Origin of the sequence: Taibaiella helva, from assembly GCF_003545695.1 — a bacterium.
Classification (GTDB): Bacteria; Bacteroidota; Bacteroidia; order Chitinophagales; family Chitinophagaceae; genus Taibaiella; species Taibaiella helva.
In genome coordinates this window covers 341942-399612 of record NZ_QUZZ01000004.1, presented here as the reverse complement: position 1 = coordinate 399612, position 57671 = coordinate 341942, and the positions used below count along the sequence as shown (strand labels likewise).

The window sequence follows — 57671 nt, the reverse complement described above, 5'->3', positions numbered from 1 at the left end:
ATCAAGGACCGTATCCTGGAGTACCTCGCCGTGCTGAAGCTGAAGGGCGACATGAAATCGCCGATCCTCTGCTTTGTAGGGCCTCCGGGTATCGGTAAAACCTCGCTTGGTCAAAGCATTGCCAATGCCGTGAACCGGAAATATGTACGGTTGAGCCTTGGCGGCCTGCACGATGAAAGCGAGCTGCGCGGTCACCGTAAAACTTATATCGGCGCGATGCCGGGCCGTATTATCCAGTCGCTGCGCAAAGCGAAGACCTCCAACCCCGTCTTTATTCTCGATGAGATCGACAAGATCGGAAAGGACTTCAGAGGCGATCCCAGTTCTGCGCTGCTGGAGATCCTGGACCCGGAGCAGAATCACACTTTTTACGACAACTACCTCGAAATGGAGTACGATCTGTCCAAGATCCTCTTCATCGCTACAGCCAATAGCCTGAACGATATTCAGCCTGCCCTGCGCGACCGCCTGGAAATCATCCAGCTCTCGGGTTACAGCGTGGAGGAGAAAATGGAGATCGCCAAACGCCACCTGCTGCCCAAACAGAAGAAAGCGCATGGCCTGGACCAGATCAATGTTAAGTATACACCCAAGATCATCCAGCAGGTAATCAGGGATTATACCCGCGAGTCGGGTGTGCGTGAGCTGGACCGCCAGCTGGCCGCCATTATGCGTTCGATTGCCCGACAGGTGGCTATGGAAGATACGAAAACCGCCAGCATCGATACCGGGCTGATTGAAAAAGCGCTGGGTAAGCCCAAATACTCCAATGAGCTGTACCAGAAAGCCAATCCTCCCGGTGTGGCCGTAGGCCTGGCGTGGACTTATGTGGGCGGAGAGATCCTCTTTATCGAGACCAGCCTCAGCAAAGGCAAAGGTGGCCTTACCCTTACCGGTAACCTGGGTAACGTGATGAAAGAATCGGCCTCTACGGCGCTTTCTTACCTTAAAGCACATGCTGAATCGCTGAGGATCGATATTGCCCGTTTCGATGAAACGAATATCCATATTCACGTACCGGAGGGCGCCGTGCCTAAAGACGGTCCCAGCGCAGGCGTGACCATGCTGAGCGCCCTGGCATCGGCTTTTACCGGCCGTAAAGTGAAGCCTTTCCTGGCCATGACCGGTGAGATCACCCTCCGGGGGCAGGTATTGCCCGTTGGCGGTATTAAAGAAAAAGTACTGGCCGCCAAGCGCGCCGGTCTTAAGGAAATCCTGATGTGCGAGCAAAACCGTAAAGATGTGGAAGAGATCTCCCCTGAATTTATCAAGGGTATGAAATTTATCTATGTCAGTGAAATGGGAGAGGTGCTGGAAAAAGCATTGCTGAAACGCTAACGAAATTTGTTTGTAGAAAAGAACGGCCCGTCTTTGACGGCCGTTCTTTTTTGTTTCTCTGTGTAGTAGAGACGTTGCATGCAACGTCTCTACCGTGGTAGGGTAAAATGTACAAGACGTGTTTTTATGTATATAAGAACACGAGATCAGTCTAAGCCGTATTTTTGCGGCCGAAATGAACCGGTCCCTTAGTTTGCCCACCCAGCGGTATTACCGCATCGCCGTCAGCGTTTTCTATTTTATCCAGGGCATCGTTTTCGCGTCCTGGGCCAGCCGCATTCCCGATATACAGGCCCGTTTGCAGCTGAATGATGCGGCATTGGGCGGTGTGCTGTTTGCGATGCCCACCGGGCAATTAATGGCTATGATGCTGTCGGGATACCTGGTCAGCCGCTATGGCAGCAAGCCTATGCTTACGGCTGGCGCACTGCTGTATCCAGCGACTCTGGTGCTGCTGGGCTTAGCCGGGACAGTTGTTCAACTGTCGGGTGCTTTATTTCTTTTCGGCATTACCGGCAACCTTAGTAATATCTCCGTCAATACACAGGGTGTGCAGGTCGAAAGATTGTACCGGCGCAGCATTATGGCCTCTTTCCATGGTCTGTGGAGCCTGGCAGGTTTTGCCGGCGGGTTAACGGCCACAGCCATGGTGGCCGCTGAAGTGAAACCCTGGCGGCATTTCGTGGTGATCTGCCTTTTGAGCTGGTTGCTGGTCGTCGCATTCCGGCCCTGCCTGGTACCCAGGGATGCGCGGCCCGAAGGCGAGCTGAAGGCAAAAAGACGATGGGTGCGCCCCGACGCCTTCATCTTTACCCTGGGGCTTATCGCCTTCGCCTGTATGATCTGCGAAGGCACCATGTTTGACTGGACCGGCATTTATTTCGAAAAAATAGTACAAACGCCCAAAGCACTCAGCAGGGTAGGGTATATTGCCTTTACCTTCACCATGGCCGGCGGGCGTTTTGTATCCGATACCTTCGTGGCGCGCTACGGTGTAAAGCGGATTCTCCAGTTCAGCGGTATTACTATTGTTGGCGGTATGCTGCTGGCCGTGCTGTGGCCGTCGCTGGTACCTGCCACGATCGGGTTTCTGCTCGTCGGCATCGGCACCTCGTCTGTAGTACCCCTGGTTTATAGCCTGGCAGGACGGTCGAAGAAAATACCCGCGGGTCTGGCGCTGGCCCTGGTTTCCTCTATTGGCTTCCTGGGTTTCCTGCTGGGGCCTCCCCTGATCGGTTTCCTGTCGCAGGCGACGAATCTTCGTGTGGCTTTCGCCTTTATTGCCTTGCTGGGACTGGGCACTACGTTGCTTGCCCGCCGGCTGAATCGCCTGAGCCGCTAGGCTTTCGGGGAGAGCATTGTTTCTGCTGATGGCATCATAGTATTTTATTTCCGGTAGAAATTTGCAGATGTGATCCGGATGATCTTACCTTTGTACTGTAATAATAAAGATTACAGAATTATGATCAACGGACGCTTTGCCATTGCGATTCACATACTGACACTCCTGAGCATGGAGGATGGTTTGTCGTCGGAATACATCGCCTCCAGCATCAACATTAACCCTGTACTGGTGCGTAAGGAACTGAGCCGCTTGCGCAAAGCCAACCTTATTGAGACCAGGGAAGGTAAGAACGGCGGCAGCTCGCTGGCTTGCTCGCCTCGTAAGATCACCCTGGCTGATGTCTATAAAGCAACTTATGAGCAACCCCTGTTCAATCATTCCAGGAGTAAGCCTAACCCCAGCTGTCCCGTGGGTATCCGCATCGGTAAGATGATGGACGAGGTGAACGACGAGGCGGAAGCCGCATTGCTGAAAAAGCTAAAAAGCATTTCCATTGAAAAATTGGTGAAACAGGCCGGCTGAATTTTTTTCAGAAAACGGTAATAAAGGAAATTACAATTAATCCCTGAAACGGCAGCAATATTATAATTACGTTTATAAAGCTGTAATAATAATTATTACAATAAAAACAAAATAGAACAAACATGAACATTGCAATCATCGGAGCCTCTGGATTTGTAGGCTCGGCCCTGGTAAAAGAAGCCCTGCAAAGAGGGCATACCGTAACTGCTATTGCACGCGATATCTCCAAAATCAAAGAAGAGAACAGCAACCTGCATAAGAAAGCTGTGGATGTGGCTGACAACGCGGCTTTGCTGCAAGCACTTAAAGGCAGCGATCTCGTCATCAGTGCTTACAACGCAGGTTGGACCAATCCCAACCTTTACCACGATTTCCTGGAAGGTTCAAAGGCTATACAAACAGCAGTGAAGGCCTCAGCTGTCAAACGATTCATTGCGATCGGAGGGGCCGGCAGCCTTTACATTGCACCCGGCACACAGCTTGTCGATTCCCCCGATTTTCCCGAGGCCTTTAAAGCCGGCGCTACGGCCGCCCGGGATTACCTCAACTATCTTAAAGAAGAGCAGGATATAGACTGGACTTTCTTCAGCCCGGCCATCGAAATGCACCATGGTATCAATACCGGCCGTACCGGCCAATACCGCACCGGTCTGGAGCACCCTGTCTTCGATAGCAATAACCGGAGCGTGCTTTCTGTAGAAGACCTTGCCGTAGCCGTTTTGGATGAAGCGGAGCAGGGCAGGCATATCCGCCAGCGTTTTACAGCGGCTTACTAGTGTGAAGTATCAGGTACAAAGTATCAGAAATCAGGAGCCAGGGAATCAGAGCCAGGAATCAAGAGTCAGGTCTCGGGAATCGGGAGTCAGGTACCAAGTGTCTTTTACCTGATACATAAGCTTTGCCCTGCAAAAGCGGGTGGTAAGCTGATCCTGGTGTACAATCATCCAAGCGGCGAGCTGAGGCCCTCTCCCGGCGATATCGACATAACCGAACGGATGCCTGCCATAGGCAAGTTTATCCAGGTGCCGGTGATCGACCACCTGATCACTTCCGAAAAAGGCTTCTTCAGCTTCAAAGACGAAGAGCAGATAGACAAAATCGAAACCGAAAAGCGCTACGACCTCACCTTCTCCGGATGACAAAGTGAATGCAGCCAGCTAAAGAAGATGGAGAAAGAAAAAGCAGCAGCCGAAAAGAAAGTGGTTACTGCTGAGAAAAAGAGGTCCGTAGATCAAGGCATTTCCGTTGATGTTATTATAAAGGCATCGGGCTTGACGAAACGGGAAGTGGAGAAGCAGCAGGGATGAACCCCACGCTGGCACGCGCCTCGCGTGTGCCAGCTTACGACTTGTGGGCAATGACACTTCATGGATGATTCTTTTTCTATAAATCCTTGCCCCTACGGTATTTTCAAACATTTTTACAAAACCTTCGCCATCCAAACCGCTATCGCGTTCCGGCCGCCGGCCTGTATCTTTTTTAGGACCTTTAAAGATTTCAAATTAGATTTACCCTTTAATGGCAGTCGCGGGGCAATGCTGCTGTATCTTTAATGTTCAGATGCCCTGCTGCAGATACTTACAAAAAAGAAGCCAGTACAGAAATGAATCCTTTAAGTCCTCTTTTTGCCCTCGGGATATTGCTTATCGCGCTGGCAACAGCCTACCTGATCAACTTAAAGTATACCATTACGAATGCTTACCCGGCAAGGAACGAAAACATTGATGGCTTAAGAGGATTCCTGGCTATTGGTGTCTTTATGCACCATTCGGCCATCTGGTACCAGTATGTGCACCTCAAAAGCTGGGAATCTGTTCCGTCCAATTTTTATACGCACCTTGGCGAGACAAGCGTAGCCTTCTTTTTCATGATCACCGCTTTTTTATTTGTCACCAAACTATTAAATGCGGAACAGAAAAGGATCAGCTGGAACCTGCTGTATCTCTCGAGGATATTCAGGCTGGTGCCCATGTACCTGATATCGGTATTGATCCTGGTGCTCATTGTGATGCAGCTGAGCAACTGGCAGCTCAAAGAGACGGCGACCCGTTTCCTTTCGGAGCTATTCTGCTGGGCCACATTTACGCTTGCCGGTGGACCTCTGATCAACCAATCCTCCTATACCAACATTATCAATGCGGGCGTTGTGTGGTCGCTCCCCTACGAATGGCTGTTCTATTTCAGCTTGCCGGTCCTGGCCCTTTTCCTTTCCAGGAAAAGCATATCGCTGTTCTACGTGGTGATTGGTATTCTTTTTCTTACCGCCTTCTTTACTTTCAAACATTTCTTCTGGCATCACCTGGCCTCATTTGCCGGAGGCGCCATGGCGCCATTCCTTATTAAATACAATCCCTGGAAAGTAAACTATAAATCGCCGCTCTTCAGCATTATCATCATCGCCTGCCTGCTGGCCATACCGTTTTTTGAAACTTCAGCCGATCCGGCCTGTAAACTTTTAATCATTGTGATATTCAATTTAATCGCATTGGGGAATAACGTCTTCGGTATTCTGAAGAGTGCTGCACTGCGGTTTTTAGGCGACATCAGCTATAGCACCTATCTCATTCACGGGATCGTCCTTTTCGTCTTCATGTACTTTATTTATGGTTTAGATCGGGCAGCAAGCCTGTCTCCTGCGCAATTCTGCTTTATAATATTTGGTATAACGCCAGTGCTGGTGCTGATATGCTTCCTGTTTTATACCGGTGTAGAGAAACCTTGTATGGATTATGCAAAAAAGATAAGGATAGGCAAGATCGGCTCAGGCCCGCAAAAGCATTAATCCTTTTGTCGCTCATACGCTTCGCGTTTCGCCCGGCAGGGTACAACGCCGCGGAAAAGATAAACAGCATACGGCTCCCTGTTTTTGCCCCCGCTCCATCATAGCAATGTGAATCCGCTCGCAACGTCTGCCGGCCGCGGACAATAACCGGCTGAAATTGTATATTTGTCCTTGTATCCTAAATAACGACATGACCACTTTACAGACCATCCTGGAAATACTGAAGTACACCATTCCTGCTATTGTAGTGCTGATCACCGCTTCCCTTATCGTAAAAAAATTCCTGGTCAGCGAGACGGAACGCAAGCGGATGTCTATCTTTCGCGAAGGCATGGACACTACCCTGCGCCTGCGTCTGCAAGCCTACGAGCGCCTGGCCCTGTATATGGAGCGCATTCATCCCAGGGTATTGATCCCACGCGTATACCAGACAGGCATGACGACGCGCGACCTGCAAACGGAGTTGCTGCAGGCCATCCGTATGGAATACGAGCACAACCTGAGCCAGCAGATTTATGTATCGGCCCAGGTATGGAAAACGGTGCAGAGTGTAAAAGAACAGGAAATGGCGATGATCAACCAGGTTGCAGGCCTGCTGCCGCCTGAAAGCTCAGCAAAAGAGCTGCATCAGAAAATGATCGACTTTATTGTATCCAACGAGAATGACCTGCCTGTAGAAGTAGCGCTTGAGGTGATCAACAACGAGGCCAAGATCGTGCTGTCGCATCAGAGCTAAGCAAAGTTCCGACTATTTTTAAAAAATGGCTGTTCACTCCGGGGCAGCCATTTTGCTGTGAACGAAAGGCCGGGTTTCTTTTTACAAGTTAGGGAAAGACGAACTGTAAACCCAGATGACACAATTATCGGGAAATATGGCCCGGTTATGAATTAGCCCTTGCCCGGCAATGGAACAACAGGCATCTTTGTTCCAGATAATAGTGGAAAGAAGACCATAAAGGTCCGGATCATATCCATCGTTTCACCATGAGAAAACGAAAGCTGCCGGTAGGGCAGCTTTTCTGTATTAAAGCACATGCTAGAAAGGATAGCCGATAGCAATATTGAGGTTCACATTCTTCTGCCGCCAATCGGGATCGCCCAGGTCGATATCTTTCAGCACCCAGCCGGAATTACTGTTGATATAGGGCTTTTTAAGCGGTATGGCCCAGTCGAAGCGGACGACCAGGAAGCCGCCCAGATCGAGGCGGACGCCGGCGCCGGAGCTGACGGCAATGTCCTGGTAAAGGTTTTTAAACTCAAAGTTGGCGCCGGGCAGCTTGTCATCTTTACGGGCCAGCCAGATATTGCCCATATCGGTAAACACCGCGCCATTGAGGCTTATAGCGCCGGAAAAAAGCTTGATCATGGCAAAGCGGTACTCGGCATTGAACTCCAGCTTGATATCGCCGGCCTGATCGATAAACAGGTTATCGGAAGAGTTCTGGCGGAGGGAATCGTAATAGCTGCCGGGACCCAGCACTCTTGGACGCCAGCCCCTGATACTGTAGGCGCCCCCCACGAAGTATTGCTTGATATAGGGCAGGATGGTAGACCCGCCATAGGGAATACCCACCCCGCCATAAAACCGCATGGCGAGGGAAGAATTGCGCCGCAGCAGGTATTGCCTGGCGTCGAAGTCGAGTCGGAAATAACGGGCATGGGAAAAGCTGAAAGGACTGTTTAAGGCTTCGGCAATACCTTTGACACCGCTCAGCAAGGCTCCGGCCTCTTCTCCTCCCAGCTTGACATAGGCATAACGCCAGCGGTGCTGCCCTTCGGTATTAATCATGAATTCCACGCTTTCCCCTTCCACAAAGGTTTCCTGGTAACTGTTGCGGATGGCGGGTATATTGTCGATGCGTGACTGGAAGGTATCGGAAATATTACGCAGGTGCAGGGTATTGACAAAGATCGGCTTCACCGACCAGGTCTTGATGGCGCTTTCTTTCCAGATATAGCCGTAGCTCGCATTTACACTCACCAGGTTGAAATACTGGTAACGGTCCAGCGAGTTGATACCCGCCGCCAGCACGGTACGCGGCACCGAACTCTGGCTGAATTTGTTCTGGTTGACCGGCAGGATGAACTTGGGAAAGGTAAGCCGGAAATTGATCCCGATATTCTGGGAGAACAGGTAGAATTGCTTGGGATAAGGCACATCGGCGTTTTTATTTTGCCCCAGCTCAATACCGTAAGATACCGTAGTGGTCAGCTCGTTGGCGCCCTTGAGAAAATTTTTGTCCGTAACCGAAACATTGGCTGCGGTGCCGATGGCGTAGAGATCGCCGCCCGACACCTCCACATTGGTACCAAAATCGTACTTCTTGTTTTTGTTCATCAGGATATAGCAGTTCAACGTGCGGTTAAGGCTGTCCTGCCGGTTGGCGAAGATGAACATGCGGACATATTGAAAAATGCCGAGATCGTTGAGCTGGCGAAGGGTCTGGTTGTAGTCGGCCTGTGAATACAGGTTGCCCGGCCGTATAAAGATCTTTTTATCCAGGATGCCGGTACGGACATACTGCTCACGATAGCGGAAGGTAAGCCCGTTCACCTCTTTTTCCGTAAGCGTGGTGCTGCGCAGGTCATTTGTATCAACATAGTCGGGAATCACGATCACATTTTTGAATGTAAACGGCTTGAACTCGAGGCTATCGTCGGTGGGATGGATAATGACCTTTACGTTGAGGGTAGGCTTTTTCTTTTTCTTTTTCAGCGTGATAAAGTTGATCGCGCTTTCAAAGGGATTTTCCAGGTTGCGGAAATACGATTTATCCAGCGTATCCAGCTCGAAGTCTATGTTGTCGGCGCTGAAACGGTAATAGCCATAGTTCCTGATCACATTGGTGAGCCGGTTCCGTTCAGCCCCGGCCAAGGTATTGGAATAGGCCTTGTTCTTGATCAGCAGGCTTCCTTCATTCAGCTTGTTCGTCAGCCTGGCGATGCCCTCATCTGCAATATCATAGCTCACTTCGTCGATCAGGTACTCGCTGCCGGTAGCTACTTTATAGGTAACATAAGCCTTTTTCCCTTTAATCTTTATGGTATCGCTTACACTGGCATAGAAGTAGCCGGAGTTGCGCAGGAAATCCTTCATGTTGCGGCGGGCCCTCATGATCATCGACGTATCCAGCAATGACGGCTTTTCCACTACTTTCGACGTCAATTGAAAGTTGGCCGTATCCTGCTGGTATTTTTTATAGCGGAAGTTGTACAGCCACAGCTTTACCGGGAACATACCGAAAAGATAGGAATTGGGCCGTTGGGGCATAAGGCTGTACAGCTGGTCGTTCAGCGCTCCTTTTTCGGACAGCGTGCGATCTGTGCTCAGTTTAATATTCACCTTCCTCAGAAGATACTGATCCTCTTTCAGGTATTTGGTGCTGGAACAAGCCGACAGTAGCGCTATAGCCGCAAGAAGAAAAAAAGCATAGAGTAATTTCATGAGCAGCTGCTTATGTGCGGTACCGGTACGGCAATTTATAAAAATGAGGCCAGGATTGGTTAGTTTTGCGTGTTTAAATTTTGCAAATGACCAAAGCCCAGATCAAATTCCTTCAATCTTTAGGCCGGCAAAAATACAGAAAAGAGCACAATGCCTACCTGGTAGAAGGTGATAAAAATGCCAGGGAATGGCTGCTATCGGGAGCGGAGATCCTGTACATTGCAGCAACGGAGGCCTGGCTAGGCATGCACGTTTCGCTTGCAGAAAGGCACCCTGAAGCCGAACGGATAACGGCTGCAGGCTTCGAGCTGGAAAAGGTGACCAGCATGCAGCATGCACAGGAGGTAGTGCTGGCGGTAAAGCAACCTGCACCCGCACTGTACACTATGCAAAAGGACCGCTGGTACTTGTACCTGGACAAAATTCAGGATCCGGGCAATATGGGAACCATCATCCGCGTCGCCGACTGGTTTGGCCTGGCACAGCTCATTTGCTCTCCCGACTGCGTGGAATGGTACAATCCCAAGGTAGTGCAGGCTTCGATGGGCAGCCTGCTTCGTGTAGGCCTGGCAGAAATGACGCCTGAGGCTTTCCTATCGGCCAATACGCTGCCTCTTTACGCTACCTCTCTGGAAGGCAGAGATATGCGACAGCTCAAAGCCGCGCCGGGCGGCGTGATCGCAATGGGCAACGAATCAAAAGGGCTGTCCCCGCTGCTACAGGAAGCCGCCGATCATCGCCTGCTGATCCCGGGCAAAGGCGGCGCCGAATCACTGAACGTCGCGGTAGCGACCGGTATCGTTTGCGCGGCGCTTACCCTCTCCTGATTATAGAAAGGCATCCGTCCTGTCCCCTTACGCCAATCATTCGTTCTCCATACTGCAAAGCAGCGCAGAAACATGTTCCCTATCGCGATTGAGCGATCATGTCCGGTGCCGGTATCAATGCTTTAAATTACCCGTTTCCGGGGATTGGCCGGCGTCCGGGACGCACCTACCTTTGCTTTAACCTTATTAAATGATACGCATATGAAAAAGAAATCGCTTCGGCTCGAAAAGCTTTCTTTGCAGAAGTCCACTATCGTCCACCTGGGCAATAAGGCGGCTGCCATAGTAAAGGGAGGTCAATCGGGCCTGCTGGACCCACGCTGTAACCAACTCAGCTATACAGATGGGCCTTTAAGCTGTATTGGTCACAGCTGCGAATCCTGGATAACGGAAGACCCTACTTGTCGCGGCTGCGCCGAGATGTAACCTTAAGATTGGTTCTGTTTTTTTAAAAGTAGAATGGCAACCCAAAAGGTTGCCATTTTCATTATTTATTGTTTGTCCCTGTACTAGAATACGGTCAGCTTTTGCACATAGCCCTTAGCATTGTTGTTGTACCGGATCATATACACGCCTTTGGCCAACTTTGAAATATCAACGGGGTTCAGGCCCTTGGTTACCGTAAGGTTCATCACAGGTACGCCCACTACATTCATCACCTGCGCTTCCAGCGGCTCTTTCAGCGAAGAGGCGATGGTTATCCTGTTGCTGGCAGGATTGGGATAAAGCACCAGGTCGTTCGCGCCTATCGCAATTTCACCAATACCGGTAGTAGAGTCTTTTGTTCCTATACCGACGGCATACCAGGCATCTTTCACCGCTTTATATTCCGCACCCGTGGTATCATAAAGATCACCCGCAGCTTTCAGCGAATAGCGGTAAGCATCCATATAAACAGAGCTGGGCTGTATGTAAGTGGTCAGGCTGCGATAAGCGATCTTCTCCGCTTTCTCCCTGCCGATACCGTTCACAGTATAGCTATTCCCCTTATCATTGGTTCCGCTGCCTCCTTCTACCAAGAGATAATACCATTTATTTTGTACACCGCTATTGGTATGCACGCCGCCGTTATCTTCGGGGTCGGTAGGATCGACCCAGAAGGTGCCTTCATAGGTATCGGGGTTCTGCTTAAGCTTGGGGTTAGCCATAGAGCGGAAAAACGAAGCGCCGCTACCCAGCAGAATACCTTCCCCTATGGTCCAGTTCGCATCCGCGCCTTTCGCATAAAATTCGATATTAGCGCCGAAGATATCAGAGAAGGATTCATTCAATGCGCCGGATTCCCCTTCGTAATCAAGGCCGCCGTTACCATTGTGCTCGGTAACCATGTGCGTAAATTCGTGTCCCATCACATCGAGGCCTACCACCGGATCCATGATCTCGCCATCTCCCAGGCCATAGAACATGACATTGTAAGGTTCGGGTGCAGCCGAAGCATTGTACGGATCGCCTGAATTGACATAATTCTTCACCACGCTGCCATTATTATCATAGCTGTTCCTGCTGAAAACGGATGAATAGTAGTCGTGTGTCTTTTCCATGCCCCAATGCGCGTCCAGGCCCGGATTTTTCTTCCTGGCAATGGTATAGGTACCGCTATTGCCGTTGCCATCGTTCCAGTTGTAGGTACCGGGTGTAATATTGGTCACGGGGTAAACAGCTGTATCTTCAAGGGTACCGTTGAAGAAATCCAGCTTCAGGTAAGCACCCTTATAATCGTGACCGGGAGACAGGATAGAATAAAATCCGCCATTGGCGGCAGGCAGGCTGGAAGCGCCGCTTACGTTGACAAAGCGGGGCGATTCGATCAGGGTATCGCTGCCCATACCCAGGGTAAACAGCAGGATATTGCCATTACCGGGGCCCAGGTTGGAAAGCATCGAGCTTGACGCAGCCTGCAGCTCAGTAGCGCTGAAGGCATCAAAGAGATCCCAGTTGGTGCTGGTGTTCCAGTAGTCGCGTTCGCCGATAAAATTACCGCTCATATCCTGGTCCAGCGAACCCGCATCGTAAGTCTCGATCTTCCTGCCGGCATCGCGCAGGCGATAGCTGCCCACAGCCACACTGTCGGCGATAATGGGACGGCTGCCGCTATAGTAGGTATTGGCTGTTGCGTTAACGTCGGTATGCGCAATAAGGTTGACCTTTTTCAGTATCTTACCGCTCTGCGCATCTATGAAATAATTTTTCATCAGCAGGCTCCTGTCCTTCATTTTACCATCGACGCGCAGCTTGTATGCGAGCACATACTCTTTCATTTTGCCGGTATTCAATCCTACGATAACCAGCTGCGGCGCATACTCCTTAATTGTCCGGGCCACATCAGCGTCCTGCTTTACCAGGCGTGCGGCTTCAGCTGCGCTCAGAGAAGGGGTAACGGAAAGGTTACCCAACGGAGCTACTTTACCGTTGATATAGTCGGGCTCGTCTTTCTTAAAATGCACCATTACAATAGCATTATCGATAAGCACACCCTGGTAGTATTGCTGAAAAGAAAGGTGAGCATAGCCGAGCTTATCTGTGGTCTCGCGTACCTGGCTGAAGGTGTGCTGCGCCGACAACCCGAGTAATGCAGGAAGCTGTGCTGTAATACCGGCTCTCTGCAGCGGCTTTCCCTTCAGGCTCATTGCAATATCACCATTGCTCACCGGGATCACAAAAGCCGGAGCCGCTGCGGGCTTGCCTTGCTGCGCCCCGGCTTCGGTAGCCAGGGTCATAAGGCCGGCTGCAACAAACACGGCATGAATAATTCTTCTGTTCATATATGGTTCTTTTGTTTTTAACTGAGGACAAATATAAGCTATTGTGCTGCCGTTTGGCAAGATCATCGTCAAAACGAGGTCAAAACGGGAAAAAAGCCGGTCAAAACCGGCATTTCCCTATTTTGAGTCTTCCGGAGCGCTTTGTATTATCCGTTCATTGCTGTTCTCAGGTAAAAAAGATCCGGCTGATGCAGCCGGATCGCAGATCAGAAAATGATCCCGGTTTATTTTTTAGGAATGCTTTTTCGTTCATAAGCATCGGGAATGGAAAACTTGGTCTCAACAGGGACATCAAGCTCGGCTTTGCTGAATTCCATGTCCAGCCTGACCTGCTGCCCTTTGTTGTTGATGGTGATGTAACGGTTAAAGGCAAAAGGCTGCTGGCCGGTGATCGGGCCATATTTCTCATAACGTATGGTACAGGTAAAGTCCCGCTGTGTCGAATTCAGCTGCAGCTCCTGCAGGGTACCTGTGCGTTTATTGTACTGCAGCAGCTCGGTAAAGTCGTCTTTCTCCAATGTGATCAGCATCAGGCTGTCTTTTGTTTCTGATTTTTTTACGGCCACATCACTGATCAGCGGATTACCGATAAAGAGGTTTTGCAGCACCGGGAATTCTACCTGCGCCTGTATCAGCTCCAGGCCTTCCTTATACGACAGCGCATACGCCTTTTTGCCGATCTTGATAATGGCCCTTAAGCTGTCGGGCGTAATGGAAGCCCGTGCCACTTCAGCAATGCCCAGCGCAATAATGGAAGCCCAGATATCTTTTCCTTTGTTCATACGCAGGTTGCCGGTAAAATCCTGGCTCTGGTCCCTATTCTCAAAATGCATATCGGCCTTACCGCTGAAAGTATTCCAGCTAATGGTCTGCGCCAGGTATTCTTCGGGCTTACGTTCCTGGCTCACCGGCTTTACCGGCGCTACAGTCGTTGTTTTCTTGGCCGTATTACAGGCTTGCGTACCCAGCAGCAGCAAAGCAAAGGCGGCCAGGGCCATCGTATACAGCGCCCTGCGTCCTGGTTGGTGATAACGGTTTCTCTGTAGCTTAATCATGTAGTTTCTTTTCATTTATTTTTTTCTGAAGACTTTCCGAGCGCTCTCCTTTAGACAAAGCGGTATTCCAGTATTCCAACGCGCTATCGATATTGCCCAGCTTATATTCTATATCGCCCAGGTGTTCCCAAAGCGTGGGATCGGCATTGTCTTTGTTGAGCTCTATCGCCCGCTGAATATATGTTTTGGCTTCTGTGTACTTCCCCTTCCGGTACAGTATCCAACCATAAGTATCCAGGAAAGTAGATTCATCGGGACGCAATTTCAATGATTTTGCCGACATTTTCTCCGCCTCATCCAGATTTTCGCCTCTTACAGATAAGTAATAGCTGAAATTATTCAGCGCCATGGCATTGTTAGGCTGCAGCTTCAATGCAGACCGGTAACAACTGTCGGAAGCGCTGAAACGCCCTTCTGTATTGTAAACATCACCCAGGGAGATCAGCACGTCGGATAGCAGATCATCATTATTTTTTGTTTGCGCGATCGCTTTCCGGAAAGAAAGGATCGCCCTGTCATTTTTCTTTTCCTGCATATACCCGATACCACCCAGGTAAAAGACCATAGGTTCTTTGGGAAAAATTTGCGCCGCCCGTTCGCTGAGCGCGATCAGGGAATCATTCTCCTGCCGCATGGAATAAAGATACATGACCTGCTGCCAGGAGGTGTAGTTGAGCGAATCGTGCGCAATCACTCTTTTATATTGCTTCAGCGCCTCTTCAAACTGTCCGTCGGTCACCAGCAGATCGCCGTAAAGGGCCACTGCCTGTGGCTGCACGGGTTCCTGCTCTGCCAGCTTACGGGTAAGGTCGAACACGATTTTACGCGAGGCGGAATCGGCGCCCCGGTACTGGATAAAGGGTACCAGCAGACCGATACGGTCTTCTGTGCTTACATTGTTGTTCATTACCGCCTTTTCCAGGTAGGTTTCCATGCGGGAGAGGTCTTTCTTTTTGAGGTAGTACCGTACCAGGGCCAGCTGCACATAGGCATCTGCAGGAAATTTCCCTTCGGCATCCAGGTAAGCTGCTTCTGCCTTTTCAGGCATATTGTTGTTGTCGTAGAGCTCTGCCAGCAACAAGCGGTAACGCGATTCATTGGGGTAATAGGCGATCAGCTTCCGGCCTTCGGCAGCGGCGCCTTCCACATTGTTCATGGTGAGGTAGATCTGCTGGCGCTGCAGCAAAAGGGTCTCATCGTCTTCCCCCACATATTGCGCCAGCTTATCCAGGGTGCCCAGCGCAGCTTCGTAGTGCCTGGCTTTCTGGTACAGCATCGACTGGTGGATCAGGTATTCTTCCGGCGCACGGTCGCGGGCGGCAATCTTGCCGTAAACATCGGCAGCGGCGACATATTGCTCATCAAAAGCCAGCAGATCGGCGTATTGCTTCAGTATCCATTTATTGGTCGAGTCGCCCTGCAAGGCGATACGGACTTCCGTCAGGGCACGGGTAATATTGTTCCGTTCCAGCCACAGACGCGACAGCTCATAGTGAGCTGTCGCATTGGCCGGCTGCGCTGCCGCAAACAGCGAGTATTTCCGGAAGGCTTCTTCCTTATTGTCCAGCATTTTGGCTTTTACCGCATCCATGAAGATCTGGTCTGCCGAATCCTTTGATACTTTTATAGCCAAAGGTATAGCCAACGCCCTGGTATTGGCTTTAGGCAGAGATCCTGTCACTTTGCTTGAAGAGCTGCAGGACACAGCCAGTACAGACAGGCAGCACAGGGCCAAAATAAAAAACCTGGCGGATTGCAAGAATCTGCCAGGCTTGGAAATTATAATAGGATTCAACATCAGATCGTTCATAAAACCACAGAAAAATCGCCCAGGCTGAGCTCATCAGCTTTGCTGCTGTAAGTTACATTTTTTCCCAGCATAGAGTTGGCGATACAAGCATTTTTAACAGTTGCTTGCTCCTGAATAATACTATTGTTAATCAAAGCGTTCTCGATAGTTACACCGGCTTCCAGCGATACATGCGGTCCCACTACGGCATTCCTGATAACGACACCTTCCCCGATAAAGCAGGGGGCAATCACAGTTGCATTTTCCAGCACGGCAGAAGGGGATACCAATTGTTCTTTATCCTTTTTGATCTCCAGGATACGCTGGTTGGTATACACTGTTGCATCCTTATTGCCACAGTCCAGCCACTCTTCTACCTGGTCGCTGTAAAATGCCAGTCCCTTGTTCTTCATATTCTCCATAGCGGTCGTGAGCTGGTACTCTCCTTTCTCAGTAACGCTATTATCGATAAGGTATTGCATTTCCCGGCGCAGATTTTCCCCGTCTTTGAAGTAATAAACGCCTATAATGGCCAGATCGGAGACGAACTGAACCGGCTTTTCCACAAATTCCATGATCCTTCCGTCGGCTGCCAGCTTTACTACACCAAAGGCGGAAGGGTCGGCTACCTTCTGTGTCCAGATAATGGCGTCTTTGCTGGTATCGATTTTAAAATCGGCTTTGAATAAGGTATCTGCAAAGGCAATGAATACATTTCCCTTAAGGCTGTCGGCTGCGCAAAGAATAGCATGGGCTGTACCCAGCGCCTGCTCCTGGTAACATATCTTTCCTTTGGCGCCCAGGCTTTCAGCTACTTTCACCAACATATCTTCTACTGCTTTTCCAAAGTGCGGCGCGATGATAAAGGCAATCTCCTCCACTTTTTCGTTGGCAGTAGCCATGATATCTTCTACCAGGCGCTGCACTACAGGCTTTCCTGCAATAGGGATAAGGGGTTTGGCAGTAGTCAGGGTGTGCGGGCGCATGCGTTTGCCCATTCCGGCCATAGGGATAATGATGTTCATATCTGGACTTAGAATATTGTTTTATTAGCAATAATAACCGGCCTCCGGTCAGAAACGGCGCGAAGGTATTCCATTTTCCCCTTATAAATATCAGGATTAATTAATCTATAACAAAAGCCTACGGGAAAGGAATAATCGCTTATACTTGCACCGGCATTGCTGTAATTAATAAATTGATCTGTTATGAATATTGAGATTATTGCGGGCAGTCCGCGCCATCCCAGCCTTAACGCAAGGGTAGCCCGTTATGTTCACCATTACCTGCAATCGATCTGCAACCACCAGGTGGGCCTTATCGAGATGAACCAGCAAACGCTGCCTTTTATTGAAAAGGTGTGGTCATCGGCAGACAAGGCGCCCGAGGAATACCGTGGGCTTGCCGAAAGGATGTTTGCCGCCGATGCTTTCATTATTTCTTCCCCCGAGTACAACGGTGGCTACTCGCCGGCAATGAAAAATCTTTTTGACCATTTTCCCAAGCAGACCCGCAAGCCTTTCGGGATCATCACTTCTTCGGATGGGGCCATGGGTGGCATGCGTGCGGCACAGCAATTGCTGCAGCTGGTTCCGGCGCTCTTCGGCATCGCTTCTCCCTTTATGCTGATCGTGCCGCAGGCCGATAAAAAATTCGATGAGCATGCGCAGCTGCTGGCGCCCGAATTCCATAAAAACATCGAGGATTTCTGCAGGGAATTCCTCTGGCTGGCAGAGAAGATCAGGGGCCAGGTTCAGGCATGACGATCATTTCCGGTTCGTTTTGTAATTTGCGATTCAGATCAAAGCTTTTCGGCTACATGGATAAACGTTTACTCAGTCTTGGATTATCGTTGTGTATCTGGACGACGGCAAGGGCGCAGGAAACCTTTCTGCAGCAGGGAAGCGATGAATATCATTTGCTTGAAAGACTGGAGACACGCTCGGGAGCGTTATCCGACGAACTTTTCCTGAGCACGCAACCCGTGTCCAGGAGAGATGCCGTACACTTTTTGCAGGAAGAGAAATCGGCCAGCTACGATGGTGCAGCCAGCGCGATTGATGTGTACAATATGAATCGTGCCCTGTCCATCAGCGGCGAATGGGTAGCGCCCAACGGCGACGGCGCCGCCGATTCCCGCTATAGCCTGTGGCATACCATCTACAGGAAGCAACCCGACTTTATCCATGTCAACCGCGAGGGCTTCTTCCTGGTCGCCAACCCAGTGCTCAGTTTCCAGGCCGGCTTCGACCGCGACAAGCCACGGCAGTTTGTATACAACAGCACCCAGGGTGTCGAACTGCGCGGCCACATCAAAGACTGGGCAGGCTTTTACTTCTATATTGCGAACAACTACGATGAGCCGCCGACCTATGTCGCCGACTGGATTGAAAAATGGGGCGCTATTCCCGGGGTCGGCCATTTCAACCGTTCGGGTAACGGATACCAATACCTGCAGATCAGGGGTTATGTCAATGTACCGCTCATCAGGGACCATGTGAGCCTTAGCCTGGGTTATGACCGGCATTTCATCGGAGACGGCATCCGTTCGCTGTTCCTCTCCGATTTTTCGGAAGGCGCGGCTTTTGCCCGGATCAATACCCGTATCTGGAAGCTGAATTACCAGAACCTGTACCTCATGCTGAAGCCGCAATCGCGTGCCGGAGAGCCGGCCACGACCGGTCACAAATATGCCACGGCGCATTACCTGAGTCTGAATGTTACCCGATGGCTCAATATCGGCTTGTTCGAGACCGTTACTTTTTCCCGGGGCGACCACTTCGAGTTCGGCTATCTTAATCCCATCATCTTTTACCGGGCCGTGGAGCGAGGCATGGGCAGCCCTGACAAGGTGGCCCTGGGCTTTAATACCAAAGCCATTGTGCTGAAGCACCTGAGCCTTTACGGTCAGCTGCTGATCAATGAATTCACCACCGGTGAACTCTTTTCAGGCAAAGGTTACTGGGCCAACAAATGGGGCATACAGGCCGGCGCTAAATATTTCGATGCGTTCACCATCAGCAACCTCGATCTGCAGGGCGAAGTAAATGTTGTAAGACCCTATACTTACCAGCACTATTCCAGCATCGAGGGCAACAGCATTGCCAATGCCACCCACTACAACCAGCCGCTGGCGCACCCGCTGGGCGCCGGTTTTGCCGAGGTGATCGGCAATGTATATTACCAGCCTATGCCCCGGCTATCGATCAATGCCCGCGCTATGTATTACCAGCAGGGCGTCGATATGAATGGCAGCAACAATGGCAGCAATATTTTCCTGGATTATAATACCCGGCCGGCCGATTATGGTGTAAAGCTGATCAACGGCCCCAAAGCCGATTGTATGCTCTTTTCCCTTAATGCTTCCTATGAGTTCAGGCCGCGCCTGTATATCGACATCGGCGGCACTTATCGCAAATACAAAGTGGAAAACAATATACTTCCCGGGCAAAGCAGCCTGTTCCTTACCGCCGGCGTACGGCTTAACCTCGCCAGGAAGGATTACACACAATTCTGATTGTCCTGCATAATAACAACAAAGCGGGCGAAGCTATATTGCTTCACCCGCTTTGTTGTTATTCCAGGTACATTCGTGCCATTAATCCCGGCCGATGCGGAACGAGGTCATCGTCAATGAACCCATCACGGCTTTATCGTTGAAAAACTGCAGTTCGTCTTTGTCTTCCTGCAAGGCCAGGGCATACAACATGGGGAAGTAGTGATCGGGAGTCGGTATGGCCAGGTCGAAAGCCTTACCCTGCCTGGTAAAATCGATCAGCGGGCGATGATCCCTGGAAGTGATCCAGCGCTTCATCTGCTCATTGGCTTCTGTTGCCCAGTCGAAGGCAAAGCCAGGTTGATCCATTTTGTCCCAGGCGACCATGCGCAGGTTGTGCACCATGTTCCCGCTGCCGATGATCAGTATGCCTTTGCGCCGCAGCACGGCCAGCCTTCGGGCCAGATCGTAATGATACTGCCCCGGCTGATGATAGTCGATGCTCATTTGTATTACGGGAACATCCGCGTCGGGATATAGGTGTTTGACTACACTCCAGCAACCATGATCCAGCCCCCACGCTTCGTCCAGGCCGGCGCCGGGCAGCAGTGCCGCAGCGTCTTTCGCCAGCTGAGGGCTGCCGGGCGCCGGATATTGCACAGCAAACAACTCATCGGGAAAACCGCCGAAATCGTGGATGGTAGGCGGCTTTTCCATTGCCGTTACCAAGGTACCGCGTGTAAGCCAATGTGCCGAAATGCAAAGAATAGCATTGGGCCTGGGCAGTGTCTGTCCTATCCGCTCCCATTCCTTTGAGAATTCATTCAGCTCAATGGCATTCATCGGGCTGCCATGCCCGAAAAAGAATACAGGCATCGGATCAGTACCCAACAGGGGATCGGCATACTGCTCCAGGGCGCGAAGCCCGGCAGCGCTTCCGGCTAAAGGCATAAGCGAAATCGTTTTTAAAAAATCAAACCTGTTCATGCATTGATGGATTGTACAAATTTCGGCATTTATTATGGGGAAAGCACATGCTCGCCGGAGGGCAACGCACATAGCCATATTGACAAATACAATCAGGAGCAGGTTTATTACTTTTGCAAAGCCTGAGCCGGTGCATGCTACCGACGCAGGCAGACAAATACGATACATGGCACACTTACATTTTGCCGGCCGCTGGGTAATGGTCACCGGGGCCTCATCGGGGCTGGGCTATGAAATGGCCTTACAGCTGGCTACCCTGCACAAAGCACACCTGATACTGGTCGCCCGCCGCGCCGATAAGCTGGAAGCATTGAAGCAAACCATTGCCCAGGCAGCTCCTGACAGCCAAGTAAAAACGGTTACGGCCGACCTTTCCCGGCTTGAAGATATAGACCGTTGTGTCGCTGTAGCCCTGGAGGAGGATAATCTTTATGGCGCTATACTGAATGCAGGGATCACTTACTTCGGCGAGCACCTTGAGCTGGACTGGCTGCAGTTTGAACAAATGCTGCAGACCAATGTGAGCGGTATGGTGCGCATGACCCAGCAACTGGCGACCTATTTTGAACGGAATAAAAAAGAAGGCGGGCTGATGATCGTGTCCAGCATGGCCGCAGTGCTGCCTACGCCCTACCAGGCAGCCTATTCAGGCACCAAAGGTTTTATGCTCAATTTTATTACGGCCTTATCCCACGAGCTGCAGAACAAGCGGTTTTCGATGACGGTGTACCTGCCAGGAGGCATGGTCACCGAAATGACGGATAACGATAAATTCTCCCCGCTGAAACGCTGGCTGATGCCGGTGGCCGAGGCCGCACGGCAAGGCCTCAGCGCCTTTCGCAGAAGGAAAAGGACCCATGTGCCCGGCGCCACCAACCGGCTGGGGGCCTACCTCTCCGGTATCATTCCCAAACGGATCATCATCGGAGGCATGGCCCGTACCTATGGCAAGGCACTGAAAGGATGATGACTGGCCTGTAGAGACGTTGCATGCAACGTCTCTACAGCTATAGGGTATCCAAACACAATGCAACCTTTCCACAGGTATAGGCGACAAAAGCATTCCAATCCCGCAAATCAGCGCCAGGCGCTGGCTTCATTCAGGAGCGTGATAGCGTCTGCATCCAGTTTCAGGTTCGCTGCGGCAACCAGATCTTGCAATTGCGCGGTGGAGGTTGCGCTGGCGATGGGCGCCGTTACCGATGGACGGGCAATCAGCCACGCAATGGCGACGCTTGCCGGTTGGGTGTGGTAGCGGGCAGCGATCTCATCCAGTGCAGCCAGTATCTTAAAGCCTCTTTCATCAAGGTAATTGGCTACACCACCACCTCTTGCGCTTTTCGAAAGATCTTCTTTACTCCTGTACTTGCCCGTTAAGAAACCGCTGGCCAGGGAATAGTAGTTGATCACACCCAGGTGCTGGTCGATGCAGATCTGTTCCAGCTCCCGTTCAAACTGGTCGCGCACGTACAGGTTATAATGCGGCTGAAAGGTTTGGTAGCGGGGCAAACCCTGCTGTTCGCTGGCTTCAAGGGAAGCGGTTAGGCGGGCAGGGCTAAGGTTGGAAGCGCCGATCCAGCGCACCTTACCTTCCTTGATCAGCTGCTGGTAGGCATCGAGCGTTTCTTCAACAGGTGTCGTGTCATCGTCCCAATGCGTCTGGTACAGATCGATATGATCTGTTTGCAGGCGACGCAGGGAATCTTCAGCCGCTTTTAGAATGTAGCTGCGGGAAAGATCTTTTTTGCCCTGTCCCATATCCCCACCAACTTTAGTCGCAATGATCACCTTCTCTCGGTTGCCTCTTGCTTTCATCCAGTTGCCGATGATGGTTTCCGACTCACCGCCGGTATTGCCGGGCGCCCAGCGGCTGTAGACATCAGCCGTATCGATGAGGTTAAAACCTGCGGCCACAAAGCCGTCCAGCACTTCGAAGGAACGCGCTTCGTCAATAGTCCAGCCGAAAACATTGCCACCGAGCGTCAGCGGCGCAACTTTAAGATCAGATTGTCCTAATTGTCTTTTTTCCATAATTATAACAGGTATTGCGGTTATTCATTCAGGATTCCAGGAAAGAAAACAAGGCCTTTCTGAACTGCCGGTAGTCGGACAGATGCGGCGCATGACCGGCGTCATCAATTTCCTTCAGCCGGCAATGTTTGATCTTCTTTGCTGTTTCACGGCCCAGCCGGGGATAGTTGCCCAGGGATTCCCCGACCGACCGTGGCGCTTTATTCTTACCTATGGCGGTCCTGTCTTTTTGCCCGATGATGAGCAAGGTAGGAGCCTGTATCTCTTCCCATTCATAGCATACCGGCTGGGTAAAGATCATATCGTACAGCAAAGCTGAGTTCCAGGCAATACGCGGGTAATCGGGATTGCGCGTCCAGCCGGCAGGTATGTCGATCCACCGGTCGTATTCCGACTTCCATTCATTATTGTAGTAAAAGGTCATCTGGTATTGCTTCAGGCTTTCATAAGTCTGCTTCAGCTCTGTGGCATACCAGTCCTCAACAGTCTGATAAGGCACTACCCGCTTCCAGTCTTCGAGGCCGATAGGGTTTTCCAGCACCAGCTGCGTCACAAGCTCCGGGAACATGAGCGCAAAGCGGGCTGCCAGCATGCCGCCCATCGAATGGCCTACAACGATCACTTTCCCGATATGTAAGCGATCCAGGATCGCTTTGGTATTGAGCGCCAGCAGCTGGAAGCTGTATTGTATGCGGGAAGGTTTGGATGATTTGCCAAACCCGATCTGGTCGGGGACCACGACACGATAGCCTTCTTTCAGCAGGTCTTTCGCCGTCTGCTCCCAATAAGCGCCGCAAAAATTCTTGCCATGCAGCAGCAGCACCGTCTTTCCATTGGGCTTGCGGGGCTGCACATCCATAAAAGCCATTTGCAGCTGTTCTCCCTGTATGTCCAGATGAATACGGTCTACAGGGAAAGGATAGTCAATATTCTCCAGGTTGGTACCGGTTACCGCGCCACATCCCTCCTGGGCGCGGGTCGACAGGAAAGAAAACAGTACAACAAAGAGCAGCAGTCCTTTTTTCATAAGTATTGTGTTTTCCAAGAAAGACAACTCTGCTTTACTTTCCCCTTCCCGGCTTCGCTCTTTCGTATTGCGGCAGATATGCCGGCTCATCTTCCAGCTGCACAGCAGCATGCAAGGGGAAATAAGGATTGCGCAGCAGCTCCCGGGCCATCAGGATCAGATCGGCCTGCTCCTCTTCCAAAATCTGCTCGGCTTGCTGCGCGCTGCTGATCAGGCCTACGGCGCCGGTCAGTATTCCCGTTTCTTTTCTTATTCTTTCTGCAAACGGCACCTGGTAGCCAGGCTCCAGCGGAATGCGCACACCGGTAACCAGTCCCCCGGTAGAAACATCAACGAGGTCCACGCCTTTGTCCGCCAGCAATGCCACCAGCTGCACCGATTGATCGATGTCCCATCCGCCATCTACCCAATCTGTAGCAGAAATGCGTACGAACAAAGGCATATGCGCCGCCATTTCTGATTGTACTGCTGCTACCACTTCAAGCAATAGCCTTATTCTGTTCTCAAAGCTGCCGCCATATTCGTCCGTCCGTTGATTGCTCAGGGGAGACAGGAACTGGTGCAGCAGGTAGCCATGTGCGGCATGCAGCTCGATCACATCGTAGCCTGCGCTTACAGCCCGGCCTGCTGCCGCTGCAAAATCGGCAACTACTTTCCGGATCCCTGCTTTATCCAGCATCTCCGGCGCCTCATCGGCCTCACGGAAGGGAACCGGCGAAGGCGCTACGGTTTGCCAGCCACCTTCTGCCCTGCGGATCCGCGCATTGCCTTTCCAGGGCGACAGCGTGCTCGCTTTGCGGCCGGCATGCGCCAATTGAATACCGGCATAGGCATGCTGCCGGTGAATAAAATCCGTGATCCGCTTCAGCATGGAGATATGCTCGTCCTTCCATATCCCCTGATCATCGGGCGATATCCGACCTTCAGGCGATACCGCCGTCGCTTCCGCGATGATAAGCGCGGCGCCGCCCACAGCGCGGCTTCCCAGGTGTACCAAGTGCCAGTCGTTGGCAAAACCATCTTCGGCCGAATACTGACACATCGGGGAGACGACAATACGGTTTTTCAGCACCAGCCCTTTAACGGGCAACGGAGAAAATAATAGTGACATGTTTAACGCTTTTCGTTTTATCCGGCTTCTCCTGGGGTGATCGCCTCCCGGTCCGGGAACAACAATCTTCCGCTGTGAAAGTTGCCTTAGTTGATTTTTACTCTGGGCGCTGCGCTGCTGTCGCGCAATTCCTCGCTGGCTTGTTTAACCAGCACATCATTGATCGCGATATTACCAAATATTTCGGTACGGTTGTCGGCAGTACGGCCAGCAGTTACCGGCACCCAAAAGGCCTTACCATTCACAACCCTGATCACATATACACCTTTGGTGGAATTCAGGACTGCAGAAGAGGGCACGACAAAAGTGCTGGCAGTGCTGTTCATAGGGATTTCCACTTCAGCTACCATACCCGGCAGCAGCAGCTTGCTTTCATTGATCACGTCCATCTCCGTACGTTGCGACCGCAAACGATTGTCCAGAGCGCCGGCCAGCCTTGAGACCGAAGCCTTGAACTTTTGGTTGGCGACAGAACGCACGGTAAAGCTTACTTCGCTTTTGTCTTTCAGGTAGCTGGTATAGGCTTCCGGTACGCTGACGACCAGCCTCAGCTTCTTTTGTTCCTGCAAGGTAAAGATCGGCATGTCAGAACCCTTCCCTGCCGGTCCTACATAAGCGCCGGTGCTTACATTACGTGCGCTGATCACCCCACTGAATGGTGCTCGTATCTCCAGATAACCCCGGTTATCGGTAACTTCCTTTTGCGCCGCACGGGCGGCGTCCAGCTGGGCCATATCCGATTTCTGTTTGGCATAGGCCAGGTCCAGGTCATTCTGGGAAACCGTACCGGGTGTCTTGCTGGTTTCCAGCAAACGGTCGTAGGTTGCTTTGCTGGCGAGGAAGATAGCCTCCTGTGACTTCAGCCGGGACTGCGCGCCCGACAGCTGCGCATTCAGCTCGGGGGCTTCCATAACCGCCAGCAGCTGGCCGGCCTGCACTTCGGAGCCCACGTCTACATACAGCTTCCGTACAAAGCTGCTGACCTTGGCATACAGGTCTACCTGCTGAAAGGCTACCAGCTCGCCGGGTATTCTCATCGATGTGCTCAGCTGTCCTTCCTGCAGGCGGAAAGCTTCCAGCTCCGGCTCTGTGGCCAGCGTACCATGTTTGCTTTCATCGGCGGATGAGGTGCTGCATCCGGAGAATATCCAGATGGCCAGGAACGGGATCATCAGGCCCAGCGACAGTTTTAGTATTTGTTTCATTGTCTGTTGTTTTTATTAGTAGCTAGTATTTATTTCAGAGGAACATAGAATTTACTTTCTTCATCTTCGGGATCGAGCGATACGCTCTGCGTGGTGGCTTTGCCTTGCCCCCAGGCGAAGGTGAGCGGCAGGATAAACAAAGCGGCAAAGGTTGAGGCGACCAGGCCGCCGATCACGGCTCTTCCCAGCGGGGACGACTGATCGCCGGCCTCACCCAGGCCGCTGGCCATCGGGATCATGCCCACAACCATCGCCAGGGCAGTCATCAGGATGGGACGCAAACGCAGGGCTGCGGCCTCTTTTGCCGACAGCAGTGCGTCGCCATTGTGCTTACGCAGTTGTTCCGCATTGGTGATGAGCAGCACGGCATTCGAGATCGACACCCCAACCGACATGATCATCCCCATATAAGATTGCAGGTTAAGCGTAGAGCCGCAGAGCATCAGCAAGGCCAGCGAACCGAACAAAACTGCAGGCACAGTGGCCAGCACCACTGCCGATACTTTAAACGACTGGAAGTTGGCTGCCAGCATCAGGAAGATCACGACGATAGCCACCAGCAGGCCACTTTGCAGGCTGTCCAATGTTTCCTTCAAGGTACTGCTCAAACCAATCAGCTCTACGTTCAATCCGCGGGGCAGCTCACCCAGGGAACCGATCGCTTTCTGTACGGCAGCAGAAGCCTTGCCCAGATCGACATTATTGAGGTTGGCCGTTACCGTCAGGATCGGCATAGCCCCCAGGTTATCGTTTTCCCCATAGGTAGTCGAAGGGGTGATTGTGGCCACATCGCTCAATACCGGTCGTGCCGCATTCTTCTGCAAGGGTATCTCACCAATATCATTGACTGTAGTCATTTTATTTTCGGGAACCTGCACCTGTACGCTGTAGCTTAGCCCTGCTTTCTGATCTACCCATATGTTCTTCTCTGTAAGGCGGGAGGAGGAGGTCGATGCGATCAGCGAACGAGTCACATCGCTGATGTCCACTCCCAGCTGGGCGGCGCGCAGACGGTCGATGTTGACATTCAGCGCCGGGTATTTGGTCGACTGTCCCAACTGCACATCCCGCAGGTAGGGTATCTGCTGCAGCTTTTCAATCATTATCCGCGCATATTTTTCATTCAGCTTCTTATCCCTGCCGGCAAAGCGCACTTCAATAGGTGTAGGCGAGCCCTGGCTCAGAATCTTATCGGTAAGCTCTATCGGTTCGAAAGAAAGCTGCAGACGGCTATCCAGCTGTTTGGCCCTTGCCCTGATCTTGTCCTTCAGCGCATCCAGGTTGATCTTATAATCTTCCTTCAGCGCCACCTGCAATACAGCTTCATGCGGGCCGGCCATCCACAGGAAGATGGGCGCGGTAGAGAACAGCTGCGGGTGCATGCCCACAAAAGCGGATGTGATCGACACATGTTCCTTGCCCACGATATCGTTGATCGCATTGGTCAGCTTCACGGTCTGTAGCTCAGTCTCTTCGATACGGGTACCTTCGGGTGCACGTAACCGCACCTGGAACTGGCCACCGTTAACTTTAGGCAATACATCGCGGCCGATGCTGTTGATCATTAGCACGACCAGACCACATACCACCAGCAGGTAAGTGCCGACAACGATTTTTCGATAAGGCATCATGCGATCGATGAACCGCAGGTAGCGATTCCGCAAACGTTCAAAACGGCTGATCTTGCCATCGCGATTGCTATCCGTACGTTCAACTAAGGCTGCCTTCTGTTCCCAGGTATCCTTTTCACCAGAAGCGGAAAGCCCTGCGGCGGCAAACGCTTCCGCATCGCTCATCTCCGTACCATCTGCCTTTTTATGATGCTTGATCTTCATGATCCAGTTAGCCATCACCGGCACGAAGGTCTGTGCAAGGAAATAAGATACGATCATACTGAAACCGATCGCCAGCGCCAGCGGCAGGAACAAAGAGCCGGGAATGCCGCCCATGGTAAAGGCCGGTGCAAACACCGCCAGGATACAGAACAGGATCAGCAGCTTGGGAAAGGCGATTTCCTTACAGGCGTCCCATATCGCCAGGGCTTTAGGTTTGCCCATATCCAGGTGCTGGTGTATGTTCTCAATCGTGACCGTACTTTCGTCGACCAGGATGCCGATCGCCAGGGCCAGGCCGCTAAGCGTCATGATGTTGATGGTCTGGCCAAAAAGGTTCAGGAACAATACCGCCGATATGATTGAGGTGGGAATGGTCAGGATCACGATCAAAGCCCCGCGCAGGTCGCCTAGGAACAGCAGCACCATCAGTCCTGTCAATACGGCGCCGATAGCGCCTTCGCTCAGCAGGCTTTTCACCGAGTTGATCACATAAGTGGACTGATCAAACTCGTAGCTCAGCTTCACATCGTCGGGTAGCTGGGCCTGCATTTTAGGCATCGCTTTCTTCAGGTTCTGAACCACTTCCCAGGTGGAGGCATCGGCGCTCTTGGCGATGCTGATGTACACCGAACGTTTACCGTTGATGAGCGCGTAGCTGGTGGTCACGTCAGCGCCATCTTCTACTGTGGCCACATCGCGGAGGTAAAGGTTTTGCACACCATTCTTGAACAGGGGAATATTTTCAAAGTCTTTGATCTTATCGATGGTCGTATTCGTGGGCGTAATGTAATTCTTATCTCCTATCCTCACGTTACCCGAAGGCGCTACCTGGTTATTGAGCCGCATGGCCTCTACCAGCTGATCGGGTGTCATATTGTGTGCACGCAGCAGCTCCGGATCAGCTTTGATCACTACGGTACGGATATTGCCGCCGAAGGGCGTAGAGCCCACCAGGCCGGGCACAGAGGTAAAGGCGGAGCGCACATATACGTTGGCCATATCCAGCAGCTCATTGTTGCTGCGCGTCTTACTGCTCAATACCAGCTGGCCCACGGGAAGCGTCGAAGCATCGAAGCGGATAATAAAAGGCGGGTTGGACCCTGGCGGGAAAATGGCCTGGGCCCTGTTGGAAAAGGCGCTCACCTCGGCCGCTGCCTGTGCCATATTGGTACCGGGATAGAAATTGATCTTGATGAGGGTAAGGCCCGAAATATTTTTGGTCTCGATGCTCTTCACCCCATTCACGAAGAGCAGGATATTGATATATTGCTTGCCGAAGAAGGCTTCCATCTGCGAGGAGGTATAGCCGCCGAAAGGATGCGACAGGTAGATCACCGGCATATCCAGCTTGGGAAAAATGTCGATCTTGATACTGGTAACAGCCTTAACGCCGAAGAAAAACAGGCCGGCGACGAGTACCAGTATCGTAATAGGCTTACGTAAGGCGAAGCGGATTAAGTTCATAAAGATTGGCTTAAAGTATTTTGCTTAAGGGTTTTGGAATGATTATGGTCAGAGCTGACTCTCGAAAAGGCTGAAATCGCCTGCTGCGGCGGCTTTCAGCAGCAGGGCCTGCCATACGTTATTATTAGCAATATCCCTGTCCGTCTCGGCCCTGATGAGCACATAGAGCGCCTGTGTCACATCGATAAGATTGGTGAGGCCGTTCTTATACAATACCGATTTCTGCAGGTAAGCATTGGACGCAGCCCTCACCTGCACCGGCACCTCCCTGTAGCTGGCCAGTGCATTCTGTATCTTGGTGTCCGAAAGCTGCAGCTGCGCATTGACCTGCTGTTCGGCCAGCGTATATTCATCTTCCAGTCCTTTGCTGATAAAGCGTTGCGCCTTTACCTGCCTGGCGATGCGCAGCGGTTGTGTAATGTTCCAGGTCACACCAAGGCCAAACAGGTAATTGGTCCGGGTAGGATGAGTGCCATCCCAATAACCCTGGCTGTAGTCGTTCTGATTAGTGGTATATCCTGAGTTGAAGCCGGAACCGCGGGTCTGCAGTACACCCACCAGGCTGAATGCCGGATAATAGAGCGTTTTATAATACCGGGTCTGCTCATCGCTGAGGGCAATGCGGCTCTTATACCATTGCAGCACCGGATGGTTGCTTGTCTCCTGGCTGTCTGCGGGCAGGGCAGGGACACGGGAAACGAAAAAGGTATCCAGGATAAATTCGCGGGGAGCAATACCGATCAGCTGAGCCAATTGGTTGCTTTGCTCCTGTTCAACATCCCGTGCTTTGATCAGCGCGATACGGGCATTGGACAGTTCGGCATTGGCCTGCGCCGAATCGACGCCTGCGATAAGTCCGTTGAGCGCGCGCACGGTAACGACACGTTTAAAAGTATCGGCACGCTCCAGGTTCTTTTGGTAAGAACGTCTCAGCTGTTGCGCGGCCAGCAGGTTCAGGTAAGCGCCGGCCACCCGTACTTCGTGCCTGAACACTTCCTGCTGCCAGTCTTTGGTATCTCTCGCTGCTGTAGCTTCCGCCGTACGGATCTTCTCTTTTGCCCTGCCGAAGGCAAAGAAGTCCCAGTTGATATTGGTCAGGTATAAAGCGCCGAAGGCTGCAGTCCAGCTCTGATGATCCAGCGGGATGCCCGACGAAGAAGCGCTCAGTCCGCCAAAGCCATACAGCGGGCCGTTCTGGCCGTTGATGGTACCGTAGTCCTGCTGGGCGGATAAATTTAGGTTGGGTAGGTATTCGCGTTTGGCCTGGCTTACCTGCTCAAGGGAAGCGGCAGCATAATTGCTTTTGGCCTTCACCGTGCCATAATTTTCAATAGCCATGGCCACGGCTTTTTTTAACGATAAAGTATCCTGGGCAGAGGCGATCTTCGCTGAAAAAAGAAGCAGTGCAATACAATAATTTCTGATCTGCATGGCGTGTGTCTTGTTTTACATAGAAACCGGGAGCGTGGTTTCAGATGCAAAGAGACTGCAGCATTTTGAAGCAATTTTGAAGATGGATGCCGGGAACGCAAAGCAATTGTTAAGCCGGCATAGAAATCTGCTGTAAACGGGCAAAACGTTCGGCAGCGCTGACCATCTTACCCTTGCCTTCAAAGCAAACACCGATCATATGCCAGCCATTGCTGTACTCATAGTTGACGGCAAAACGGTTCACTTCACAGATCTGCTTCACAATCGCCAGGCCCAGGCCTATGCTATCGGCGCTTTGATTGCTCTTCTTAAACCGTTGGAACAGCTCTTCCGTAGGGATTTCAGGGGGAAGGCCCGTATTGCTGACCACCAGTCCTTTGGCGCTCAGCTCTACTTCAATATGTCCCCCGGGAATATTGTGCCGGATGGCGTTGCTGAGCAGGTTAGTCATCAGCATTTCGGCAAGCGTGGGATGGATCGTCAGGGGTACATTCTTATCGAGGCTGCGGGTAAGAGTAAGCTGCTTCATTTGTATCCAGTCTTCGAAGGAAGCGATCACCTGCTTGGTCACGGTGCAGAACTTAATATTGGAAGAGGTCTCAAATTCCTGGTTCTCCAGCTTGGTGAGCAGGGTAAGCGAACGGTTGATGCTCGACAGCTTTTCTATCGCATTCTGCACGTCTTCGATCAATGCAGCCTGAGTAGCATCGATATCGGTCTCCGCCATCAGCTCGATCTTGCTGCGGATTACGGCCAGCGGCGTCTGTAATTCGTGTGAGGCATTCTCGCTAAACTCCTTTACCGAGGCATAATCTTCAATAGCTTTGTCCGTCATTTTCTGCAGGAAGCGGTTCAGTTCTTTGAATTCCTGCGTAGAGGTTTCAGGCAGCTTTATCTTTTCCTTCTGCTTCACACGGAAATTATTGATGGTGACCATCGTCTGCCGGAAAGGCGACAACACATAGCGGGATATGATACGGGCGGTAATGATCACACCGAACACCAGCAGCACTACTTTCCAGATAACGGCGGCCATCATTCCCTTAAAGATCTGCTCCGATTTGGTCACGAAGTTGTAGGAAGAAACTTTATAGTACTCCCCATTGATGGTATAGAAAGAATTTACGGTAAGCAGGCATTCTTTCCGGTTCAGCGCATTGTTGAATTCCTGGGTTTCGATAACCTGTACTTTTTGTTCTGGAAGCGCAGTGATCTTAGTGATGGCGATCGGATGGCTTTGTGTATATTCCTGGCTGGCATGTCCTGCCCGCAGCTTATTGGCCACATTGTCGTTCATTTCAGCCAGCCGGATACCTTCTGCTTTATCCAGCTGCCTTTTGATGCTGCGGTAGGAAATGGTCATCGTAACCGGCGTAAGAATCAGTACGATCGCAACAAAAGACCAGGTAAACTTATTGACCAGCTTCATACCTTCGACGAATTAAACTTATAGCCCAGCCCGTAAACCGTTTCGATATAATCGGCGCCGTTGGCAGCACTGATCTTCTTTCTCAGGTTCTTCACGTGCTGATATACGAAATCAAAGTTAGCTAAATTGTCGGTATAGTCGCCCCAGAGATGGGCTGCGATCGACTGCCGCGACAGCACACGGTTCTTGTTTACCAGGAAATACAGGAGCAGGTCAAACTCCTTGCGGGTAATATCCAGGAGCGTGGCATTGATATGGGCTTCCAGCGTATCGGTATTAAGATTGATCTCGTTAAAGCTGATCAGGTTGCTGCCATCCAGCTTTTTCCTGCGATAGATCGCTCTCAGCCGCGCGTGGAGCTCAGGCAGGTGGAAAGGCTTGGTCACATAATCGTCGGCGCCGCCTTCCAAGCCATTTACTTTATCGTCCAGGGCGTTCTTGGCCGAAATAATGAGGATACCGCTGGCGATATGCTCCTGCTGTATCCAGCGCAGCAGCTCCAGGCCATTGCCATCGGGCAGCATAATATCCAGCAGGATGCAATCGTAGCTGAACAGGCTCAGCTTTTCCCGGGCATCTTTAAAGCCATAAGCCACTTCGCATATATATCCCTCACCGGCCAGGTAATCGTGTATGCTGCTGGCCAGCTCCTTATTGTCTTCTACGGCTAATACTTTCATACGGGGCAAAACTATCGGCGAATTCTGTATCAATTTTGAAGTTGGCTACCCCACTTTGTACATACGCGAAGCTGAATTAATATAATCCAGCGGGTCAAAGGCTTTATCGAAGGTCTCTTTCAGGGTATTCAGCCGGCTTTCCAGGTTGGTGATCCTGGCGCCGATCTGGTCGTCGTTACGGTATTTGTCGAAAAGATCGGCATAACGAACAATGTGCTCGCTGATGCGGAAGGTCAGCTGCCCGAAGCGGATCTTCAGCGACTGCACATCCATCATACGGTAATAGATGTCGGCCTTCCAGTCTTTGGGATTGGCGGCTTTGACTGCGGCCACATAATCACCGGCCCGGCGGCGCAGGTCGCTCAGGTACTGGTAACGTTTTTCCGCATCGCTTTCCCGTGAGAATTGCTGATCGAAATCGGCCGTACTGATCTTAACGGCTGCAAGATCGCCGCCGAGCGCCTTCTGGTACACCTGCTGCAGGCTCTGCAGCTCGGCGGTGATCAGCTTCCATTCCTGCTCCACGGCGCCTTTGTCGTAGGCAAACTGGCTTACCTTCATCGTCAGGCTCATCATCTTCTCGCTCTGTTCCCGCAGGGCTTTGTTCTTTTTACCAATAGAGGTGAGGTAGGTAGACATACTGGCAAACAGCACTGAAGATATAGGCCCCACCACGGGCACATATTGGGTGGTCGCTCCCGAAAACAACAGCAGGTTGCTGCTCATGGCTAGTGTCGATTCCTGGTTCTTGTTCTTTTTGACATAATCATGAAAGCCGGTAAACCAGTCGCGGAAACCCGCATAGTTCATGGGATTAGCCGCTTCGTTCAATTGGTTGTAGAATTCATGGGTTGTATTGAACAGCACCAGGGGCTTGATCTCCCGCTCCATCGAGGCCAGGTTTACCACAGCCGATTGGAAATTGGCCTGGTAAATGTTCAGCTCATTCTCCTCGACCGCTTTTTGTTTGTCTTCCAGCGCCTGCACGCGTTGGAACAGCTTATCGGCCTTTTCCTTGGCGTCTTTGCTTTCGTTAATAGATTGATCCAGGGCACTTACACGGGCGTCCAGCTTATTGATATTGGCATCCAGCACCTTGCTGCGCTCGTCGAGGTTGGTGCGGATCTCTTCCAGCACCCTTTCCTTCAGCTCCTTGTCGTTACCGGCTTCGCTTTGGGCCCATACGGCATTAGCGCCTGCGAAGGCCAGAAGGCTTGTCAAGATGATTTTCTTCATACGAATGTTGTTCAGGGAACAAGATTGTCGAAAGGCTACGCCTGCTCCCGGTAAAGCACGAAGGTAAAATCTGCATCCCTAAACCGGTAAGGCTTAATGTATAAATAGATTGAATTTAATGTTAATGATCCAATAAAGAAACAGGTAGCAAACGCAAAGAGCTGCTGGTTTTCCCGGCAGCTCCTGCAAATAGATGTTAGATGTTAAATGTATTAGGTATGGACATCCAAGGGCTCTGCAATAGTCGTTTTTACCGAGCCCAGGCTGATGAGCTCGATCATAAGGGTGCGGTTGTTCTACGCCAGGCATGCCAGCCAAAAATGTTATTGCGGTCGATCCGGTTCTCGTGCAACAATACTTGCTTCCGACGGGTAATGGCTACTATAATCCTGTATGCCCGGTGTAGCATGATCTCTTTCCCTCTTTAATGAGCGTTGCTTATCCTGTTGTTTGCTTATCGTTATTTACCGCTCATCTTTCAAAATTTTAGCATTTGTAACGCCCCCAAACAGCTATCTTTGCTGCATAATCGTTGTGGCCGCTGAAGCGTTTTCTTAAAATATTACGGAATACTTTATTGACTTTGACTGGTATTATCCTTATCCTGGTAATCCTGGTCAATTTTACGCCTGTGCAAAACTTTATTGCACAGAAGGCGGTGGGCTACCTGTCGGATAAATTGGGCACTAAAGTAACGCTGAAGCACGTGCGTATCGATCTGCTCAATGCCGCGACGCTGGAAGGGTTGTATATCCAGGACAAACAAGGCGATACCCTGCTGTATGCCGGCGAAGCCCGGCTGCGGATCACCGACTGGTTCTTCCTGAAGGATAAGCCCGTGATCAGCTATGTAGGCCTGAAGCAGGCTTATGCCAACCTGCACCGCGGGCGCAACAGCGATCAATGGAATTACCAGTTTATTATCGACGCTTTTGTTTCCAAAGAAGATAAGTCTTCAAAAAAGAAAAAAGAAGGCAAGCTTAACCTCGATCTCCGGGATGTGGAGCTGCAGCAGGTACGCTTTCATATGGTCGATGAATGGAGCGGCAGCGATATGATCGGCGAGCTGGGCTCTTTTGCCATTCATGCCCGGCAGATCGATTTTACCAAAAAGATCATCGATGTGCGGTCTATAGAAGGCAATAAATTGCTGTTCGGCCTCCGCGACTACAAAGGTGGTCGGCCGCCGGTACCCAAAAGCAAGGCAGTGCCGGCAATCGATACCACTCCTTTTAACCCCGGGCTCTGGAAGCTATCGCTGAGCCGGTTGAAGCTGGCCGACAGCCGGTTCTTCCTGGACGACCCTGATACGAAGGCTGAAGCCGGCTATTTCGATGCGACGCACATGGATGTAAGGGGCCTCGAGCTGGACGCGCAGGACATAGTGATCCGGGGCGATACCCTTACCGCTGAGCTGGCGATGCTGAAAGGCCGTGACCGCAGCGGTCTTGAAATTAAAAAAATGAAGGCACAGGTGACCGTGTCCCCCAATCTTTCGGAGTGTAAGGACCTGGACCTGCAAACAGGCTACAGCCACCTGCAGCATTATTATGCCATGCGCTACGAACGCTTCCCAGATTTTGAGGATTACCTGACCAATGTGGTCATGGTTGCCGACCTGGAACAATCGGAAGTGGGTATACAGGATATCGCTTACTTCGCGCCGGCGATGTCGCGGTACAGCAATCTTTCTGTTGCCATCAGCGGTAAAGGCAATGGTACGGTTGAAAAGCTGAGAGTAAAAGACCTGGCGCTTGACGATGGTTTTACCCGCCTTAAAGGTGAGCTGTATATGAATGGCCTTCCCGATATTGAAAGCACCTTTATCGACTTTCAGCATGCCGAGGTAGTTTCCAATGGCGCTGCTGCCTTCGTATATGTGCCTGAGCTGCGGCGCCAGGAAGCCATCGATCTCTCTGCGCTCAGCAGCTTGAACTTTACTGGAAGCTTCACCGGCTTTATTAACGACTTTGTCGCTTACGGATCGCTGAGGTCCAACCTTGGCAATGCTAAAGCAGATATCAACCTGAAGTTCCCGCATAAGGCACAACCCGTGTACTCGGGCAACCTGGCTACAGAAGCTTTCGACCTGGGGCGCCTGCTGCATGTGGGCTTTATAGGCAAAACCAGCCTGGATGCCGCGGTGAAAGGCAAAGGATTCGATGCGGCTACCGCTTCTGTCGATATCAAAGGCACGATAAAAGCGGCTGAGCTTAACGGCTATAATTACCAGAACATAACCGTAGACGGTACCCTGGCGGCTAAGAAGTTTGATGGTAAGCTTACCGCAAAAGATCCTAACCTTGCCATGGATTTTGATGGCAAGATCGATTTTTCCGGAGAACGCCCGCTGTTCCAGGTGGAAGCCAATATCGCTCATGTCAATGCGACGGCATTAAAGCTGACGCAGGACAGCATCATCGCGGAAGGCCGGATGCGCCTGAATTTCAGCGGTAGCAATATCGACAACTTCGTCGGCGATGCTTCGATCTATCATATCAATATCCTGCGCGACAGCACACGCCTCAATATCGACTCTTTGCAGCTGGTCTCGCACGAAAGCGAAGACGGAACCAAGACGCTCACGCTGGCAACCAACGACCTGAATGCGGTGGTCAGCGGCCGCTTTTCCCTGCTCGACCTGCCGGGATCGGCAAAGATGTTCCTCTCTTATTATCTGCCGCAATATGTTACCCGGCCCCAAAAAGTAAATGAACACCAGGATATCCGGTTTGATATTACGGCCAGCAATACTGATGATATCCTTTCCCTGTTCAGCCCTTCGATAAGGGTAGGGGCGGGGCTGCATCTTACAGGCTCTATGAACATGGCCAACCAGGAGCTCTTGTTCAAAGGGATCGTTCCTTATTTTACTTATGGCAATTTCCGGTTCAATAACATCCAGATCGACAGCCGCGGCAACTACTCTGGATTCAGCCTGCAAGCCATGGCCAACGGTATTAAAGCGGGCGCAACGGATATAGCCTCCTCCGTTCAGCTGCAGACCAATGTTTTCCAGGACTCGGCCCGCTTTCAGGTGCTGACGACTACGCCTACCAGTATCGGCAGCGCGGCGCTCAACGGCATTGCTTATGCCAATAACGACAGTTTTTCCGTTCACATACTGCCCTCTGAATTTTACCTGAACCAAGCGCGCTGGGAAATCGCGGAAGGCAACCGGATCGTGCTGGCTAAAGATTATCTGTCCCTTACCAACCTGCGCATTCAGTCGGGCCTGCAGAAAATACTGATCAATACCGATGGCAAAGACCGCCCCGGTGATGCGGAAGTACATATCGAGAATTTCGACGTCAATCCTTTAAATACGCTTCTGGGTGTGGAAGATGTCAACCTCGATGGCCGCATCAATGGACGGGTAACGGTGGCCTCCCTGCTGAAAGATCAGAAGATCGACTTTGACCTGTCGGCCAACGATCTACGGATCAATACCGATACCCTTGGCGAAGCCAGGGCGGTAGGTACCTACGATGTCAGCAAATCGCTGATCTCGCTCGGCAGGGAAAGCGGTCTCAGCTACAAGGATTCCAGGGCGAGCCTTACGGGTACCTACAGCTTCGATCCCAGGTCGACGGAAAACATCGATGGAGAGATCAACCTGGAAAAAGCCAATGTCAACTGGGCGCAGCCTTTCCTGGTCGGTTATGTGCACAATCTTACAGGTAGCATCAGCGGCTCGATATCGGTAAAAGGTGCTGCATCAGACCCGGTAACGACCGGTTCGATCCGCATGGAGCAGGTCGGCTTTGTGCCCGATATCACTGGCGTGCACTACACGATAGAAGATGCAACGATAGGTGTAAGCGACACACGGTTTGATTTTGGTTCCGTAACCGTAACCGATGACGACGGCCGGGAAGGCGTGCTGGGCGGGAGCATACAGCACGACAGGCTGAGCAAAATGAACTTCAGGCTGAACCTGCGCAGCGATAACATCAAAGTTGTAGACCTCAAGGACTACCAGAATCCCAATTTTTATGGCGATGTAAAAGCCTCTGTACAGCTCCGTTTATCGGGGCCTGCCAATAATCTCAATCTCAATATATTTGCCACACCACAGAAAAACTCGCACCTCTACATTCCCATCGGCTATGGCAGTGATGTAAGCGAATACGAATATATCCGTTTCAGGCAATACGGTGAGGTGAAGGAGGTAAAGGAGGTGAGCAAGAACAAGCTCAACATCCGTATCGATGCCATTGCGACACCCGACCTGGAAGCGACGATCATCCTGGATCCGAATACCGGCGACCAGATATGGGCTAAAGGCAGCGGCAACATCATCCTGGAAATACCTTCATCGGGGGAGATGAAGATGAATGGCAACTATATTATCGACGAAGGCAAATACAACTTTTCCTTTAAGCAGCTGCAGGTGCTGAACTACAAAAGACAGTTCACTATTAACTCCAACAGTGTGATCAAATGGAACGGCGATATTGCCGACGCCGATCTTGATGTAACAGCTTATGCCCAGATCAAGGCCCGTCTGTACGATCTGATCATAAACGAAGTCGACCGGGTAGGCTTATCCCAGTCAGAGATCAGGGATGCCCAGATCATGCAGATGGTGAATGTGCAGATGAATATGCGTGGCTCGCTGAAGGAGCCGGAGTTCGGCTTTAAGCTTGAGCTGGCCGAAAACCGCTCTGTAGGTACTTATGCTTACCAGAAGCTGCAGCGTATTAATTCGGACGACAAAGAGCTGCTGAACCAGGTGGCCTCCCTCCTGTTGCTGGAGCAGTTTGTGCCGCCTGAGGGCATCAGCAATTCCAATGCTGTTGCCAGTGGCACCATCAATAATATGAGCGAGCTGATCTCTTCGGCGGCATCCTCGCAGATCACCAATTTTGCCAATAAGATATTGGGCATGGAAGACCTGTATATCGGCCTTAGGTATAAAAACTATAACCTGGCCGATAACAGCCAGCCGCTTAATGGCATCAGCTACCTCAACCGGAATGAAGCCGGTGTAAACCTGCGTAAGAACTTTTTCAACAATCGCCTCATTGTCGAGGTAGGTGGTGTGTACGACTGGGGCCGGAATAATGCCCAGAGTGATTTTACAACTAATTTCGCGGGCGATTTCCGTGTGCAGTACCTGTTGTCGGAAGATGGCAGGGTGCGCTTCAACGTATTCCGCACCAGCAATTACGATGCGCTTTTCTCCCAGATGATCGGCCGCCAGGGTGTAGGCCTCAGCTATCGTAAATCGTTTAATGGCTTGCTCGACCTTTTCCGGAGCGAAGAGAAAATGCGTAAGGAAAGGGAAGAAAAGCTAAAGCAGCAACGGCAGCAAACGCTGCGCCAGGAAAACAAGATCATAGATACTTCGGGTCAGTCCTTTACCCAGACTAGCCGCCGTCAGGCATCGCGCTAATCCGGAAATTTCCTATGTATATCTTTTTTTCTAATGCGCAATTTTTTTATAGTATCGCCGTTATTTTTCCTATTATTGCCTCAGTATACACCCAAACCACCTGTACAGAATGAGATACTTGACCCTTCTCCTTCTAGCTGCCCTATTCCTGGTGCCAGGAATAGCTGGCGCACAAACGGCTTTTTCGCTAAAGGAGAGTCTGAATGATCAGGCTAAAGAAGAACGGTTTACCATTACCGGCTCCTTAAGGGACACCATCAATCTGACAACCACCGGCTATACCTCTGTTTCGCTTATCGGCTCCCGCGATTCTGTGCTGCGAGCTTTCGTCAGGGCAGATGAACAGGGCGACTTCAGCATTGCGGTCCCCGATACCGGTAAGTATCTGCTGCTGATCTCGCACCCTTCCTTTGCTATTTTCATTGACGAGGTCGTCGTGGACAAGCCGCGTACTCAATTGGGCACTATTGTGCTGACCTCCAAAAAGCAGATGCTGGAGGAAGTAGTGATCACCGATGCACGGGCCATCGTGATTAAAGGCGATACAATCGAATACGCAGCCGACAGCTTTAAAGTGCGCGCTTACGATAATGTGGATGAGCTGCTGAAAAAGCTGCCGGGGATAGAGGTCGGCCGCAATGGTAAGATAAAGGCCTATGGTAAGGAAGTACAGAAAATGACCGTGGACGGTGAAGAATTTTTCAGTGATGACCCAGCTGTCGTGGCGCAGACATTAAGAGCCAGTGCGGTGGATAAAGTGCAGGTGTTTGATAAGAAGAGCGACCAGGCTGCTTTTACGGGCGTAGATGATGGCGAGCTGACCAAGACCATCAACCTCAAATTGAAAGAAGAGGCCAAACAAGGATATTTCGGTAAGATCGGCGCCGGGGGGGGATTGCCTTCCTATTGGGAAAACCAGGCAATGATCAATGCCTTCAAAAAAAAGCGGAAGCTTTCGGCCTATGCCCTGATGTCGAATACCAATACTAACGGCCTGGATTGGGAAGATCGTAGCCGCTATTCGGGTTCCGGCGGCTCTTTCAGCATGGATGACGATGGCAACTACAACTTCGATGATATGAGTTTCGGCGGATCATGGGATGGACAGTTCGGCGGGCAGGGCCTGCCGAAAACCTGGACAGGCGGCGCGCATTACAGCAACAAATGGATGGGCGATACGCTAAGCTTCAGTTCTAGCTACAACTACAGCAAGAACGCAATGGAAGGGCTGAATAATTCGCGTACCCAGTATATACTTCCCGATACACAATACACCAATACCAACAACAGCACCAGTACCAGCATCGGCCAGCAGCACAACCTTAATGTTGTGACAGAGTTCCTTCCCGATACTGCTTCGTCGATCAAGCTCACCCTTGGCGGGCACTACAATACAAATGATGGCACGACAACCACGACAAGCGCTGCTGTAGACGGTGGAGGCAACCTGATGAACGATATGAACACCCTGCAGCAAAACCGCAGTGAAAATAAATCGTTCAATGCAAGTGTCTTTTACCGCAGGCGCTTCCGTAAAAAAGGCCGCTCAATTTCTGTTTCCCTGAACGGTACCTGGACCGATAACGAAAGCAATGGGTTGCTGAACTCGCATTACAATCTCTATGCCATCGACAGCGCCTATTCGATCAATCAGCGGAAAGCCGGTAACAACAAGACCTTATCGGGAAGTGGTAAAGTGTCGTACACCGAACCGCTTTCGAAGGTAGCTAACCTGGAGATCAACTACGGGTTGAGCATTAACAACAATGACGCCGATAACCGCTCCTATGACCGGTTGGGCGCCGGCGGGGAAACGGACCTGTTCAACCCCCTGTTCAGCAGTCACTATATCTTTAATGCTACGCAGCAGCAAGGAGGAGCTAACCTGCGTTTGAAATTCAAAACCCTCAACCTTGCTTTTGGCGGCAATATATCCGATACCCGCTTCCGCCAGGAGGATAAGCTGAATGATACAACCTATTCTTATTCCTATGTCAACTTTTTCCCAAGGGCCAGCCTGGTGTTCAACCAATCGCAAACCACCAGCTTCAGCCTGAGGTACAATGGCAGCACCCGGCAGCCAACAATGAATCAGCTGCAACCGCTGCGTAACAATACCGACCCCCTGAATGTGGCTGTGGGCAATCCCGATCTGAAGCAGGAATTCCGGCATAACCTGAATTTCAGCTTCAGCAACTATAAAGTGCTTTCCGAACAAAGCCTGTATGTCTTTGGCAGCTTATCCCTGGTGCAGAATGCTATCAGCCAGCAGCAAAATGTAGACGAAAGCGGCCGGCGAACTTATCAGTATGTCAACGTCAACGGCAATTATAACACCTGGCTTTACCTGGGCTACGGACGGAAAATAATCGAGAACCTGAGCGCCCGTTTAGGTATTGACGGTAACTATTCACATGCCAACAATTTTGTGAACGGTTTCAGCAATACCAACAACCAGGTCTCGGCAAGTCCCAATCTCAACCTGAGATACGATAAGGATACTACCCTGGACATCAGCTATTCTTTCCGGCCGACCTATAACCTGAACCGGTCGTCCATACGTACCGATGTGAAAACGCAATACTGGTCTTTTGAGCAGCAGCTCGAGGGTAGCATCAACCTGCCGTTGGACTTCAGATTGGGTACCTCCATTGATTGGAACATCCGTCAGCGCCTGGATCAGCAGGATAAGAACAATAATGTATTCCGGTGGAATGCTTATATCAGCAAGTCCTTCCTGAAAAATCGTTCGCTTGTGGCGAAGTTATACGCATATGATCTGCTGGATCAGAATGTCGGCTACACCCGTACCAACAATGCTGACTATATTGCTGAAAGCACCTATAATACCATCCGCAGATACTTTCTCTTCAGCCTTACCTGGAATTTCACCCAAACCGGTGGTAAAGTACCGGATGCGGAGGGCATCATGATCGGAGAATAACAATAACAATGACAACTACACCCAGTAAACGAATATTACACATGAAAAAAGCAGTCCTTTTCCTGGCGTTTTGCGCAGCTGCCTTTTCTGTAAAGGCGCAGTTTGTTTCCGCCGGGAAGATCGATTACGAACGGAAGGTAAGCCTGAAGCGGCAGCTGCAAACCGAGGACGACAATGAATGGGTAAAATCCATGATCAACAAAGTCGCGCAATTCACCATTTCCGATTTTACGATGACCTTTAATAAGGATGCATCCGAATACGAGTTCGTGAAAGAGCAGGAGGTGAAGGGGATGACCTTTTCCTGGGGGCCGCAGCCGGGCAGGGAGAATAAGGTGTATGCAGACTTTAAAAACCGTACCCTGCGCAGCCAGAAGCAGGTGTACGAGAACGATTACCTGGTTGAAGAACCACTTCCTGCATTCCGGTGGAAAATAGAGAGCGATATGCGTATGATTGCCGGCTATCCTTGTCGCAAAGCCGTAACGCTGATCTGTGACAGCGTAGTCGTGGTCGCTTTCTATACCGACCAGATCATGGTGAGCGGAGGCCCTGAAGGTTTTAACGGACTGCCCGGCATGATTCTGGGGCTGGCCGTACCGCGCCTGTATACTACCTGGTTTGCTACCAATGTGTCGCTGGACGCAGCAGATGTAAAGCCCTTTACGCCGGCAAAGAAGAGCAAGAAAACGACCACATCCGAAATGCTGCAGACAGTGCAGAAGTCGACGAAAGACTGGGGAAAATACGGGTCTAACCTGGTATGGTGGCTGTCGCTATAGCGTTAAAGAAAAAGAGGCTGTCCCAAAAATTGTAGCTCAGGCCTGTCACATGGAGCTAAGTCAAATGGGACAGGCTTGAGACCTTTGAGAACAGCCTCTTTTATTTTTAACGGGCCAGGCTCAGGTCATCATCAGCTGCGCAGCCGGCAGCGGTGCAGATCACGATGCCGCAGGTATCCATCAGGCAGCCGCAGCCGGTGCCGGAGAGGGGAGGGCAGGCCTTGCCGCTGATACCACCTTCAATAGCCCGCTGGGCTTGCTGGTTCAGCGTCGTGATCAGGTCCTTGTTCAGGAGCAGTTTCTTTGAGATGTGCAGGGTTTTCTTTTTCATAATGCATCGTTTTTAAGTGCAGGGCAAAAGTAGAAACCTGTACTGCAGCAATCATGCAGTGCCCTGTAATTGGGGCATTTTCCCCTTCCTGCAACAGGATAATTCCAGCTATCCGGCGGTTTTATTGCATAGCCTGCTGGCAAAACTTTAGGGAACAGGCAGACGGAAACACTGATTTCTGCGTTAAATTCGCAAGTCCGGCAGCCATCCGGCGAAATATATGCGATTTACACTTCTCTTAATAACACTGTGCTTTTTTTTCTTTATAACCTCTTCTGCCCAGGACTACGATCTGCAGACCGTACAAAAGGACCGTTCCGCACAGGGATTTAAAGGCGCTGTAATGCAGGTAACCGAACGGCAATGGGTTCCCGCTGCAGGCGCAATGCCGTCTTCTGCGCAGGCTCCCGACAGCAGCTACAGCCTGGAGCATAGCATTACATGGGTATTCGACTCTTCGGGCCGTGCATTATCGGTGCAGCGTCGCGATCCGGACGAACGCAGGCGGAAAGCCCTTACCGATACAGGCGCCGTTTTTTATTATAACAAAGGAAAGTTGGTCGCGCTAAGCACCAGTAAAGAAAATAAGCGGGCAGATTCCGTATCCTATCGCTACCTGCGGAACGGTTTGCCGGATCAATGCCTGGTATTTGACAGCAAAGATGCATTGCGGTATAAGATCACTTATGCCTACAGGAACGGACAGGTATCCATGCTGCGCCGGAAAGACAAAGATAATATGGTGATCGCGATGATCCGTTACCAGTACAACAGCAGCGGGCATCTCGTGGAGAGCAGGCATTTCGATCAGCAGCTTCGCCTGACGGAAATCCGCCGCTACAGTGTACGGCAGGACAGCAAAGGAGAGCAGGGGAGCTATTCGGTAACCGGCGCAGACGGGAAAATGAAAGGCGGTGCTTCCTGGGTAAAAGATGCAGCAGGCAGGACGCTGGAGGAAAACCAGGTGAACGGCGATCGGGAAGTAACGGAATTTCGAAATTATACCTACGGTGTTGAGGCTGATCCTGTGAGTGAAAAGACCTTCAACGCTTTCGTGGAAAACGATATCACCTATCGTTATACTTATGATGAGCAACAAAACTGGATACGGAAAGAAGCCTATAATGATGTCGGGCTGCTCAGGTCGGTGACGCTGAGAACAATCCGCTATGGGCATTAAAAACGTTTGTAGTCCTCGATGGATATCGTGGCTGAAACGCCTTCGTATTCCCGTTCGTCGTTGGACGCAACGATTACCAGGCGGTCTTTTCCATAAGTCTGAAGCCACTGCTGGTACATGTCCACCCCTTTTGTATCAAGGTTGCTGCAGGGCTCATCGAGCAGCAGCACCGGGCTGTCGCTGAAGAAAGCCTGCGCCAGCTTTACCCGCTGTTTCATGCCGGAGGAATATTCGTGCAGCTGTTTGTGCGCTGCCGCCTGCAGGTCCATATGTTCAATCACTGCACTGACGCTGAAAGAGGGTAGCAGACGCTTAAAGGTAAAGTGGAAATGCAGGAACTCCGTAAGATCCATTTCTTCAACCAGGTCCATGCCCGGCGCGCAATAGCTGACCGAGGTATATATCTTTTCCGGCGCCAGGGCCTGCCCGTTAACGGTGTAGCTGATCTGTCCTTTGCTGGCATGCTGCATGCCGCCGATAATCCGCAGCAAGGTAGATTTGCCCGAGCCATTGGCGCCCAGCAGAGCATATTGCCGGCCCGGCTCAAAGTCGTAGTTCACACCTTTGAATACCCAGTGGCTCTGGTACCGTTTGCTTATCTGGTTAAGCGAGATCGTCATTGTTGTTCCGGCGGGTATAGCCGCGCATAATGCCCCGGCCCGATTCCCGGATAAAAGAAAGGATTTCGTCACGTTCGTCCGAAACGGGGATTTCGGCCTCGATAATACGCATCGCCTTGGCTACATTATAGCCGCGCACGTAGAGGATACGGAAGATGTCGAGAATTTCATTTACTTTCTCGATGCTGTAGCCGCGTCGTTTCAGGCCTACTGAATTGACGCCGACATAAGAAAGCGGCTCGCGTGCCGCTTTTACATAAGGCGGCACATCTTTACGTACCAGCGAGCCGCCGGTAACATAAGCATGAGAGCCGATGCGTACAAATTGCTGTACTGCAACCAGTCCCGCCAGGGTTACATAATCGCCGATCACGATATGGCCTGCCAGTGTAGTGTCGTTGGAAAAAATACAGTTGTTGCCTACGATACAATCGTGCGCGATATGCGAATAGGCCATGATGAGACAATTGTTGCCGATCCTGGTCACTTCCTTATCGCTGGTGCCCCGGTTAATGGTCACGCACTCGCGTATGGTGCAATTGTCGCCAATGATCACTTTTGTATGTTCACCCTTGTATTTCAGATCCTGGGGAATGGCGGCGACAACAGCGCCGGGAAATATCCTGCAGTTTTTGCCGATACGGGCGCCTTCCATAATGGTGACATGTGAGGCGATGTAAGAACCCTCGCCTATTTCCACATCTTTATGGATTACCGCGAAGGCGTCGATCTGTACATTATCCGCTATTTTAGCTTCAGGATGAACGTAGGTTAATGGATGAATCATTGGCTATTCTTAGATGCTTATATTAGCGTTCCGGATTAAAGCTGTGTCGCTGATAAGGTCAGGTTTTTTTTGTAGGACAACAGAAATGCCGGATACCCTCTTTTTTATTTTTGTTTAGGCAGTATCTGGGCAACCAGCTCTGCTTCTGTGGCTACCTTGTTCCCTACATAAGCCGTTCCTCTCATCTCACAAATACCCCGGCGGATGGGGTTGATCAGCTCCAGCTTGAGGATCAGCGTATCGCCGGGCACTACTCTCTGCTTGAACCGCACCTTGTCGATCTTAAGAAAATAAGTGTCGTAGTTCTGCGGATCGGAATAATTATTGAGCGCCAGCAGGCCGCCTACCTGGGCCATGGCCTCGATTTGCAGCACGCCGGGCATTACCGGGTTGCCGGGAAAATGCCCCTGAAAAAAATGCTCGTTAAAGGTCACATTCTTGATACCTACCACTTCATTGTCCGACATGTCGATGATCTTATCGACCAGCAGGAAGGGATATTTATGGGGCAGCGACTTTTCGATATGCACGATATCGTACACCGGCGGGCGGTTCGGATCGTATGTCGGTATGTCGGAAAGATGCTTGTTTTTCTTGATGTATTGCTTCAGCTTGCGGGCAAACTCCACGTTGGTGGCATGGCCCGGGCGGTTGGCAATAATATGGGCCTTGATGTTGTAGCCGGTAAGGGCGAGGTCGCCCACGATATCCAGCAGCTTGTGCCGGGCCGGTTCGTTGGGATGATGCAGCTGAAGGTTGTTGAGGATGCCTTCGCTTTTCACTTCGACCTTGGGCTGGTTAAACACTTTGGCCAGCTTGTCCAGCTCAGCGTCGCTCACGACCTTGTCCACCACTACGATGGCATTGTTCAGCTGTCCGCCTTTGATCAGGTTGTTTTCCAGCAGGAATTCCAGCTCGTGGAGGAAACAGAAGGTGCGGCTTTTGGATATCTCTTTCTTAAAATCACCGATCTGCCTCAGGGTCGCATGCTGTGTACCCAGCACCGGCGAGTTAAAGTCGATCATGGTGGTGATCTGGTATTCGTTGGCCGGGATGGCCAGCATATCTACATTTTTTACAGGGTCGTAAAAATGAATATTCTGATCAATGGCGTAATAAATTTTCTTGGCATCCTGCTCTTGTATCCCGATGTGTTCGATCGCCTCGATAAACTCGCGGGCGCTGCCATCCATAATGGGCACTTCGGGCGCATTCAGTTCCAGCAGCACATTATCCACGCTTATACCTACCAGGGCCGCCAGCACATGCTCTATTGTGTTAACCCTGGCCCCGTTGTGTTCCAGGGTGGTACCTCTTGAAGTATCTACCACATAATCTACATCCGCTTTTACAATAGGTTGATCCGGCAGGTCCACCCGCTGAAAACGGATACCATACCCGGGATTGGCCGGTTTCATGGTCAGCGTCACTTCTTTACCGGTATGCAGTCCAACGCCGCTGATCGACACTTCTCCCTTCAAGGTCTGTTGGTATTCTTTCATCATTACCTTTTGTTCGGATTTCGTTTTTTCGGTTTTACCCTTGGCAGTTATCTCCATCACATTGAATAATTTGGCAGTAGGCACCGCTTCCAGCCGGTATAGCTGCGCCTTACCTGCTGGTCATTGGTATAGCCCCCGGCTATTATGGGCGGCAAAGATAACCCAAATGCTAATATTATTAAAGTATTAACCTTCTTTAACCAAACCGGCATCGAGGCGATCCTCCAGTTGCTGGATCCTTTGTACCCAATCGGGCAAATTTCTGAAAATTGCCTGACTTTTCAAGCAACTTTTATAGTCGAAGGCGGGGGTGCCGTTCACGGCCGTGCCTGGCTGCGTAATGGATTTGGAAAGGCCGCTTTGTGCGTTAATACGCGTGTTGTCAGCAATTTGTATATGTCCTACAATGCCCACCTGTCCGCCGATCATGCATTGGCGACCGATCCTGGTGCTGCCCGAGATACCGGTTTGCGCAGCGATCACCGTATGCTCGCCGATTTCCACATTGTGGGCGACCTGGATCAGGTTATCGAGCTTCACACCGCGACGGATGAGGGTAGAGCCCATGGTAGCGCGGTCGATGGTGGTATTGGCGCCGATCTCCACCTGGTCTTCGATCTCGACATTGCCCAGCTGAGGTACCTTTTTGTACGTGCCGTCGGCCTGCGGAGCGAAGCCGAAGCCATCGGCGCCGATCACCGTGCCGGCATGTATGATCACCTGCCGGCCCAGGCGACATTGATGATAGATCTTGACTCCGGCATGGATCACCGTATCGTCGCCAATGGTAACCCCGTCGCCGATATAGGCGCCCGGATAGACCTTCACGCGGTCGCCCAGGGTTACTTTGTTCCCGATGTAGGCGAAAGCGCCTACATATACATCGGCGCCCAGCCGTGCCGATTCGCTGATGAAAGAAGGTTGCTCTATGCCTTTCTTAGCCGTACCGGCAGTCAGGAACTCGTTGTATTTTTCCAGCAGAACGGCAAAGGCTGCGTAGGCATCGGGTACGCGCAGCAGCGTAGCCGTCACGGGCTTCTCCAGCTGCAGCGCATCGTTAACGATAACGATGGACGCTTTTGTTTCGTATAAATAAGGTTCGTACTTAGGATTGGCAACGAAGCTGAGCGCTCCCTGCCTGCCCTCCTCTATTTTGGCAATATCGGAAATGGAAACGTTGGCATCGCCCTCGACCTTTGCTCCGATCAGTGCGGCAATCTGTGCAGCGGTAAATTGCATGTGTGTTGTTTGTTATAGGGTAATTCCTTTTTTTACTTGTATGGCGGAGCCCTCTGCCAGGAATACGGACAGCGGTTGCTCCTCTTTTAAAAAGTCAAATTTAGCGCCGTAGAGCTCCCCGAAATTCACCTCGATAAGGTGATCTTTGGTATCGTACACCTGCCAGCGCGGATGGGCGACTTCATACTCTGCTGTTTTGTGTGCTGCCAGGCGGGTATAGCCCCAGTAATGCTCGGCAATGAATTCTTCTTCGCTGCCGGCGGCAATATCGCGGGGGGTATTGCCCGTAACCACCTGCAGGCGATGGCGCAGGCCCTTGCCCCATTGGTAAGCTACGGTCCATTGTGTTTCGTTGTGCAGCCAGGTATGGCTCATAGGCAGGGTCACATAAGGCTCGCCGTATACCGCCCGGGCCACGAAGCTTAATGCGCGGCGCGGCACGATCTCCTTTAAAAAAACAACGCCTCTTTTCCAGCTCTCCCCCTGTTGCCGCCTTACATAAAAGCGTAGGTTCACTTCTTCAAAATCGACATGAAACGGTATCTTCCATCCGCGCACCCTTGTATCCTGGAACATAAAGCCGACCAGGCTGAGATAGCAGGTGCCCTGGTACCGGTCCAGCGCTGTGCCGTAAGGCAGGTGCGGGGCGAGCAGCGCCGGATCGACCGCGTAATTGGCCATGATCAGCTTGCGCCACGCGGCATCGAGAAAGGTCGTGGTCATATCCGGGGTATACAGGTTAGGTTCAAAGCGTGCTTTCCGGTGGAACACTGCAAATATAGAATTTCTCTACGGGTACCGTAAGGTCGGAGCCGATAAGGGCATTGTCGACCTGCGAAATATTGACCACATCGCCTTTTTTCATCAGGATGTTGATCCGCTCGTCGTTCTGGTTGTAGGTGCTGTTGCTGGTACTGCCTTCAAATAAATAAAACGGCAATTCGTTCTTGTTTATTTTTCCCGAAGCCGCAACATGCTGCTGCATCTGCAGGAACTCTTCTGTAAGCGGCTGGGTGCTCAGCTTTACCTTATAGAGCCGGCGGTCCAGCATCATGGTGCACAGACGGGACAGCACCGGATCGGGATGGGCTGCCCATACTTTAATGGAGGCTGCAATATCGGCATCATCAAGCAGGCAGAATTTGTCGAGCACCGAGGGATCGGCCGCAAAATCGCTGCCGGTTATTTTTTCATACAGGAAAAAATGCAGGGCAGGCGTGGCGAACAGCTGCGTGCCGGATTGTGCCAGCTGCCTGGCCCGCCGCAGAATATTAATGATGAGCTGCTCGGCACCCAGCACCGTCTTGTGCAGGTACACCTGCCAGTACATAAGCCGGCGGGCGATAATGAATTTTTCTACCGAATGAATACCTTTTTCCTCTACGACCAGGTTGCCGTCCTTTACCGTAAGCATCTGCAGGATGCGGTCGTAGCCGATCACACCCTCCGAAACACCTGTATAGAAGCTGTCGCGGTTGAGGTAATCCATGCGGTCCATATCCAGCTGGCTCGATACCAGCTGGTGAAGGAAGGTTTTGGGATGGGTATTTTCAAAAATGGATATGGCTTCAGTGAGCAGGCCGTCGAAACGCTCATTCAGCCGCTGCATGATCATTTTGGATATGCCCTCGTGCGATATGCCATGAACGATGGTATGCTCGAGGCCGTGGGAGAAAGGACCGTGCCCGATATCGTGCATCAGTATGGCCAGCCGTGCTGCGATACATTCCTCCCTGCTGATATCGATCCCTTTGCTGTTCAGCTCGGCAAGCGCAATATTCATCAGGTGTGCAGCGCCCAGCGAGTGATGAAAGCGGGTATGCACCGCACCGGGATAAACCAGGTGTGCCATGCCCATCTGCTTGATCCGGCGCAGCCGCTGGAACCAGGGATGCTCGATTACCTGCATCAGTTCTTTTTCGGGAAACCGGATAAAGCCATATACCGGGTCATTGATGATTTTGCCACGCATAGGCTGCAAAAGTAACAGAGATGTTTTACATCGCGGTAAATTATAAGCGGCCTCTTTGAAATGCAGAAATGAAATATATAAAGGGGAAAATGAAGAATAAGCGGTCCTTCCTGAAAAAGCAGCACAGTGACCGGCGCAGATACCGCATTTTTACCGGATTCTGTATTTAACTGCCAAACTAAAACATCAACTATGCTGAAATCGTTAAAGACCCTGGCGCTGGGAGGCGCCCTGCTCACCGCTAATGCTACCTGGACACAGGCACAACCGGCATTTTCCGCTCCTGCAGCTCAGGAGTTTACCTATGGAAGCCCTTCTGTCATCAGGCCCATGAATGTATCTAACTATTCCATTCAGCTGAGTGGCCTTGATGTCTACCTTTCCGGCTGGGGACTGCCGCTCAATGGCGTACCCAGCGAATTTATATGGCAGTATACTGCTATCGGGAACCCTACTGCGATCGCAGGTCAGGGTTCCTTTGCCTACACCGGTATCGCCGATCTCGGAACCGGCATCATTTATAATTCTACTACCGGCCGGTTTAACTACCTGGTGGTGTACTACAAGCTCGGTGTGGGACACTTCCTGGATATATACGAAGTGCCGGTGCCCATTGTCCCCACAGCGGCTCCCGTACTGATCTCAAGCGTTCAATTGTCCAATTCGACCAACTATGGCCGTATCCGCATGGACAGCTACAGCCAGTATGCTGCGGCTATCGTATGGGAATATCCCGGCGTCGGTATACAGACCCAGGCCTGCCACAACGGTACCTGGGGTAATGTGCTTACGCTGAGCGGTACCGCAAATGCGACCGGACCCGATATCGCGCTGCTTCCCAGGAATGGTACCGTGTATGTAAATTATGCCTATTACGATGCCGGTGCCGGTACCATTACCGAATCCACTATCGACCGGAATGTGCTGCTGTCCAGTACCGGCACGGTAAGCCCGTTGGTCGAAGATGTCTATTCGGCCGGAACCATAGCCTCTCATATCGTGCTGGATTGCCCGGACTATAACAACAATACGCCGAACTGGGCCTATACCTTCACCGATGGTCAGAAAGTGATGGTACGGTACCGCGATTATGCCACTTCGTTCTCCGCCAATACCGTTTGTGTCAACGATGGTGCGACCTTCGGTAACCAGTCTACTATGCCCTGGTACGAAGCTTATTCCCCCTCCCTGCACTACGGCTCCGGTTCTTTCGGCGGTTCTACGGGCCAGATCACGGTAGCCTGGTATGCCTCCGATAACATGGCTACTCATGGCTATATCGCTATGGAAATGTCGGCGGACGGAACGACTTTGCTCAGCGCACCCGATTATATGGCTTTGCCCAATGCTTTTACGCCCAATAAATATCCCTTCTTTAACATCTGGTATCGCAATACCACCGGCATTGCCCTGAGCAAGACCAGCGATTTCAATTTTTCGCCGGGCTTCCTGTACGCTTCCTATTTCGATTATAACAATGTCACCGGCAATTATCAGCTGCACCATGCCTTCCATCAATGGAACAATCCTGTATTCAAAGGCGGTGCCCCGGCTGCGGGAATTGAAAAAAGCATTGCTGCTGCCAGCATTGCGACCTATCCCAATCCTTTCCGCGATGATATGACCGCTACGGTGACGCTTCCCGGCAGCGGTGCGCTGGACCTGCAGCTGTTTGATATGACCGGCCACAAGGTATGGCAATACCAGGCAACGCTGGATAAAGGTACGCACCAGGTGAAGGTTGGCGAAGTGAGCAGCCTGGCTCCCGGTATCTACCTGCTGAACAGCTCGTTCAACAACAAAAAGATCGGGGCGCAAATGGTTACGAAACAATAAGGGCTCATATAAGTGCCGGGTATGTAGATCGCTCGCATGCAAGTATCTGCTCACCCGCGGCCGCCGCCGGAATTTCCGGCGGCGTTTGTATTGTATACCACCAGAGCCATTTAAGCCGGAATAAGGCTGCAGTATTCCCGAACCAGTTCAGGGCCGTGTTATTTCACCCTGCATAAGTGGTATTTGCATAAATTCTCCGCATTTCGGAACTTTGCGCCTTCATTCTTAAATTTTCATTATTTTCCTGATGTCACAAAAGCAAATCAAATCTGCGCTGATCTCCGTATTCTACAAAGACGGACTGGAGCCCATTGTGAAAGAACTGGACCGCCTGGGCGTGACCATTTACTCCACCGGAGGTACCCAAAAGTTTGTCGAAGACCTCGGCGTCCGTTGCGTGCCCGTGGAAGAGGTGACCACTTATCCCTCTATACTGGGCGGAAGGGTAAAAACCCTGCACCCTTCCGTATTCGGTGGTATACTGGGGCGCCGTGAGCTGGCACAGGACCTGGAAGAAATGAAGCAATACAAGATCCCGGAGATCGACCTCGTGATCGTAGACCTATATCCTTTTGAAGAAACAGTAAAAAATACCGGCGAAGAGCAGCAGATCATCGAGAAGATCGATATCGGCGGTCCTTCCATGATCCGTGCCGCGGCCAAGAACCATAAGGACCTGACCGTGATCGCCGCCAAGGAAGACTATGCCGCGCTGGAAGCGCTGCTGAAAGAGCAGAACGGCAGCACCACGTTGGAACAGCGCCGGGCCTTTGCTGCAAAAGCTTTCTACGTGGTGATGAATTACGACATCGCCATCAATAACTATTTTAATGGGACCATCGTTCCTCCCTTCCATGGTCGCCAGGTACTGCGCTACGGCGAAAACCCGCACCAGCAGGGTGTTTTCTACGGTCGCCTGGAAGAATTGTTTGATCAGCTGAACGGTAAGGAGCTTTCCTACAACAACCTGGTCGATGTGGATGCAGCCGCCCAGCTGATGGCTGAGTTTGAAACCGGCGCTGAGCCGGTATTTGCTATCATCAAGCATACCAATGTTTGCGGCGTAGCCCAGCGTAGCAGCCTGAGCGAAGCCTGGGATGCAGCCCTGGCGGGAGATCCCGAGAGCGCCTTCGGTGGCGTGCTGGCTACCAACAAAGAGATCGACGCAACAGCGGCACAGAAGATCAATGAGCTGTTCTTCGAGATCCTGCTGGCGCCCGGCTTTACCACAGAAGCGCTGGATATTCTGAAGACGAAAAAGAACCGTATCCTGCTGCAGCAGAAAGCCCCGCTGAATACGAAGACCATTTTTAAGAATGTATTGGGCGGTACCCTTACCCAGGATGCTGACCAGGGCAATTACAGCGAGTGGAAAGAGGAAGGTGCACAGCCCGCTACCGAAGCGCAAAAGAAGGATCTCATCTTCGCCAACATCATTTGCAAGCACCTGAAGTCAAATGCCATCGCCCTGGTGAAAGACCGCCAGCTGCTTGGTAAAGGCTGCGGCCAGACCAGCCGCGTCGATGCGCTGCGTCACGCGCTGGAAAAGGCCTCCAGCTTTGGCTTCGATCTTAAAGGCGCTGTAATGGCTTCCGATGCTTTCTTCCCTTTCGACGACTGCGTGAAGATGGCCCGGGAAGCCGGTGTCGACGCTGTAATACAGCCTGGTGGCTCTATCCGCGACAAGGATACTGTGGCCTTCTGCCAGGCCAACGGCATGGCCCTGGTCATTACCGGCATGCGTCACTTCAGGCATTGATCAAATAACGAAACTACAACAGCAAAAGAGAGCAACGATTCCCGTTGCTCTCTTTTGCTTTATGGAATATCTTTTTACAAGCTCTTTCATACAGCAAATATATTGCCGATACCTGTGGCATTGCCTTTGGGTAAGCGCATATTCCCTGACCTATTGAGGATACGGGATAGCATAGCCACGCCTTGCTCGATAAAAGCATCAGGTCTGTAGCGGAGCCTCCCGACTTGAGGTCGCAATTTGTGACCTCGGGGTTTTCCATTCTTTATCGCTGAACGTAAATATATGGCAGGGGACAGCTCCCCGCTTATTGTGGGTTTAAAATCCTGAAAAGCCGGTATTCCCCGGCAGTGCAGACAGCCGCTGATTTCCAGCTGACGATCGACAAAATATATGAACCCGACGAAAGCTATCCGGGTGTGGATTATATCCGTGTCGATTACACGATTAAGAACGTTTCCGGCAAAACGGTGCCGCCCTACGGCCTTAAGGTGCATTGGCGGGTAAAGGCTGCCGACGGTGCTTACTGCCTTCAATCCCCTGAATGCCAGCGCTTCTGTACAGTCTGCAGCAGCCATTGAGCTGGGTAAGCCGAATAATATACCATAAACCCCTGATTGTAGTAGCTGCTGCTAGATAGCGACCCGCAGACGGGCATCCCGCCTGCGGGTATTTTTGGGATGTCAGTGCAAGCTAAAGGAGCGCTTTATTTGATCTTTCCGCCTTTTACAAAGTGTTCTTCCCAATAGTCGTCGTCGAGATTGCTGATCATAACCCCACGACCGGTGCTGGCATGTACAAAATAATGATTGCGCAGGTACACGCCTACATGCGTGATCTTGCGGCCCCCTTCGTTGAAGAATACCAGGTCGCCTTCCTTCAGCTTTCCTTTCCTGATCTTCTTGCTGGAATCGTACTGCAGCTGTGCCGTGCGTGGGATATTGGTGCTGTAGACAGCTGTATAGAGTTTGGTGGAAAAGGCCGAGCAGTCGATGCCGTTGCGGCCGGTACCGCCATAGCGGTAAGGCACGCCATACCAGTCATCGATAAAGCGGTACAGGCTGATGTTGTCGATATCGCCGGGCGAGGCGGCTACACGGCTGGCATATTTCTGGCGCAGCTCCTTTTCTGTTAAGGGCGTCCGTCTGCCTTCGGTTGTATTGCCGGAGGCCAGCTTGCGGGAATGAGAGCAGCTGGTAAAAACGATCGCAGCGAAAAAAATAAAGGGAAGCAGGTAGCGGGCCATAACGTTCCTGGTTTTTGCAAAATTATTATAAATCCCCTTAACTCCTCAGCGCTGTATGGGTTTGAAACCCTTGCAGCGTTGAGGAGGATGGTATGAAAAGATGCTCCCCCGGGTCTTTGGGAGAGCATCTTGCTATAAATATAAAACACGTTTTTGCAGGATAGCAGCGCTACTTTGCTGCATCGGCCGGCTTGGCGCTGTCTTCAGCATTCATACCTTTGATCACCTCTTCGGTAATGTCCAGCGCTTTATTGGCAAACAGGATATTGCCGCCCTTTACATAAGACAGGATAAAGTCGTAACCCTTATCGGCATTGTATTTGACCAGGTAGTTGTCGAGGCGCTGCTGTAGTTCTTTATTGAAGGCATCCTGCTCTTTCATCAATTGTCCGCCCAGCGACTGGCGCCGGCTTTCGATGTTCTGCTGCATGGCGGCCAGCTTTTTCTGACCGGCTTCGCCTTCGGCTTGTGTCAGGGTGCCGGCCTGTGCTTTCTTCTGAAAAGCAGCATATTCATTCTGCAGGCCCTGGGCCATCTTCTCTACCTCGGCTTCCATAGCCGCTGTTTTCTTTTCAAACTCTGCTTTTCTCAGCTTGAAATATTCATAGCGTACTTCAAGCGTATCCAGGTTCACATAAGCGATCTTGCCGCTGGGCGTAGTGGCCGGGGCCTCGGCAGCTTTGGTTTCGGGTGTTTTTGCAGTAGTGGTTCCTTTCTTGTCGCCGCAGGATGCCAGGAGCAGGCCTGCAGAGAGCCCGAGGGCGATAAAGCTATGGAAGCGATTGAATGAGATCATATTAATGTTTAGATGAAAAATGAATGGAGGCAAATTTAACGGATTCCGCCGGGGGAAGCAAAAGAAAAACCGCTCCTGTTCGGGAGCGGTTTTTCTTTAACATATTTGCAATGATTATTCCTGCAGCTTGAAGGACACCGGCAGGGTATAGTATACTCTTACCGGCTGGCCATTCTGTTTACCGGGTTTCCATTTCGGCATGCTCCTTACTACACGTTCCGCTTCTTTACCACAACCGCCACCGATGTCACGCTGGATCACGATATTGGTTACGCTACCGTCGCGGTCTACTACGAACTGAAGAACCACCCTTCCCTGGATACCATCTTCCTTGGCTGCTGCCGGGTAACGGATATTTTGTGCCAGGTACTTTTGCACGTCAAACGGCGGCTGGGGCATCTGTTCTACTGAAGTAAAGATCTTGTCGGGCGGAGGACCGGCCTCTACGGCTTTGCCGGTACCGGTACCCGGGGTAGACAAGCCCGGATCGATCGCATCAGGGTTATCGGAGCCCTTGATGTTTGTCGGACCTACTACTTTGTTCTCTTCCGGCTTGGGCGGTTCGGGCTTATCCTCTTCTTTTACTTCCTCGTTCTTCTTGATCACAGGAGGGGTAAACTTAACCGTAGGCTTTACCGGGGGAGGGGGTTGAACCGGTGGCGGCGGCGGGGGCTTTTTCGGATCCACCGGCGGCGGTTCGGCCAGGTTTACATCCTTGATTACAGGCGGTGGTGGTGCAGGCGGCTCCTTGGGTTTGATCATAGTCGACGCAAATACGCCGCCGATCACCAGTACAGAGATGAGACCGGCAATCGCGGCGCGTCTCTGATACTTTTTGCGGAGCTCATACCCACCATACTGCTTGTTCCTTCCCTCAAAAAGGATATCAAGGTAATCCGCGTTTAAAATTTTATTAATATCCATGTTGAATGTTACTTTAATTTAAGATGCGAAATCTCCGGGATTCCATAAAGACAGGGTCTTTACTGGGGATTGGCAGCTTCAGTTGCTTTAATAAAATCTTTGTCCACCGGTGTAATGTCTACCACCGCATATACGGGAATAGCATTGATGGTCATTTCATCCAGGATATCGATCAGGTCTGCGGTAGTGCTGTTATCATCCGGTTTAATGAGGACGATCGCTTTATCTTTCGCGCCCAGCACGCCCTGGCTGATGAGGTTCTGTACTGTTTTTTTCTTCTGGATCAGCACATCGCGGATACCGTCTTTATCTTTGAAATAAGTCACCTGAACCTGGGGAGGATTAGCCGGGTCGTCGCCGATACCGTTGTAGTAATAGATACGGTGATCTTTACTGAGCAGCAGGGTAAGGGCTTCGTCGTTTTTGATCTTGTTCTTATCCTCGTCCTTCAGCTTCTCGTCCTTATAAGGCATCTGAATTTCCATCGCTTTCGGCTTCGACATGGTCGTGGTGAACATGAAGAAGGTGATCAGCAGGAATCCCAAATCCACCATTGGTGTA

Annotated in this window: 46 protein-coding genes (2 of these 46 running past the window's edge); 20 read left to right on the top strand and 26 right to left on the bottom strand. The window is 51.4% G+C overall.

The features are described 5' to 3' along the window. From lon to DZC79_RS09545, 8 genes are all read left to right on the top strand, one after another. A protein-coding gene (gene lon / locus DZC79_RS09580; RefSeq protein WP_118951502.1) for an endopeptidase La crosses the window boundary here: on the top strand, nt 1-1338 show its 3' portion. The gene continues 1077 nt to the left of window position 1, outside the view; 1338 of the gene's 2415 nt are visible here — the last part of the coding sequence; its start codon lies beyond the left edge, outside the window; its stop codon occupies nt 1336-1338. Between the two features lie 175 nt (nt 1339-1513). After that, nucleotides 1514-2680, top strand: a complete 1167-nt coding sequence (locus DZC79_RS09575; RefSeq protein WP_118951332.1) for an MFS transporter — start codon at nt 1514-1516, stop codon at nt 2678-2680. 120 nt (nt 2681-2800) lie between these two features. Next, entirely contained in the window at nt 2801-3205 is a 405-nt protein-coding gene (locus DZC79_RS09570) for an Rrf2 family transcriptional regulator (protein WP_118951331.1), read from the top strand. Nucleotides 3206-3327: 122 nt separating this feature from the next. Continuing rightward, the gene (locus DZC79_RS09565) at nt 3328-3981 is read left to right on the top strand and encodes an NAD(P)-dependent oxidoreductase (RefSeq protein ID WP_118951330.1); all 654 of its coding nucleotides are present in this window, start codon (nt 3328-3330) and stop codon (nt 3979-3981) included. 57 nt (nt 3982-4038) lie between these two features. Continuing rightward, nucleotides 4039-4344, top strand: coding sequence for a JAB domain-containing protein (locus DZC79_RS09560; protein ID WP_118951329.1), 306 nt, complete (start codon nt 4039-4041; stop codon nt 4342-4344). Nucleotides 4345-4371: 27 nt separating this feature from the next. Continuing rightward, a complete protein-coding gene (locus tag DZC79_RS21170; RefSeq protein ID WP_157977038.1) occupies nt 4372-4512 on the top strand; it encodes a hypothetical protein in 141 nt (46 codons plus the stop codon). A gap of 296 nt (nt 4513-4808) precedes the next feature. Beyond that, nucleotides 4809-5987 (top strand): acyltransferase family protein, encoded by a 1179-nt coding sequence (locus DZC79_RS09550; RefSeq protein ID WP_157977037.1) that lies wholly within the window; start codon nt 4809-4811, stop codon nt 5985-5987. Nucleotides 5988-6177: 190 nt separating this feature from the next. Then, a complete protein-coding gene (locus DZC79_RS09545; RefSeq protein ID WP_118951326.1) occupies nt 6178-6723 on the top strand; it encodes a DUF7935 family protein in 546 nt (181 codons plus the stop codon). A 300-nt stretch (nt 6724-7023) separates the two neighbouring features. Here DZC79_RS09545 and tamL read toward each other — a convergent pair whose 3' ends face one another. Continuing rightward, a complete protein-coding gene (gene tamL, locus DZC79_RS09540) occupies nt 7024-9432 on the bottom strand; it encodes a translocation and assembly module lipoprotein TamL (RefSeq protein ID WP_118951325.1) in 2409 nt (802 codons plus the stop codon). 86 nt (nt 9433-9518) lie between these two features. Between tamL and DZC79_RS09535 the strand changes: the two genes are divergently transcribed. Further along, a complete protein-coding gene (locus DZC79_RS09535; RefSeq protein ID WP_118951324.1) occupies nt 9519-10259 on the top strand; it encodes a TrmH family RNA methyltransferase in 741 nt (246 codons plus the stop codon). Nucleotides 10260-10460: 201 nt separating this feature from the next. After that, nucleotides 10461-10685 (top strand): class I lanthipeptide, encoded by a 225-nt coding sequence (locus DZC79_RS09530; RefSeq protein WP_118951323.1) that lies wholly within the window; start codon nt 10461-10463, stop codon nt 10683-10685. Nucleotides 10686-10768: 83 nt separating this feature from the next. On the opposite strand, the gene DZC79_RS09525 is transcribed toward DZC79_RS09530, so the two are convergent. From DZC79_RS09525 to DZC79_RS09510, 4 genes are all read right to left on the bottom strand, one after another. Continuing rightward, nucleotides 10769-13021, bottom strand: a complete 2253-nt coding sequence (locus DZC79_RS09525; RefSeq protein ID WP_198666837.1) for a M4 family metallopeptidase — start codon at nt 13019-13021, stop codon at nt 10769-10771. Between the two features lie 224 nt (nt 13022-13245). Then, nucleotides 13246-14076, bottom strand: coding sequence for a DUF4292 domain-containing protein (locus DZC79_RS09520; RefSeq protein ID WP_157977036.1), 831 nt, complete (start codon nt 14074-14076; stop codon nt 13246-13248). After that, entirely contained in the window at nt 14069-15721 is a 1653-nt protein-coding gene (locus DZC79_RS09515; RefSeq protein WP_198666836.1) for a tetratricopeptide repeat protein, read from the bottom strand. The genes DZC79_RS09520 and DZC79_RS09515 overlap by 8 nt, the downstream gene beginning before the upstream one ends. Nucleotides 15722-15882: 161 nt before the next feature. Then, nucleotides 15883-16890: a sugar phosphate nucleotidyltransferase gene (locus DZC79_RS09510; RefSeq protein ID WP_118951319.1), complete on the bottom strand. Its 1008-nt coding sequence runs from the start codon at nt 16888-16890 to the stop codon at nt 15883-15885. Nucleotides 16891-17073: 183 nt separating this feature from the next. Here DZC79_RS09510 and DZC79_RS09505 point away from each other — a divergent pair, with 183 nt between their 5' ends. After that, nucleotides 17074-17628 (top strand): NADPH-dependent FMN reductase, encoded by a 555-nt coding sequence (locus DZC79_RS09505; protein ID WP_118951318.1) that lies wholly within the window; start codon nt 17074-17076, stop codon nt 17626-17628. Between the two features lie 56 nt (nt 17629-17684). Beyond that, nucleotides 17685-19382, top strand: a complete 1698-nt coding sequence (locus tag DZC79_RS09500; RefSeq protein WP_157977035.1) for a hypothetical protein — start codon at nt 17685-17687, stop codon at nt 19380-19382. Nucleotides 19383-19463: 81 nt separating this feature from the next. Here DZC79_RS09500 and ygiD read toward each other — a convergent pair whose 3' ends face one another. After that, nucleotides 19464-20312, bottom strand: coding sequence for a 4,5-DOPA-extradiol-dioxygenase (gene ygiD / locus DZC79_RS09495; protein WP_232831800.1), 849 nt, complete (start codon nt 20310-20312; stop codon nt 19464-19466). Between the two features lie 202 nt (nt 20313-20514). Here ygiD and DZC79_RS09490 point away from each other — a divergent pair, with 202 nt between their 5' ends. Beyond that, on the top strand, nt 20515-21315 hold the full coding sequence (locus DZC79_RS09490) for an SDR family NAD(P)-dependent oxidoreductase (RefSeq protein ID WP_157977034.1): 801 nt from the start codon (nt 20515-20517) through the stop codon (nt 21313-21315). A 110-nt stretch (nt 21316-21425) separates the two neighbouring features. On the opposite strand, the gene DZC79_RS09485 is transcribed toward DZC79_RS09490, so the two are convergent. From DZC79_RS09485 to DZC79_RS09445, 9 genes are all read right to left on the bottom strand, one after another. Beyond that, on the bottom strand, nt 21426-22379 hold the full coding sequence (locus DZC79_RS09485; protein WP_118951314.1) for an aldo/keto reductase: 954 nt from the start codon (nt 22377-22379) through the stop codon (nt 21426-21428). A gap of 28 nt (nt 22380-22407) precedes the next feature. After that, a complete protein-coding gene (locus DZC79_RS09480; RefSeq protein ID WP_118951313.1) occupies nt 22408-23406 on the bottom strand; it encodes an alpha/beta fold hydrolase in 999 nt (332 codons plus the stop codon). Nucleotides 23407-23440: 34 nt separating this feature from the next. Next, a complete protein-coding gene (locus DZC79_RS09475) occupies nt 23441-24517 on the bottom strand; it encodes an NADH:flavin oxidoreductase/NADH oxidase (RefSeq protein ID WP_118951312.1) in 1077 nt (358 codons plus the stop codon). Nucleotides 24518-24603: 86 nt separating this feature from the next. Further along, nucleotides 24604-25722, bottom strand: a complete 1119-nt coding sequence (locus DZC79_RS09470; protein ID WP_118951311.1) for an efflux RND transporter periplasmic adaptor subunit — start codon at nt 25720-25722, stop codon at nt 24604-24606. A gap of 29 nt (nt 25723-25751) precedes the next feature. Next, nucleotides 25752-29021, bottom strand: coding sequence for an efflux RND transporter permease subunit (locus DZC79_RS09465; RefSeq protein ID WP_118951310.1), 3270 nt, complete (start codon nt 29019-29021; stop codon nt 25752-25754). 48 nt (nt 29022-29069) lie between these two features. Then, nucleotides 29070-30452, bottom strand: a complete 1383-nt coding sequence (locus DZC79_RS09460; protein WP_118951309.1) for a TolC family protein — start codon at nt 30450-30452, stop codon at nt 29070-29072. Between the two features lie 109 nt (nt 30453-30561). Then, nucleotides 30562-31881 carry a sensor histidine kinase gene (locus DZC79_RS09455; protein ID WP_118951308.1) on the bottom strand — a complete coding sequence of 440 codons (1320 nt, stop codon included), beginning with the start codon at nt 31879-31881 and terminating at the stop codon, nt 30562-30564. Then, nucleotides 31878-32561 (bottom strand): response regulator transcription factor, encoded by a 684-nt coding sequence (locus DZC79_RS09450; RefSeq protein ID WP_118951307.1) that lies wholly within the window; start codon nt 32559-32561, stop codon nt 31878-31880. Before DZC79_RS09450 ends, DZC79_RS09455 begins: the two co-directional genes overlap by 4 nt. Nucleotides 32562-32606: 45 nt before the next feature. Further along, nucleotides 32607-33797 carry an SNF7 family protein gene (locus tag DZC79_RS09445; RefSeq protein WP_118951306.1) on the bottom strand — a complete coding sequence of 397 codons (1191 nt, stop codon included), beginning with the start codon at nt 33795-33797 and terminating at the stop codon, nt 32607-32609. A 583-nt stretch (nt 33798-34380) separates the two neighbouring features. On the opposite strand from DZC79_RS09445, the gene DZC79_RS09440 reads away from it, so the two are divergent. From DZC79_RS09440 to DZC79_RS09430, 3 genes are all read left to right on the top strand, one after another. Further along, the gene (locus DZC79_RS09440; protein ID WP_118951305.1) at nt 34381-39195 is read left to right on the top strand and encodes a translocation/assembly module TamB domain-containing protein; all 4815 of its coding nucleotides are present in this window, start codon (nt 34381-34383) and stop codon (nt 39193-39195) included. A 109-nt stretch (nt 39196-39304) separates the two neighbouring features. Beyond that, the gene (locus DZC79_RS09435; RefSeq protein WP_118951304.1) at nt 39305-42139 is read left to right on the top strand and encodes an outer membrane beta-barrel family protein; all 2835 of its coding nucleotides are present in this window, start codon (nt 39305-39307) and stop codon (nt 42137-42139) included. Between the two features lie 41 nt (nt 42140-42180). Next, nucleotides 42181-42921, top strand: coding sequence for a GLPGLI family protein (locus DZC79_RS09430; protein WP_157977033.1), 741 nt, complete (start codon nt 42181-42183; stop codon nt 42919-42921). Between the two features lie 106 nt (nt 42922-43027). On the opposite strand, the gene DZC79_RS09425 is transcribed toward DZC79_RS09430, so the two are convergent. Next, nucleotides 43028-43252 (bottom strand): class I lanthipeptide, encoded by a 225-nt coding sequence (locus DZC79_RS09425; RefSeq protein ID WP_118951302.1) that lies wholly within the window; start codon nt 43250-43252, stop codon nt 43028-43030. Between the two features lie 220 nt (nt 43253-43472). Here DZC79_RS09425 and DZC79_RS09420 point away from each other — a divergent pair, with 220 nt between their 5' ends. Further along, nucleotides 43473-44432, top strand: a complete 960-nt coding sequence (locus tag DZC79_RS09420; RefSeq protein ID WP_118951301.1) for a hypothetical protein — start codon at nt 43473-43475, stop codon at nt 44430-44432. On the opposite strand, the gene DZC79_RS09415 is transcribed toward DZC79_RS09420, so the two are convergent. The 6 genes from DZC79_RS09415 to DZC79_RS09390 all read right to left on the bottom strand — a co-directional run bounded on the left by DZC79_RS09415 (nt 44429) and on the right by DZC79_RS09390 (nt 50552). After that, the gene (locus DZC79_RS09415) at nt 44429-45052 is read right to left on the bottom strand and encodes an ABC transporter ATP-binding protein (protein WP_118951300.1); all 624 of its coding nucleotides are present in this window, start codon (nt 45050-45052) and stop codon (nt 44429-44431) included. The genes DZC79_RS09420 and DZC79_RS09415 overlap by 4 nt on opposite strands. Continuing rightward, nucleotides 45036-45839: an acyl-ACP--UDP-N-acetylglucosamine O-acyltransferase gene (gene lpxA, locus DZC79_RS09410; RefSeq protein ID WP_118951299.1), complete on the bottom strand. Its 804-nt coding sequence runs from the start codon at nt 45837-45839 to the stop codon at nt 45036-45038. Before lpxA ends, DZC79_RS09415 begins: the two co-directional genes overlap by 17 nt. 104 nt (nt 45840-45943) lie before the next feature. Further along, nucleotides 45944-47341 (bottom strand): bifunctional UDP-3-O-[3-hydroxymyristoyl] N-acetylglucosamine deacetylase/3-hydroxyacyl-ACP dehydratase, encoded by a 1398-nt coding sequence (locus DZC79_RS09405; protein ID WP_118951501.1) that lies wholly within the window; start codon nt 47339-47341, stop codon nt 45944-45946. Between the two features lie 186 nt (nt 47342-47527). Further along, nucleotides 47528-48580, bottom strand: a complete 1053-nt coding sequence (lpxD, locus tag DZC79_RS09400) for a UDP-3-O-(3-hydroxymyristoyl)glucosamine N-acyltransferase (protein ID WP_118951298.1) — start codon at nt 48578-48580, stop codon at nt 47528-47530. Between the two features lie 12 nt (nt 48581-48592). Next, nucleotides 48593-49303 carry a YqjF family protein gene (locus DZC79_RS09395; protein WP_118951500.1) on the bottom strand — a complete coding sequence of 237 codons (711 nt, stop codon included), beginning with the start codon at nt 49301-49303 and terminating at the stop codon, nt 48593-48595. Nucleotides 49304-49325: 22 nt separating this feature from the next. Beyond that, nucleotides 49326-50552 (bottom strand): HD domain-containing protein, encoded by a 1227-nt coding sequence (locus DZC79_RS09390; protein ID WP_118951297.1) that lies wholly within the window; start codon nt 50550-50552, stop codon nt 49326-49328. Nucleotides 50553-50744: 192 nt separating this feature from the next. Here DZC79_RS09390 and DZC79_RS09385 point away from each other — a divergent pair, with 192 nt between their 5' ends. The 3 genes from DZC79_RS09385 (at nt 50745) to DZC79_RS09375 (ending at nt 54725) form a co-directional block, all read left to right on the top strand. After that, on the top strand, nt 50745-52388 hold the full coding sequence (locus DZC79_RS09385) for a T9SS type A sorting domain-containing protein (protein WP_118951296.1): 1644 nt from the start codon (nt 50745-50747) through the stop codon (nt 52386-52388). A 247-nt stretch (nt 52389-52635) separates the two neighbouring features. After that, nucleotides 52636-54147, top strand: a complete 1512-nt coding sequence (gene purH / locus DZC79_RS09380) for a bifunctional phosphoribosylaminoimidazolecarboxamide formyltransferase/IMP cyclohydrolase (RefSeq protein ID WP_118951295.1) — start codon at nt 52636-52638, stop codon at nt 54145-54147. A gap of 347 nt (nt 54148-54494) precedes the next feature. Then, entirely contained in the window at nt 54495-54725 is a 231-nt protein-coding gene (locus DZC79_RS09375; RefSeq protein ID WP_118951294.1) for a hypothetical protein, read from the top strand. Nucleotides 54726-54850: 125 nt separating this feature from the next. On the opposite strand, the gene DZC79_RS09370 is transcribed toward DZC79_RS09375, so the two are convergent. The 4 genes from DZC79_RS09370 to DZC79_RS09355 all read right to left on the bottom strand — a co-directional run. Next, the gene (locus DZC79_RS09370) at nt 54851-55390 is read right to left on the bottom strand and encodes a C40 family peptidase (protein WP_118951293.1); all 540 of its coding nucleotides are present in this window, start codon (nt 55388-55390) and stop codon (nt 54851-54853) included. Nucleotides 55391-55559: 169 nt separating this feature from the next. After that, nucleotides 55560-56186, bottom strand: coding sequence for an OmpH family outer membrane protein (locus DZC79_RS09365; RefSeq protein WP_118951292.1), 627 nt, complete (start codon nt 56184-56186; stop codon nt 55560-55562). Between the two features lie 114 nt (nt 56187-56300). Next, the gene (locus tag DZC79_RS09360; RefSeq protein ID WP_118951291.1) at nt 56301-57110 is read right to left on the bottom strand and encodes an energy transducer TonB; all 810 of its coding nucleotides are present in this window, start codon (nt 57108-57110) and stop codon (nt 56301-56303) included. A gap of 59 nt (nt 57111-57169) precedes the next feature. After that, nucleotides 57170-57671: the 3' portion of an ExbD/TolR family protein gene (locus DZC79_RS09355; RefSeq protein WP_118951290.1), read on the bottom strand. It continues 53 nt past the right edge of the window; 502 of the gene's 555 nt are visible here — the last part of the coding sequence; its start codon lies off the right edge, out of view; it ends in the stop codon at nt 57170-57172.

Coding starts and splice junctions, on each gene's coding strand:
- lpxD (WP_118951298.1), bottom strand. CDS start 48,580: ATGCAATTTACCGCTGCACAGATTGCCGCACTGATCGGAGCAAAGGTC.
- DZC79_RS09570 (WP_118951331.1), top strand. CDS start 2,801: ATGATCAACGGACGCTTTGCCATTGCGATTCACATACTGACACTCCTG.
- DZC79_RS09470 (WP_118951311.1), bottom strand. CDS start 25,722: ATGAAACAAATACTAAAACTGTCGCTGGGCCTGATGATCCCGTTCCTG.
- DZC79_RS09480 (WP_118951313.1), bottom strand. CDS start 23,406: ATGAAAAAAGGACTGCTGCTCTTTGTTGTACTGTTTTCTTTCCTGTCG.
- DZC79_RS09365 (WP_118951292.1), bottom strand. CDS start 56,186: ATGATCTCATTCAATCGCTTCCATAGCTTTATCGCCCTCGGGCTCTCT.
- DZC79_RS09500 (WP_157977035.1), top strand. CDS start 17,685: ATGGATAAACGTTTACTCAGTCTTGGATTATCGTTGTGTATCTGGACG.
- DZC79_RS09445 (WP_118951306.1), bottom strand. CDS start 33,797: ATGAAGAAAATCATCTTGACAAGCCTTCTGGCCTTCGCAGGCGCTAAT.
- DZC79_RS09395 (WP_118951500.1), bottom strand. CDS start 49,303: ATGACCACGACCTTTCTCGATGCCGCGTGGCGCAAGCTGATCATGGCC.
- DZC79_RS09430 (WP_157977033.1), top strand. CDS start 42,181: ATGAAAAAAGCAGTCCTTTTCCTGGCGTTTTGCGCAGCTGCCTTTTCT.
- DZC79_RS09545 (WP_118951326.1), top strand. CDS start 6,178: ATGACCACTTTACAGACCATCCTGGAAATACTGAAGTACACCATTCCT.
- DZC79_RS09575 (WP_118951332.1), top strand. CDS start 1,514: ATGAACCGGTCCCTTAGTTTGCCCACCCAGCGGTATTACCGCATCGCC.
- DZC79_RS09530 (WP_118951323.1), top strand. CDS start 10,461: ATGAAAAAGAAATCGCTTCGGCTCGAAAAGCTTTCTTTGCAGAAGTCC.
- DZC79_RS09455 (WP_118951308.1), bottom strand. CDS start 31,881: ATGAAGCTGGTCAATAAGTTTACCTGGTCTTTTGTTGCGATCGTACTG.
- DZC79_RS09550 (WP_157977037.1), top strand. CDS start 4,809: ATGAATCCTTTAAGTCCTCTTTTTGCCCTCGGGATATTGCTTATCGCG.
- DZC79_RS09360 (WP_118951291.1), bottom strand. CDS start 57,110: ATGGATATTAATAAAATTTTAAACGCGGATTACCTTGATATCCTTTTT.
- DZC79_RS09510 (WP_118951319.1), bottom strand. CDS start 16,890: ATGAACATCATTATCCCTATGGCCGGAATGGGCAAACGCATGCGCCCG.
- DZC79_RS09520 (WP_157977036.1), bottom strand. CDS start 14,076: ATGATTAAGCTACAGAGAAACCGTTATCACCAACCAGGACGCAGGGCG.
- DZC79_RS09435 (WP_118951304.1), top strand. CDS start 39,305: ATGAGATACTTGACCCTTCTCCTTCTAGCTGCCCTATTCCTGGTGCCA.
- DZC79_RS09475 (WP_118951312.1), bottom strand. CDS start 24,517: ATGTCACTATTATTTTCTCCGTTGCCCGTTAAAGGGCTGGTGCTGAAA.
- DZC79_RS21170 (WP_157977038.1), top strand. CDS start 4,372: ATGGAGAAAGAAAAAGCAGCAGCCGAAAAGAAAGTGGTTACTGCTGAG.
- DZC79_RS09425 (WP_118951302.1), bottom strand. CDS start 43,252: ATGAAAAAGAAAACCCTGCACATCTCAAAGAAACTGCTCCTGAACAAG.
- DZC79_RS09460 (WP_118951309.1), bottom strand. CDS start 30,452: ATGCAGATCAGAAATTATTGTATTGCACTGCTTCTTTTTTCAGCGAAG.
- DZC79_RS09535 (WP_118951324.1), top strand. CDS start 9,519: ATGACCAAAGCCCAGATCAAATTCCTTCAATCTTTAGGCCGGCAAAAA.
- DZC79_RS09405 (WP_118951501.1), bottom strand. CDS start 47,341: ATGAAAGAATACCAACAGACCTTGAAGGGAGAAGTGTCGATCAGCGGC.
- purH (WP_118951295.1), top strand. CDS start 52,636: ATGTCACAAAAGCAAATCAAATCTGCGCTGATCTCCGTATTCTACAAA.
- DZC79_RS09420 (WP_118951301.1), top strand. CDS start 43,473: ATGCGATTTACACTTCTCTTAATAACACTGTGCTTTTTTTTCTTTATA.
- DZC79_RS09565 (WP_118951330.1), top strand. CDS start 3,328: ATGAACATTGCAATCATCGGAGCCTCTGGATTTGTAGGCTCGGCCCTG.
- DZC79_RS09370 (WP_118951293.1), bottom strand. CDS start 55,390: ATGGCCCGCTACCTGCTTCCCTTTATTTTTTTCGCTGCGATCGTTTTT.
- DZC79_RS09450 (WP_118951307.1), bottom strand. CDS start 32,561: ATGAAAGTATTAGCCGTAGAAGACAATAAGGAGCTGGCCAGCAGCATA.
- DZC79_RS09490 (WP_157977034.1), top strand. CDS start 20,515: ATGGCACACTTACATTTTGCCGGCCGCTGGGTAATGGTCACCGGGGCC.
- DZC79_RS09385 (WP_118951296.1), top strand. CDS start 50,745: ATGCTGAAATCGTTAAAGACCCTGGCGCTGGGAGGCGCCCTGCTCACC.
- DZC79_RS09465 (WP_118951310.1), bottom strand. CDS start 29,021: ATGAACTTAATCCGCTTCGCCTTACGTAAGCCTATTACGATACTGGTA.
- ygiD (WP_232831800.1), bottom strand. CDS start 20,312: ATGCCTTTAGCCGGAAGCGCTGCCGGGCTTCGCGCCCTGGAGCAGTAT.
- DZC79_RS09390 (WP_118951297.1), bottom strand. CDS start 50,552: ATGCGTGGCAAAATCATCAATGACCCGGTATATGGCTTTATCCGGTTT.
- DZC79_RS09485 (WP_118951314.1), bottom strand. CDS start 22,379: ATGGAAAAAAGACAATTAGGACAATCTGATCTTAAAGTTGCGCCGCTG.
- tamL (WP_118951325.1), bottom strand. CDS start 9,432: ATGAAATTACTCTATGCTTTTTTTCTTCTTGCGGCTATAGCGCTACTG.
- DZC79_RS09505 (WP_118951318.1), top strand. CDS start 17,074: ATGAATATTGAGATTATTGCGGGCAGTCCGCGCCATCCCAGCCTTAAC.
- DZC79_RS09415 (WP_118951300.1), bottom strand. CDS start 45,052: ATGACGATCTCGCTTAACCAGATAAGCAAACGGTACCAGAGCCACTGG.
- DZC79_RS09525 (WP_198666837.1), bottom strand. CDS start 13,021: ATGAACAGAAGAATTATTCATGCCGTGTTTGTTGCAGCCGGCCTTATG.
- lpxA (WP_118951299.1), bottom strand. CDS start 45,839: ATGATTCATCCATTAACCTACGTTCATCCTGAAGCTAAAATAGCGGAT.